Source organism: Stieleria mannarensis, assembly GCF_014154935.1.
GTDB classification, from domain to species: Bacteria; Planctomycetota; Planctomycetia; order Pirellulales; family Pirellulaceae; genus Stieleria; species Stieleria mannarensis.
Window position 1 is genome coordinate 1 of the sequence record NZ_JACEHH010000057.1, and the last position, 56,872, is coordinate 56,872.

Consider the following 56,872-nt stretch of genomic DNA (forward strand, 5'->3'; position numbering starts at 1 on the left):
AGGACTGGTGGGGGTCGTGATTTATGCTATCGGCTTGGTAACGGGTTTCTGGCAACCGTAGCGGAACTCGCCAAGAGTTTCGCTCCCTAGCGGAAGATACGCGTTCCCAGTGGGCCGAAACGAGAACCAAAAGTGATCCGTTTCAAACCGCTCGATCGCCTGGATGCCGAGACCGCCAAGCCCGTTTCTGCGGTTCATCTTAGCGCGGGTAAGCACCGTCAATGCCCGCCGCGACCGTCACGCAACCAGCAAGGGCCAGGATGATCGCATGCGTCCAGGTAAACGTTTTCGTACGTGCGCAATCGATGACGGTGGCGGCGGCAACGATCAGAAACATCAACGAGCAAGCCGACATGATCGACGAGCCAACCGCTGGCATCAGATCGTACAGTTTTGCATTCGTGCTCGGATCGACAAACGACGAACCGAAAAACCGTATCAACCACCCCGCGACTCCGGTCGCAGCGGACACGAGTGCGAGTCGGATGTAGAGCGGATACTGTCGCCGTTCCACCAATCGGCCCCCTCAGTCGTCAAACTCGTTTGCAACACCGTTTCTGCACCGAACCCACGGCTACCCCTCACCTTCTTAACGACGTTTGATAGATCTGCGTTCTAATGAATCGCATTCAGCTCCAGCATGAACTGCTCGACCTCACGCATCGCAGGCTGGCCCTGTTTGATTTCCAAGAGACCGGCGCGTCCTCGTGTTGGCATGATTGTCCCTGGACCACCAAATGCTTCCCAACTGTCGGCAGCAACACTCTCGGTAAGCAGATGGATGAACGAACTCGTTTCGGGCACTGGAAGCTTCACGGCAAACCGTTTTGAGGAGAGTGTCTTCTCGGCTTCATTCGAATCCATGACGATGAGCTTTTTGCCGTCCTCGACCCAAGTGCAGTCCACCTGCGAGAGCAAGAGGTCGAGCGCATCCTTGGCGGAAACGCTTTCCAGGTGAATGCTGCTTTTGTATCGAGTCTTCGACAGATCCAGTCCCACTTGAGAGAGTTTCGCCGACGGCTCGATGGGGACGTTGATCTGTTGGCTGATCGAGTCAAGGATCTCAGTGATGGGGGCGGTTTCCATGGACACGGTGACAGCGGTCAAGTCCAAGCGATGCTTGAATACATGCGGCATCGATTTGATCTTCAGTGTCTTTACAAGCTGGCGGTGGACATCGGGAGATTGTGTGATGACGTATTTGTCAACGAGGTAAGGAATTGCATTCACCGTGCCTCGGCCACCCAGATGCTCCCAGCTTTGCGGAGATACCCTTTGACTGAGTTGTTGGATGACTGCGTCGCGGTCAAAAAGAGGTCCCGCCCCGCCCCGCCCTCGTGGCGTCGGTATGCGATAGAACCTTGTGTCAGCGAAGCGTCTTTCGAGTGCTTCCTTGGAAGTCAACACGAGCGCGGTCTGAGTCGTGCACCACGACAAATCGAGGCCATTGAGCGCATCATCCAATTGGTCTTGAAGGCTTGCGTGCCCCTTGGCGAGATTCACTTGCGTCTCGGTACCAAACCCGATGCTTTCCATTGCACGGATGTCGAGGAACACAGGGATTGGTAGTAACTGCTGGAGTTCGGTGAGTCCGATTTCCGCGGACGGCAACGGAGCTCCCGTGATTGTTTTGGCGAGGGCGATGCCGGTTGCGACGGGCGTGCGTTTTGTCCGCGGAGTGCGTCCCGCCAAAAAAGCTCGATCTTGAGCGCTCAATCGTTCGATGGGCACAGAGATGTCTTTCCCATCCTTCAAACGCAGCTTCACCTCGCCGTTATCCGAACCAAGCAATTCCGCCGTCACTGAGAATTTCCCGGTGACGTCGCGCCAAACGCGAGTGCTGGGATCTTGCGCATTTGCCTGTGCGGCAGCAACAAGGAACAAAGTGATCGATGCAATGACGCAGTGTTTCGCTGCCCGAAAATGCAGGTGCCGTATTCGTGCCATTCTTTCGTCGATTGCTGGGATTCGCATGACAGGATTTTCTCGTGCTGGTGGGGGGCGGATTGTACCGTTTTCGGATCGCCACGATACTTAAAGATCAGGTAGCGCCAACGCCTCTTTAACGCCCGGCGGCAAGACACTCAAGAAGACTAGATGTTGATGAGCACTGCGCAAGCGATCTCTTGCCTCAGCTGACGTGGGACGCATCTTGCATATCCATGCACTGTGGAACGCTATTGCGAACCATTCTTCCACTTCGAGTCCTTCATCACTTTCTTCGAGTATTTCATCACAGCGTTGCTGGTGCCACGACGCTCGCGGGCGGCCAATGTGAGATCTGTAGGCAAGTGCACTGATTGGGAGATTCGCCCCCGCGATCGGTGTCGCATCCCAAATCCTCAGGGTTTCGTCTTCGCCACAAGACGCGAGTTGCCGTCCATCATGGCGAAAACGAAGACTGGTAACCGCGCCCTGATGACCTTGAAGGGTCAACAGTTCGCTTCCACCAATTCCCACGCCGGAGTCCGGGGTATCGCGATCGACTTCCCTTAGCTCCCAGAGTTTGATTGAACCATTGCGATCCGCTGAAGCGAATCGGTTGCCACCATGATCCGAGGCGATACTTGTCACCGCAGTTTTGTGCCCCGCGATTGTTTCGAGTTCACGCCCAGTCTTTGCGTCCCAAACGACCAGAGTCCCCTGATTGTCCCCGGTCAAAACAAGGTTGCCTGAAGCGTTGAAACAAACACCGGTGAATAATGTGGGTGAAGAGGAATGCAGACTCGCGATGATGGAACGCACATCAAAGGTCACCAGTTCTTTGCCGGATGAGACATCCCACAACCGCATCGAACCGTAGTTGATGGTGACTAACTCGCTGCCCGACGGGCTAAAACACATTTGGTAGACGTTGCCAGTCTTTGACCGATCCAACGCTCTCAACTTTCTGCCCGTTTGGACATCCCACACCAACAGGCCATCCTCGCCTGTTGACGCTGTCGCAATCCGAGAGCCCTGAGGACTCAATCTTACCATCACGTCGCTTTTTCGTTGGATGTCGGCTCTTCCGAGCACCGTTTCTGTATGAGTGTTCCACCACTTGACGACATAGCTGAGTCCCGGTCCGGTGTGCTCGGTGGTGGCAGCGACGCAAGTACCGTCTGAGCGATAGGCGAGGTCACGAATCTTGTAAATTTGCCCCAGCGGTTTGCGCGTTGTCTTAGGATATTCGAACTCTCGAAGATCATATTGATTGAGATCGAACTCTGTGATTGTGCTCGAGTCACTCAGAAAGGAAATTGCTTGCTTCTTGGGGCTGAAACCAAGGCAGCCGCGAACTAAATGCGGCTGAAAATCACGCGAGTACTCATTCGTCTTGAATTCGACATCGCGCATGACGACGGCTGTCTCGTCGCCGCCGACCGAGTTCCAGATCTTCAGCGTTTGGTCCTGTCCCCAAGAAAGGAGGCGGTGGCCATGCGGACTGAAGCAAACTCCATTGACCGGTCCGTCGTGGCCAGCAAGCAATCTCGGCAGCAAATGTCCGCTCTCATCCCAAATGCCGATCACTCCATCGAAGCCTCCCGCGGCGATGAACGATCCGTCTGGACTGATGGAAACCGAACGAGTCTCGCCGGACTGAATCGTTGTTCGCTCAGTCCCCGTCACCAAGTTCCACAGACTTATTCCCCTGGCTGACGAACTCGCCACGGTAGTTCCGTCTGGACTGAAAGACAGGTTCGTTGCCGCGCGGACGTCAAGAATACTTTCAACAGTGCCTTCCTCACTTGTTGCTTGTGCGTTCCACAGCTTTAGTCCATTGGAGTTTGCCAGTGCGATGTATTTTCCCTCGGGGCTGAACCCAACGTAGTGACTGTAGGCGACATTGAACAAGTCTTTCATCCCCGCGTCTTGTCCGCCGAACCTTGCGAATTCTTCCCCCGTATCGGCATTCCATATGGTGATTCCGTCGTTAATGTTGTTCGCTGCCAAGTACTTCCCATCCGGACTGAATTGGACACAGGGATTGCCTCGAAAGAACTTGCTGAGCGTCTCGATCTCAAATTGTTCTGCTTTGTCCCACTGCTCTTCAAAGCGTTCTCCGTCAGAAGAATTGAGGTTCCAGATCGAGATTACCCCGTCACCTGAAATCGAAGCAATCCGTCCTCCATCTGGGCTGCAGGAAACGCTGACACTTGCCCCCTCGCGACGAATCAGAGACTTTCCGGTGATCGCATCCCAAATGATCAATTCATTTCTCGATCCGGAAACAATTCGTTCGCCGTTGGGGCTGTAGCATGCCGACAGCACGGGGCTGGTGTGGCCGTACAGTGATACTTCACTACCTCGAAATCGCCTGTTGCAGTAGTGCCATTCGAAGTTGTCTCGGTATTCAGCGGGAATCTGATGCAACACACGTCGCGCCTCCCCGGCTCGTCCGGCATCCCAACGGGCATTGGCCAGTTGAAACTTTGCTGCGGCAGCCTCCGCTTTTGCAAGCTCCTCATTTTCATTTGCCCGATTCGCCTCCAGCCTTTTTTGCTCCGCCTCCGCGTCTGCCCGATTTCCCTGTTCGATGGCTCGGCGTTCGTTGGCTTTTGCCTGTTGATAGTTTTTGCGTGCGAGATGCCACATGGTCCCCGTGCCGGCTAACCCAGCCAACAGCAAACAAAGCATCGTACTGGCTGCTAGGTATCTCACTCGGTGTTTGCGGAAAGACTTCTGAAGCTGGTACTTGAAGCTCGGAGGCCTCGCTTCGATTGCTTCATTCTTTAGGAAACGCTGAACATCATCTGCCAAAGCCGCCGCAGTGTCGTACCTCCGATTTCTATCTTTCTCCAAGGCCTTCATTGCGATCCAGTCGAGATCGCCCTTAAGAATGACGGTCAATCGTCGTGGATCCGTTCGACGCTGCTGGGATATCCCCGTGAGGGCATCCCCGGAATCGCTCAGCCGAATGCTTGGGCGAGGAGGATCCGCTTCTCGGATCAAAGCCAAGATGCGGTCAAAGGCGTTGCAGCGGATTTCGTCCGCAGTAATCGGGGTGGAACCGGTCAAAAGTTCGTAAAGAACCACCCCCAGAGAATAGACATCCGTCCGCGTGTCAATATCCAGAGAGCTCAACTCAGCTTGCTCGGGACTCATGTAAGCAAGCGTCCCCACAATTTGGCCGTGTTGAGTGAACAGCGTTCGGTCGGTTAGTCGGGTCGCTGCGTGCATTGCTTTGGCCAAACCGAAATCAATGACTTTGACCGTCGGCTTTCCATCATCCAGCGTCACCAACACGTTCGACGGCTTGATATCCCGATGCACGATCCCTTTTGCATGAGCGTGCTGGATGGCGCGACAAGTTTGAACAAAGAGTTCCAATCGATCTTCGGGCGAAAGTTTGTTCTTGTCGCAGTGTTCCGAGATCGGGACCCCCTTGACCCACTCCATGACAAAGTACGGCCGACCGGTATTCGTAACACCGGCGTCAAACACTTTTGCAATGTGTTGATGCTCCATCATCGCAAGGGCTTGCCGCTCGGCCTCAAAACGAGCCAGAATTTCTTTCGTTGGTGTGTCGGTGTTGATGACCTTGACTGCGACGCGACGGATAACTGGTTCGGTCTGCTCGGCCAAAAAGACTTGTCCCATTCCGCCACGCCCCAGGGGCTGCAGAATCTTGTACGGACCGACACGCGTTAGAAGCTCGATTTCTTTTGAATTCGCGATGTCTTTCGACGCGAACGCCGTTTCAGGCAATTCGTCAAAGGTCGATGACCGAAGCCGCCTCCTAACGGAAGTGAATGCCTTGGCGACCACTTCTGGTTGATCTGAAAATCGAGCTTCGTATTCCACCGTCGACGGCGGTTGGTGACTCTTGAAGCGATATTCCAATTCGATGTCCAAAAGTGATCGCAGCAATTGAACTCGGTCACCCGTCTTCAACTCGGCCAACAGCGACTCAATTGGTAATGGATGGCCGTCACGCCATGATGCTTCAAAGCGATCGCACAGCTCTTCAAATTCTGAATTGCCCACGGTCAAGTCTCGGGGGAGCGTCTAAGTTCGGTGGCCGAAAGGCTTGGCGGCTTCCGCTACGGAGCGTTCGGGAGTGGCGAAAGCCTTGGCGGCTTCCGCTACGGAGCGTTCGGGGGTGGCGAAAGCCTTGGCGGCTTCCGCTACGACGACGCGGCGGGGTCTTCGCTGACAACGTTGTAGACGAATTCATCGTCCTGCATGTCGATCGCGATCTCGGCGATCGTTGAACTGGTGGCCAAACTGGACAGGACTTGCGAGGACAGTTCCGGTAGCAGGGACTTGTTCAAGATGTGATCGACGTTGCGAGCCCCGGTGTCGACTTCGGTGCAGCGGGCGCGGATGCCGTCGACGACCGCGTCGGTGTACGTGAACCGTGCACCATAGCTGTCGGCCACGCGGCGCTGGACCTTGCCAAGCTTGAGCCGCACGATCTTGCTCATCACGTCGTCGCTGAGGGGGTAGTACGGAATCACGCTGGTTCGTCCCAGGAATGCCGGTTTGAAGGTTTTGAGCAACTCGGGGAATACGGCTTCCAAAAATCCGTCGGCATCGGGCATCGTTTCATCGTCGGCGCAAAGGCTTTTGATCAGGTCGGTCCCGGCATTGGTGGTCATGATGATGACGGTGTTTTTGAAGTCGATGTCGCGCCCCTCGCCGTCTTTCATGCATCCTTTGTCAAACACCTGGTAAAAGATGTCTTGGACGCCAGGGTGAGCCTTTTCGACTTCGTCCAACAACACCACCGAATACGGTTTGCGGCGCACCGCTTCGGTCAACACGCCGCCTTCGCCATAGCCGACGTAACCGGGAGGCGATCCCATCAACAGCGAAACCTTGTGCTCCTCTTTGAATTCCGACATGTTGATCGTGGTCATGTTTTGCTCGCCGCCATACAGCAGGTTGGCCAGCGTGATCGCCGTTTCCGTCTTGCCGACGCCGCTGGTGCCGGCCAACAGGAACACGCCGATGGGCATCCGGGGGTCACGTAGTTGGGCTCGGCTGGTGCGAATGCTTTGGGCGATCCGGTCGAGGGCGTGCGACTGGCCGACGATGGATTCTTCCATCAGTTCTTTCAGATTCAGCACGGTGTTGATTTCGTTGCTGACCATCCGCCCGACGGGGATGCCTGTCCAGGCGGCGACGGTTTCCGCGATCGCACCCGAATCAACGCATGGAAATAGCAGGGGGGTTTCCCCTTGAACCTTCTTGAGTTCCTTTTCCGATGCCACCAGTTCCTTTCGCCAGGCTTGCAGCTCTTCTTCGGTCGGCGCGGCGGGTTCGTCTGCGGCCGCTTTGTCCGCTGTTTTTTCGGCGGGTTTCGCATCCTTGGCGGCGGCGTTCTTGTCCTTCGTCGCCTCCCCCGGTGACTCCTCTTTCTGTTCCGCATTCCAGCGTTCGGGAGAGTCTTTATCCAGCCGCTTGCGCAGGTCAATGATTTTGGCCAGCAGTTCCTTTTCCGTTTCCCATTGCTCATTGAGCGCGACCAGCTGTTCTTCCACCGCGGCTTTGGCTTCTTCGGCGGCCACGATGTCGTCGGCGTGATCCATCCCGGTTTGTTCTTCGCGGCGGAGGATGCGTAGTGACACGTCCAGTTGGTCGCGGCGGCGGGTGGCGTCTTCGATCGCCGGCGGCGTCGCCGATTGGCTCAATTGGATCCGAGCGCAGGCGGTGTCGAGCAGACTGACCGATTTGTCGGGCAGTTGTCGTCCGGTGATGTAGCGATTGGACAGCTTGACGGCCTCGACGACGGCGTCGTTCATGATCCGGACATGGTGGTGGTTTTCCAGCGTGTCGACCAAACCACGCATCATTTCGACCGCCGTCGGTTCGTCGGGTTCATCGACCTTGACGACTTGAAACCGTCGCGCGAGTGCGGCGTCTTTTTCAAAGTACTTTTTGTATTCCGCCCAAGTCGTCGCGGCGACGGTTCGCAATTCACCCCGAGCGAGCGCGGGCTTGAGCAGGTTGGCCGCATCGCCCTGCCCGGCCTGGCCGCCGGCGCCGATCATCGTGTGGGCTTCGTCGATGAACAGGATGATCGGTGTGGGCGATCCCTTGACTTCGTCGATCACCCCACGCAAACGATTTTCGAATTCGCCCTTCATTCCCGCACCGGCTTGTAACAGCCCGAGATCGAGGGTGCGGATGCGAACGTTGCGAATCGATTCGGGGACGTCGCCGGCGGCAACCCGCAGGGCGAATCCTTCGACGACTGCCGTTTTTCCAACACCGGCTTCACCGGTCAGAATGGGATTGTTTTGCCGCCGGCGGGTCAGGATGTCGATGATTTGGCGGATTTCGGGATCGCGTCCGAGCACCGGGTCGATCTGACCGGCTTCGGCGCGGCTGGTCAAATCGATCGTGAACTGATCCAGCGACGGTGTTTTGGTCGGGCTGGCGGACGGCTTGGCCGGGTCACCTGCTTGGCGAGGCGCGGCGGCGCCGGCCGCCATCGGGATCTGGGATTCTTCGCTGTCGGCCAGCAGCGTGCCAAAATCTTGAATGATCGCATCGCCGTTGATTTCATCGAACTCGTCCGATGCATCGCGGGCCAGCGGCCGCAGCGTCGTGGAGGTCAACAGCGCGACCAGCAGGTGTCCCGAGCGGACTTTAGCGACGCCATGATCGACCGAACCGAACAACCAGGCTTCGCGAATCAGGTCGACGACGTTGGGGGACAGTGCGGGCGGTCGACCGTTGCCGGTTTTGAATTTATCGATCGCTTTGTTCAGGTCCGCCATCAGCGTCGCGACATCGACCCCCGAAGCTTTGCAAGCGATCACAAAGTCGGACTTGTCGTTCTCGGCCAACTTGAGCAACCAGTGCTCGATTTCGATGTTGTAATTGGTTCGCGAAAGACACAGCCCCGCGGCCGCTTCGAGGGCGCCACGGCAGGTGTCGTTCAGCTTCCCGACGAGTTCTTTCAGATTGATTTGTGCCATGGTTCAGTCAAGCGTCGTAGGACAGAGAAGGAGACATCATATGTTCTAGCGTGTCGGCGCACCGTCGTGGTGAAAAACGGCGTCGTCGCTGTCGCGGGCCGGCGGTTTGCTGCACAGCCACGTGTTCCAGCCCAGGTAGGGCTTTACTTTGGTCGATTCGCCAGGTCCGGTGAACGAGGAATGCGATGGCAATTCACAGGCGGGGATTTCGTCTGCGAGCAAGATGACTTGCAGATCGAAATCGAATTCCATCCCGACATAGCTGCGGATGAATTGGCAGATCCGCACCAACGATTGGCCGGTCGGCATCAGGCTTTCGAATTGTTGCCAGGTGACCGGTCCGATCTGAATGCGAAATTTTGAACTGGGGTCCCAAGTCCGGTCGCCCATGATCGTGTCGACGCCCATTTGGCAATGGCCGTCCAAGCGTCCCAGTCGTGATCGCTCCGGCGTCGGCAGCACCAACCATTGTCCGAACAGGGACAGCACTTTGGCGGGTAATTGCAAGTAGTCGGACACCATCTCGCGCAGCGACTCCGCCGTCGGCCGATCGACGAACTGGCCGCCGTAATAGACGCAGGCATCGTCGGAGGATTCCAATCGGTCCCGCACCTGTTTGGTCCCACGTCCGACGATCGACAGCAGGGCTTCGCGGATCAGGTCCGATTCGGGGCGCCGTTCATGAATCGCGTTTTCGAAACCCGCGGGCAAAAAGTATTTTTCCCACGCGCGGTAAAAGAACGACAACTGACGATGCGAAAAGATGTCAAAGAAGTCCCGCATCGCGGTGTCTTTGTTGTGCACCCGGTCGATCACCAGCTGGGTGTAATGATTCGGCAGCGCGCCGGCCGGACCGATCAGTCCCCAAAACGCGACTTGCATTTCCCACGGTTGCTTCGTCGATTCGTCCGGCTCCTCGGCGTCGGATTGCCGGGGCTGCAGCGACACGATCTCACTGGGCGAAAACCCCAGCGACACGTCCGACCGGAACCGCACGGATTCCTCGGAAATGTTGCTGACCGTCCCCAGGCGGCCGCGGCGGGGATGCAGCCCCAGCGCCGAGTCGCGATCCATGTCCGACAGCGCACCGGCCAGCAGCAACCGCACGGCCTGAAAGAAACTGAACTCATAGGGCTCGTCGACGAGCCGCTGGTTTACAGAAATGTCTGTCTTCCGGATCGCGCCGGCCATCGGGCAACCTCTTGTTCCCTCAGGCTACTTCGTAGCGAGGTGCGGGTGAATGAATTGATCGAAGCGTACAGGGCCATGAACCGCTCGAGCACCATGCCCAACAGGTACGCACCGCCGCTGCTCAAGCGTTCTTCGTCGATCACGATCTCCAGGTCCAAACCGCGACAGAGGGTTGATCCGCCGGACGGGTTTTGGCATCGTGCCACACCGGGGCTGCACTTGACCGAGCGGATCGAATCGATGCGTTGTTGCGAGTCGCCTTTGCCGATGTAATCGTACAACCCCAGAATCTCTCGCAGAGCCGTGGCGCCTTCGTCGCCGTCAAACAGCGACACATGCCCGAGCGACAAATGGCTGATCATCCGCCAATAGGTGCCTTTTTCCAGCGGAGGACGCAACGTGACACGGGGCTGCGTGACGCATTTGGGCGGTTCCAGCGGTCCACCATGGACCAGCTGCAATTTCGGACGGCCGCCGCCAAACTCCAATCGCTGCGGCAGGTTTCGGCTGGTGCAAAGTGCCCGCACGTCCAGCACGGTCCCGTCACTTTGATCGGGCTGGAAATCCAGATCGACCAGCGACAAATACACCTCGGTCGCCAGATCCTGGGCACCGCCGCTCTGCCCCGACCGCCGCCGATGCAGATGGTAAAATCCGCGTCGCAGCCGTTGTTCGCCGGCGTGCCGGACCGAATAAAACGGGTGATAAACCTTTTCGTCGCGGTTGGAATCGATCGCCGTGACGCTGGTGATATTGTGGACTTCAAACGCGCGGGGCTGGCGGGCATCGGGGATCACGCGATACTCCGGCGCCGCGTGCGTGACCCGAATCGGTTCACAGCGTTGTTCGAACAGGTTGACCATCGGCGTGCAACCGATCCGAATCGTTTCCGGTTCGACAAACTGTTCCACCGCACCGACGTGACGTTTCATCAACACGTACAGGTGCAACGAGCCGCCGAAACCTTGAAGGTCTTCCTTTGAAATCCCGCGGATGTCGAAGAACATGAACTTCTCGGGCGCCGCAAAGTATTCCGACAACAAGCGGTACCCGTTGAACGTTCTCGGCTGTGGCGGAAAGATACATTCGTCGGCTTCGAACCCGATCGGGTGAATCGAATCGGTCGACAACCGAATCGGTTTGGGGTCGGTGGGCGAGCGGGCCAACAGGACTTCGATCGAATCGTTGTGAATCAATTCGTAAAAGTCCATCGCGGCGTGAGAGATCCCGCGGATGAAAAATCGCAGCGAAGTTATCTCCATCGTTTCGAAGGCCACGGCCTCGCGAAAACTTTGCAATTGCACGTACAAGACCGATTCGGCCTTGGGCAACAGTGGCGAAGGTGGGGACTGGAACGGTTGGCCTTTGTAGGCGGCGGTCGCCACTTTGTAGGGGAACAGCGTGACCGGATACACCGTGCGGTACTGGCAGGCACCGTCTTCGGTCGACTCGGTTTCGACGCCTTCCCCGGCGGCAATCGTGTATCCGCCGACCAGTTCCGCCTGGCGGGGATCGAGCGCGAACTGCACCACCGCAGTCGACGGGATCGGCGACAGGTAATGCGGGTACAGCACGCCCAGCATCGCGTGCGTGATCTCGGGGAAATCGTCGTCCAGTTTCAGCCGCGTCCGCGCCGACAGCAGCGCGAACGATTCGATGATCCGCGAGACATGGGGATCTTCGCTCAGGTCATCGCCCAGCCGAAGTCGGGCGGCGATCTTGGGGTGCTCCTGCGCGAACTCGGAACCGAAGCGGCGCAGGTATTGGAGTTCCTGGTTGTAATAGGGCAGCAATCGATCCGTCATCGGCGCACTCCACGCACTAAAAAGTCCCCACTGGTCGCATCCAGTTTACTGTCATAAATCACCGGTTCGGGCGCGGGGTCGACTTTCAACATCGCGTCGATTCGAAACCGCAGTGCCCGATCGGTCGGGTCGCTGGTGTCGGCCAGACGGACTTGAATGTTGATCAGACGCGGCTCGAACGTTTCGATCGACCGCAGGATCATGCGGCGCAGCGTTTCTTGTTGTTCTCGCGATCCGGTATTGATGCCCACACAGTCGGGAATGCCATAGGCGAACAGCGAACGATCCAGTTCCTTCAGGTCATCGGACCAGCTGGTGGCGCGGCAGCGTGTGTTCAACAGCGCCTGCAGATCGCGGCCCACACTCTCCTTCATCTGTTGCAACACCTGCGTCCGATTCATCGGCGCTTCGGTCCGATTGTGGGGCTCCCAATCGATCAGCCGATCGAGCACGCTGGGGATCAGTGGGCGGTCATTGGGGACACGCGACATTTACTCACCACGCCGGATCGATTGCAGTTCCAACATCGGCATGTCTTGGTCACCGACCAGCAGCATTTTTTGGCCGCGTCCGCGTACGATTCCCTGCCCCGAATCGGCCCAATCGGTGCCGCGCCCGAGTTGCAAATTCGGGTCGGTCGAGCCGTCCTCTTCCGGTTCCAGATAGATTACCGGCAGATAGACTTCGCCGTCGGGTCCCGATTCGATCGACAGGGACGCTTGTCGCCAGAGCAGATCAAAGGGACGTTTGGGCGGATGGATTTCTAAATCCAGGATCTGATTCCAGTCGACCCAAAAGTACTTGCCGGTCGTCGTGTGGACTTCCAGCACCGGGGATAACAGGTCATCCAGATCGCGAATGTCGTCGACCTGATTGTCATTGACCTGGACCGGTTGGTTCAAGTTGGCCGTTTCGACCAGTGGCTGGAGTGCGGCGGCGGCACCGGGGACGTCGCCGGATCGGTACAGGGTCAACGCTTGCAAGTGAGCTTTCAGCTTATCCGATGGCTCGCCCAGGAATTCCGGCACACGGCCTTTGTAAAAGCATTCGCGCCGGGCCAGTTCGGCACGCACCAGTTGCCGCAACAAGGCCGCGCCGATCGCCGCTTGGGCGTCTTGGTTGGACACGGTGTCGAGCTGTTTGTCGGCGCGATCCAGGTTGCCGGCGATGCAGGACAATTCGGCCAGTTGAAATCGCAGTCCCACGTCGGCCGGCTTGGATTTGACCATCGCCAGGGACGCGTCCACCGCCTCGCTCAGCCGTCCCGCTTCGTACAGCTCCATCGGAGTGGTTGCCATGGTTGAATGCCTCTGATTGACGGTGAACTAAAGTGAGGGAATTGGGTGTCGGAGATTAATCGGAGGCCGGCTGGACAGAGTCACTTTGACGTAGCTACGCTCACCAGAGCGTGGAAAACCCCGGGGATCCACCTTCTGGCGAAGGTAGCTACGTTCGACCGGCGATTCACTATGTTTCTTGTGCAATGTGGCGCTATCCAGCTACGATCGTCCGATTCGTGTCTGCAGCCGCACACTGCCGACCATTTCATCGAGTTCGTAGTGCGGCGCCAATCGCATGATACAGTAAAACGAGCCCGGTTTGCCGGGGTCGGGCTGGACCGTGATGCTGGCTTCGCGAAGCGGTTTGCGACTTTTGACATCGGCGCTCGCTTCCCGGTCGGCGGTGACATATTCGATGATCCAATCGTGCAGCAAACGTTGCAATTCTTCCGCGGTCGTGAACGATCCCATCTTGGTCCGCCCAATCACTTTGATGTAGTGGGCAAAGCGGGAGACCGTCAACATGTAGGGCAGCATCGCGCTGATTTTTGCATTGGTATTGGCGTCTGCGGTGTCATACTTCTTGGGACGCTGCAACGATTGTCCGCTGGCAAACACCGCCATCGGTGTGTCTTTGCAATCGCAGATCGGCAGCAGTCCCAAATCGCTGAGCTGCCGTTCCAGCGAATCGGTGACGGCGATTTCGGTCATCGGTCGCGGGATCACGCCGGGGGCGTCGGAGGGAAAACTGAGCGACGGTAAATCCGACACCAATCCGCCGCCTTCGAAATCTTGACGCAGCCCGCGGATGTCGGCCAGCCAACCGCTGGTCGCGAACGATCGCATCAAGACCGACGCGTAGGCGTATCCCGGATTGCCCCACAGATAGTTTTGGCCGCCGGGGCTGAAGACGTCTTCACGGAAAACAAAACGATCCACGCGGCTGCCGTCGTCCTCGTACGGCCCGCGCATCAGGATCCGCGGCAACACCATCCCGATGAAACGGGCGTCCTCGTCGTCGCGGAGCGCATTCCATTTCAGGTAATCCGGCCGCGACAGGCGCGATTCGTGATCGCGGGTGACCTGCAGCTCGGTAAAACTTTCCAGATCCAACAGCTCGGGACTGGCCGCCAGCAGCATCGGGCAAAACGAGCTGGCTGCGACACCGGAGAGTGCCCGCAGGATCGACAAGTCATCGGTCGGATGCTCAGCCGAAACCCGCGGATGGATGTCGTAGTCCCCGATCAAGACGCCGAAGGGTTCCCCACCCGGCATGCCCAGTTCTTCTTCGTAGACCTTTTTGAACAGCGCACTCTGGTCAAATTCGACGTTGCGTTCAAAGTCCTTTTCCAGTTCCTTCCAGCGCGCCGACAGCACGCGAACTTTGATCATCGGATCGCTTTCGATATCCGCACGCCGGACCAAGAATGCCAGCCCACGCCAGGACGATTCCAGTCGCTGGAACTTGGGGTGGTGCAAGATCGCGTTGATCTGGTCGTTGAGTAACCGATCGATCTCGGCGATGTCGGCGGCCAAACGCGCGAGCACGGATTGCTTGTCCCGCAGCCGTGCATCGCGGCTCCAGTGTTTGCCGAACCAGCACTCGAGTGCGTCTTCGATACCGGTCGCGGCAAGGAAGTGATCCAGCGGATCGGTGGCGGATCGGTCGTGCGGCGAGAGCGACCCTGACGCTAGCGATTCCGCGCCCGACGCATCGCCTGCCAAGACCCGCTCCAGCAGCGACTCCGCGAGCACCTCGGCAGAGAACGATCCATCGGTGCGGAACTGGGCAGGCGACATCGTGGCTTGCTCGTGGCAATGGTGGGTGGACGGCCTTCGAAGAACGCCTCTTGCGCCTCGCGGGTGCGACAGCCCTTTCGGGACGTCGCACGATTTCATTCATCGACTCGAAAAGGACGTCACAGCACGATCAGGCGTCGCGGGGAGTCCCGCGAGCGACGGCCCGGAAGGGCCGTCGTACGGGGTTAACCCAGCTTGGGAATACTGGCGACCATTCGCATGCTGGTCGTCAGTTCTTCCATCTGCAACCAGGGTCTCATCCAGGCGACCGCGTTGTAGGAGCCCGGTTTGCCCGGGATTTCCTTGACCTCGACTCTCGCTTCGGCCAACGGGTAACGTGCCCGCACGTCCGAGGGCGGATTGGGATCGCTGGTGACGTAATTGTGAATCCAACGGTCCAACCAGGCTTCGCAGTCGCTGGCTTCCATGAACGATCCGATCTTGTCTCGACCGAGGACCTTCAAGTAGTGCGAGAACCGGCTGGTCGCCATGATGTAGGGCAATCGAGCACTGATCGCGGCGTTGGCGGTCGCTTCGGGGCGATCGTACAACTTAGGCTTCTGGGTCGTTTGGGCGCCGAAGAAGACCGAGTAGTCGGTGTTCTTGAAGTGACACAGGGGCAGGAAGCCGAGATCGCTGAGTTCTTTTTCGCGTCGGTCGGTGATCGCGATTTCGGTCGGGCACTTCAAGTCCATGTCGCCGTCATCGGCTTTGAAGATGTACGACGGCAAGCCTTCGACCTTGCCGCCGTTTTCGACGCCGCGGATCGTCGTGCAGAAACCGGTTTTGGCGAAGGCGTCGGTCAATTTCGCGCCCATGACATAGGCCGTGTTCATCCAGCAGAACTCGTTGTGCTGGACATGGATGGATTCACCCTTCTTGCCGACCGGCACTTCCTCGTACGCAAATTCGTCGATGGTTTTGGTGTTGGCACCGTAGGGCAGTCGGGCCAGTGTTCGCGGCATCGTCAACACGCAGAAGCGGCTGTCTTCGCTTTCGCGGAAGCTTTTCCATTTGGTGTATTCGGCCGACTCGAAGATCCGCGCCAGATCGCGTGGCTTGGACAGCTCGGTCCACTCATCGAAGCCGAACAATTGCGGCGCGGTGGCGCTGATGAACGGACAGAACGCCGACGCGGCGACGCCGCTGATGTTGGTCAGCAGATCGACGTCTTCGGGGTGGTTGGTGAATTCGTAATCGCCGATCAAGGCGCCGTAGGGTGCGCCGCCGGGGGTGCCGAATTCGTCTTCGTAAAGTTTCTTGAACAGCTGGCTTTGGTCGAATTCAACGGCGCGGTCCATGTCCTTGAACAGTTCGCGTTTGCCGCAGTTGAGCACGCGGATTTTGAGCGATTCCCCGGTTTCGCTGTTCATCACCAAGTGGTGCAGTCCGCGCCAGGAGCCTTCCAGTTTTTGGAATTTTTCGTGGTGCATGATGGCGGCGAGCTGGGTGCTCATTTTGGCATCGATGCCGGCGATCGCGGCGTTGATCGATCGCATCACGTCCTTGTCAAACGTGACGGTCCCCTTCAGGGCTTCTTCGGTCAGCGTTTTGATCAGTTCTTCGGCGCGCGAACGCTCGGTTTTCTTGGTCGCCGCGATGGCGGTTTCCAACAGACTGGCACTCTCTTCGGTTTCGGTCGTTGCCTGCTGTTCAGCTTGGCCTTCAGTTTCACCGGCACTCATGGCAAGTTGACTCCTCAGATCAGGGGATGGATTCGGAATGGGTTGAACGACGATTGTGGCGGTTTCTATTCGGCCGCCGGCTCGTCGGCCTCGACGCCAAGCTCGCCGGAAAGCTGTTTCAATTGATCGCTGTTTTTGAGGACTTGCTCCAGCACGTTTTCCAGATCGTCGCTGCGATCAATTTTGGTGGCCAAGTCGCGTAGCTTGTCGCGGGTCTCCATCAACTTCTTCAGCGGATCAACTTTGTCGACGATGTTCGCCGGTTCGAAATCGTCCATCGATTTGAAGTCCAGGTTGACCGACATTTCGCTGCCATCGCCGGCCAGCGTGTTTTCGACACGCATGTTCAATCCCGGTGTCATCCGTTGCAGCACGTCGTTGAAGTTGTCGCGGTCGATCTGGATGAACTTACGATCCTTCAGCGGCTTCAGCTTGGCCGTCGGGTCACCCGAAAAATCGCCCATCACGCCGACCACAAAGGGCAACTCTTTGACGACCTGTGCACCTTCGGTTTCCACCTCGTAGGTGATGTGAACACGAGGCTTGCGGACACGGTTCAACTTTTGTTGTTGGCTTTCGGCCATCTCATCATCTCCAGACGCGCGATTGGTGAGCTCGAGCACGAGCCCCGGTATCATTCGGTTTTAAGTCACCGGTCCCCCCCAGGCAAGCTTCCCCAGCCGACCGGGTGACAAGAAACCAGTGAAAAACGGTTTCAGTCCTCATCGTATTCATCGTCCTTGACCGGAATCCCCGTCCGCTCGGACAGGTTCCTAAGAACATCTGAGTCTTGGATTAATCTTTGCAACAAAGTGGGCAAGTCCATCCGTCCGAATTCGACGGTTTGTTGCAACATGTAACTGACCGGCGAATGCGGCTCGGTCTTGCGGAAGAACTCGCTGGCCTTCATCAACATCCGAAACGCATCCTCGCGATTGTTGACCTGGGCCTGAGCCAAGTCGACTTGCGGTGCGGCATTGGGGGCCAACCCTGTTGCCGACGTCTCCGCGTCGCCTTCGCCGCCGGCATCGGAATCGCCGGACAACAGGTTTCGCGTCAGGTTTGAAAACGCCTGCTGAATCGATTCCAACGTGCGGCGGATTTGGCTGCTCGGCGGCGTGTGGTCCTCTTCGTCACCTTCGACGCGGCACTTGTCTTCCAGCGTCGCCGTCATTTCCTTGAACGCCGCGATCGCCTCGGCGATGTCTTCCTCTTGTTGCCGCAATTGGTCCAGGTCGATCTGGCGGACCGCGTTGTCGAAGTCCGATTCGGTGACTTCGCCGCCACCGCCGCCGGTGGTCGCTTCGCGATAGGCGGCAAAGGTCAGCGCGCCGAATCCGGGCAGCAGCGGGATTTCCTCCAGCGGCGCGATCAAGGTCCCCGCCCCCTCCAGTCCGTTCAGGCTGGTGATCTGGGAAACGGTGTCCAGATACCCGTCCTCTTCATCGTGCGGCGGGTAAATCCCCTCCCAATACGATTCGCAAATCTGGTTGACCAATCGAAACCCGTCTCGCGCGCCGGCGTAGCCGTTGCGTCGCGTGTTGGCTTCGATCAACCACGAGGCGACCCACAGGTCCTTGGAATGGTTGGCGATGATGTCGATGCATTGGTCCAGCACCACTCGCCAATCCGGCGCACTGGGGACCTCGACCCCCTGGCCTTGTTCCTGCAACGCCGCCAGTTCGTCTTCGTCGTACATCGCGAATTCGCGAATCTTGCGTTCTGCATTGACCGCTTCGGCCCGGGCGTCCTTGGCGCGCTGAAACCGCTCGAAATCCCTGCGACGCAAGTGCTGGCCGCTGGGCGAATCATCTGAAATCGGGGCGATCAGCTGATCAAAATCGAGTGTCGGTTCGGATGCCATGATGAACTTTCGATGCCGTAACGGTGAGGGTTTCTACTCGGTTAGCGGAGAACACAGTCAATCGTTACCAGTGCGGCGAAGACTTTGTGCCATTTGGTCCAAACTTTTCGCGTGGATACGACTCGCCCAACTCTTGCTGATCCCAACGCGGTCGGCGGCTTCGGTCAGTGAAAAACCTTCGAAATAGATCGTCGAGATCAATCGTTTTGCGTCATTGGGCAGCTCGTCGACCAATTTGCGTAGCGTTGTTTGCATTTCGCGGTTTGCAACGACCTTGCTGGGGATCTCGTGCTGATCGGGCGCCTGGGCCAAAAGGTTCGTTTCGGAATCCTCGTCTCCGCTGGCCAGATAGACGATCGCCAGCCGCTCGGCCATCTTGCCCAACCAATCGGCATCTTCGGTGGGGCTGGAGTTTTCGCCACCGCCGTTGCCCGCCGACGATTCGCCCCGCAACACGTCCTCGGCCATGTCGCGAAATCGCATCCGCCGCAACCGCGCACGGCTGGTCCAATTCATCTTCGACACCCCGTCGTAGATCGCCCCCCGCACCCGGTAGTAGGCGAACGTGGTGAAGCGGGTGCCGCAGTCGGGATCGAATTTTTGGGCCGCTTCGGCCAACCCCAGCTGCCCGTAGGCGATCAGGTCATCCAGGTCCATCGGGATCGGCAGCGAGCGATGCACTCGCATCGCCAGCGAATGCACCAAGCCCTGGGCTTCGTTGATCAAATCGGCCGGCGATTCGGCACCACCGGGTGATTCATCGCTGGACGGGGCATTCTCACCGGACGGGGCATTCACGATTCCGCTCCCAAAGAGTTCCAAAGCCGCTCGATTCGGCGACGACTGTGCTCGTGGGACCATAATGCCCCGCCGACTTCGTCATACAACTCTGCCGGCAAATGGCGTGCCCGTGCCCCCAGGCGATGCTTCAACACCGCCTTGGCAATCAGGACAAATAGCCCTGGATCAATCGCATGGTCTTGATGCCGACGGTGAAACTTGCGGAGCGCGTCGAGCAGCTGCCGCGAATCCTCTTGGCTCCGCACCAGCGTCTCACCCAACACCTCTTGCAGCAGTCGCTGATTCTGGCTGGGCGTCTGGCTGGGCGTCTGCCGCTGTTGGCCACCCTGCGCGCCGCGCGATGCGTCGTCGTCGTCGCGGTAACGCGTGTAGGTTCCGCGCGACGGTGAGGGCTGGGCTGACATCGGACGCTCGTTTCACTCTGCGTTAAAGTACCAGATCAAAAGTCCCACGATCGTCGCGACCAAGGCTCCGTTGACGACCATCAAGATGCGAACGCCGGTCTGCATCCGATCTTCTTCGGCCAACGCTTCGCTGCCCCATTCCAATTCTTCTTCTTCGTTGGTCGCTTTTTTGAACACGCTGGCCAGGAACGCTTGGCGATCGGGCATCGCGCCACTGGCGACGAAATAGCAACCGCTAAACAACAACGGTTCGCCGTCACTCAGGTGTGGGCCGGCGGCGTTGATCGCGTAAGCCGACTTGATCAAATGCGCCAGCCGCGGTTGGAACGTCGACCGAATTCGGCACAGCAGCGAATACAAGTGTCGGTTCCCCGGCTTGCTCAGCCCGTCGCCTTCGCGAAACAACAAGTACGACCAGTCTTCGAACGCCCCGCAGGCATGTTTGACCACGGCGTCCAACTGCGGAGCGGTCGGCAAATTCCACAACCCGTAACCTTTGCCGAACCGCTGCACCGACGAGCGTTCCGCACCGACGCGTCGAACCAGTTCGCGGAATCCGGTTTCCAGTTCCATCGAGTCGACCACGTGGGTCACGCTGCAACGCACCCGCAGCGCCCCGCGCAGGCAGGCCAGGTCGGCTTTGAGTGCAATCAGGATTTGGTTGACCATGTCTTGCGAGCCGTCGGCCAAAAAACGGAACGGGGTGGAAACGATCACGCCGTTGATCGGGCACAGCGGGTCACGCAAGCGACGAAACAGCCGACACAGGTACGCCAACCGCGCCGTCGCCATGCTGGCATCGCTGGGGGTCAGAATCGCGCTGGCGATGCCACCGCCCTGCGGCTGCATCGGATTTTTGATCCCACCGGAAACATCGCCGACCATCATCGTCCCACGCATGTCCGCGCCCTGATTCTGCGGGGGGACGGGAATGTTCAGCCCGGCAATGGTATTTCGGACATCGGCCGAATAAGCCGACGCATTGCCGCCGGCCGGGGGCATCGGCGGACGCATCGCCGCGGCCGGGGTTTGCCCCATCGAACTGACATCCATCGTGCGATCGGCCTGGAACGGCTGCGGCGCACCGGGCATCTGCCCCGGCACGATCGTCGAATCCCGCGGCGAACCGAGCAGCTTGCTCAGCTGGCAGCACTCGGTGCAGACCACATAAATCGCTTGCTGGTTGGCGAACACATGGATCGGCGCCGGCCCCAGCGGGGCACGCACCGGGAACTGGGTGTTGGACGTCGCCATGAATGCATTGACCGATTCGACCGTCCCCGGGCCGGCGATCAAAAAGATCGGCGTCTCGGAGGGATCGATCGATTGCTCCTCCATCGCCGCCAGTGCCGTCTCCCAGGCGCGGTCGATGTCGGGGAACGCCGACGGTTCGCCTTCCAACCACAACTTGAGGGCAAACCAAACGACGACCGGGATCGCCACGACCAGGGCAAAGATCGCCGGCAGTTCACGCCAGTAGAAGCTGGCCTTCTGTTCGGTCTGGTCGGTATAAAAACGAATGATCGCCCAAACGATGGCGACGATCAGCAAGCCGAAGAACAGCAGCCATGCGGCCCGCGCCTGCAGCGACAGTCCCAAAATGCGTTTGGGCGAACTGATGACGCTGCTGGGAATCCGCGCCAACAGGCGAAACGGGTACAAGACCGCGTCGACAAAACTACGTATCGCGCTGCCCATCTTTATCGACTCCCCACAATGATCATGGCCACACCAACATTTTTCCGATCCCCACGGCGACCGCGGCCAGCAACACGCAACAGATCACCGAGCTGATCAACAGGTACTTTCCCTCCAGCGGCGGTGCGCCTTGGCCGGGACGACCTTGTTCGAGGATCGGCGGACGGCCCTGTCCCAATTGAATCGCCATCCCGGTCCGCCGGGCCCATTCCTCCAACGACGCCGGCACGCCGAAGTGTTCGTGTTGGGCGGTCGCCTCGGGGTCTGCGTAAAGCCCGCGGAACCCCAGCACGACGCAGACGTAAAACACTTCCAACGCGTCCTTCTGCGGCAACTCCGTCGCCTTTTGACTCTGTTCGTAAAACTTGGAAAACGCGCTCGTGCTTTTGAAGATCTGGAACTCCAACCGGTTCTGTTCCCACCAATTGCTGCCGTCCCAAGCCGCTTCGATCAACAAATCATCGACCCAGGCGACCAGGGCGTATTTGGCTAGCTCCCAATCAGGGCGACGGCCGAGCATATTTTCGGCGTTGTCCAACAACCCTCGGATCTTCGCGCTGATGTCCTCCGGGCTGGGGCTCTTGTTCGCCTCGATTTCATCCACGACGGACGAAACGTACATGAAGACGGGGTCGACGGCGGCGGCGAATTCAGGCGACATAGAGGAAAAGGGTTGATCCGAGGCGAAAATAGGGCGCGCCGGTGGCGGCGATCGGGGTCTCAGTCTTCGGCGGTGGGCACGGCGAACAAACTTAGCTTAAGCGTGGCGTCGACGCCTTGATCCTTGATCTGCAGTTCCTTCTTTCCCTGCAGCGTTGCCAAGTTCGCGATCAACGCCTCTTTAAATCGGACACCCAGCCGCGGTGAGTCGTCCGAGCGTAGATCCTCCCACGCCGGCCCGCTTTTGTTGACGCTGTAGAACAGCCAGTTGTCGCCTTGTGGAAGCGCCCTTGGGGCTTTCGTTTCGGTGATTTTCAGTCCGTCTTGCCGAAAACGGAACATGAAATCGACCTTCTCGCTTTTCCCCAACTTCCAATCCAACCGACCGATCTCCAGCAATTCACGACACTGGGCCGCCGTGATCTGCTCGTACTGAACTCCAATGTACCATTCCCAGCCCTTGCTCATCCATTTCTGGTCCAGCGAAACTTCTTGGCCCTTGCCGGCACCGATGAAGTCGCGTCGCTCGAACTTGTATTCCTGGACTTCGGTGATCAGCGTGCGAATCTCTTCCAAGACCCAGCGAAAGATTCGCGCCAGGTCGTCGTGGTCGTACATCGGGATCTCGCCCGGGCGACGATCGGAGCGAAAGATCGAAAGCGACCCGACGATCCGGCACAGGTCGGTGTAGGCGACGTGCGGGTGCACCCCCCGGGCAAACGCCAACGACCGCAGCGATCCGTAGCCCGCGTTGAGGGCGGTCAACATCAGCAACCGGTTCATGTCACCGGCCTCGGGGGCGCCCTGCATGATCCCGCGGGTGATGACCTGGGAACTGAGCACTTCGATCTTTTGACCGATGATGTCGTAAGCGGCACGCACATAGTCGCGTGCCAATTCCGGCCAGGCGTCACAGCCCAACACCGGCGGGATGTAGTCGCTGTCCAATTCTGGCGCCGCTTCGGCCGCACCGGAGCGTTTGATCCGAGCGATCGGCAGCGTTTCATAGCCGGCCAGGTTGTCGGTTCCTAACAGAATCTGAACATTCAACGTCCGCAGCGAAATCTCTTGCTCGTTGCCGCCGGCGTTTTCATCGGCGACCGTGCCGGGAAGTCCCACAAAACGATGCTGTCCGCCACGCTCGGGCAACGTGTTGGGGCGACCGAGTCGAAGCTTGGGGACGGCCAAGAACACGTCGATCGATTCGACTTGATCAAACGCATCGGACAAACTTCGCTTGACCGATCCACCTGTTTTACCCAAGTCCACACGGTCGGGTTGTTGTGCCGAGTCGATCCAGATCACCGTGCCGTCGCGCAGCCGCGCCTGGCATTCGCTCAATTCGAACTGACCGTTGGCGATCGCTTCGCGGCTGAAACTGATCTGCCGAAGGCCGTAGTTGTATCCGTGATCAAGCGCAACGTGTTGTCTCGCATTCTCGTCGATACTTCGTTCGGCAGCCTGCATGTGATGGGGCCGTAAAAACATCCCCTCTAACCAAGCAACACTCTCGTTGTGCATCGCTGTCGTGTTCTCCTTACCCGGGGCGTCAGCCGTCTGCCGTCAGTAATCGCATCGTTGCGGTCAATTCCGTTGCCATCAATTCTACTGTGCTCTGATACTCTAGCAGGTGTCGGGTATCGTTCCCACTAGGTAAACTTTTCCCATAGGGATCAGACTTCTTCCGTGGGATCGCAATCAGATGAGCACCTCAGGCAAATACGGCGAGCGACAATCGTGGCGGCGTGCCGGAAGCGGTCAAGCTGGGAAGCGAAAAACGATCAAGGCACTGCTGACGCTCGTCGCGATCGCGCTGACGCTGCTGTTCCTGTACATGTTGATGCCGGGCCCGAGTCGACAATTGATCACGATTCTGGTTTCCAACGACTATGACACCGACGTCGTCACGCCGCCGATGTTCGGCGCAAGCGCGCGACAGGCTTTGAAATCGCAGCTCCAGGCGGAAGACGTGCGCGGCAATTGCGAGGTGATCGGCAGCAGCTTTCAGCAAACCGAGATCGTGTCGAAATACTTGGGCGATCCCGACGACACCGTGATGGTGATCTTGCGGGGCTATCTGATGCGGGACGACCAAGATCGCCCCTCCCTGGCGTGCAGCGATCTTGCGATCGGCCCGTCGCCCCAGTCGCCACGCGGACTGTTGCCGCTGACCGAGATTCTGGAGCCGCTGGCGACCCAAACGCCGAAATCGTTCCGCGGCACACGGCTGGTGGTGATCGACGCCGAACCGCTGGCCGCCCAACCCTCGCTGGGCCAATGGAACGATGAAGTCTTTGCCCAGCTTGACGAAACGATCACACAATTGACCGGCCCCGCGGCCGACCGAGTCTGGCTGCTGGTGACGCGTGGGCCGATGCAGAACGTGGGCTGGGATCCGCACACACACCTGCCGTTGTCGACCCAAACGCTGTTGGACGGGATTCAAGGCGGCGCGGATCTGGACGGGGATCTGAAGATCGAATTGGACGAATTGTGTGCGTTCATCTCCGATCACTACCAGCGCATGCCACGCAACAACGAAACCGACAGCCCTCGCGTCATGCTGTTTCAGGGCGGCAGCGGACGTGTCGATTCAAGCGACTTGACCAGCGACGACTTGGATGTTTGGATCGCCCGCGTCGATCCGGCGACGGCGGACGAAACGGGCGAAGGCGAAGAAGGCACGCCGGACGACTCGGGCGAACTGGCCGATGATCTCGCCGACAAAATTTCCCGATCGCGACCACGCACGCCGGCGATCACCCCGGTTGTGTTGCAGACACCGCCGGGCGAAACGACTCCGCCTGCCGCGGTCGCCGCCGGCAGCGGCGATGACCGGCCCGATACCGCAGCGACGTCAGCCGATCCCGCCGCTGCGAAGACGCCCGCCGAAGCCCCTGCCGCCCAGACGCCGCCGACAGGCAACGGCGGCCCGACCGCGGCGTTGACGTTTTGGGACATCCGCGACCAATTCGAATCAGTCCCCCTGGCCGGATCGGGCGACGACCAGGACGTCAGCGCGATCGCGCTGGCACCGCACTTGTGGCGGCGCGTGTTGGTGCTGGTGCTCGCCGGCCAAGTCAAAGATTTCGACCCGGCGTCACCGACCCAAACGCCGCGGCAAGTCGCCAAGGATTTGTTAGAGCTGCAACGCATTGTCAAAGGGCAAACGTCCGCCGGGGCAATCGGCGACACGATCTCCGACGACATCGTCAGCCGGCTCCGACGAATCGTTTTGGACCACCGGGCGGCGCGACGGGGAGTTCGTTCGGATCGGCGAATTCGCTCCGCCGATGCGCTGCAGCACGCGGTCGCGGTGTCGCGATCGAGACTTTGGGCGTGGTTGGAATTTCAACGCCAAGCCGCGCTCGGCGGCGCCCCGATCCCCGACCAGGGGATCAACGACGCGGCGCTCCAGGCCGAACGCACACTGGCCGAGGGCGGCGGGGCCGAGACTCCCGACCAGGGGACACTCGACCGCCAGCTATCGCGACTGCACAGTGCGATCAACGTGTTCGACCGCAACGTCGAAGGCGCCGTCAATCAGTTGCTCGCCGGATTCGCGTTGGACGATCCGTCCCGCACCTGGGAACTCAATCGCGTCGCTTGGGCTTGGCTACGCAGCCCGCTTCCCACCGGCGACCAGCGGCGACGGCTGGAGGCGGCGCTGATGAAAGCACGCTTCGATCCGACCGACACCGAGGATCGAAAGGTCGATTGGGGCAACATCACGTTCGCCTTGCCCGCCGCGCCGCAACGCCCCCTTGATGCGATTGCCAAATACCGTTCGGAACTGTCGCGATTCGAAAACCCACGCGACGACGGCGGCAACGCCGGTTCGGCCGGCAACACCGATTGGAAAACCACCCTCCAGCAGGGCGACGACCAGCAGGCCGCGTTCGCCGATCGGCTTGCCGCGTCCTTGCGAATCGACCCGCGTATCAATCTGGTTGCCGACGGCCATCCGATCGTTCATTCGATCACCCCGAAACCGGTCGTGCGAAATCCCAGCGTGGTGATCCTGGACGACAGCGGTCAGAAGCTGGGTGATTCGGCGGTCGTGCGATTGGAAACGATGCAGGACACCCGCAAGCTGACGCTGCGAATCGATCCCGGCCGCGATCATCCCGTTCGATTGTTGGTCAGCGCCGATCTGCGCTCGTCGACGGGCGATTTCGGGCCGCCGCGCGCCCGAGTCGCGTGGACGTCGCCCGGTTTGGTCCCCGACCGTCCCGGCGCACCGGTCGCGGTGGCCATCGACGGCGATTCGTCACGCGACCTGTCGCTGGAGATCCGGCCCGCCGATTTGGCCAGGCGCGGCGATGATTTGCAACTCCGTCTACAGATCCGTGCCGACCGGGTGGCCGACGAAATCGAAGGCGTGGTTGGGATTTATTCGTTGCCGATCGAATTGCCGCGCGAAAACCGATTGCGATTGGTCGCGTCGTCCCCGCCGGGAATCGGTTGCTCCCGAGAAGTGCTCAGTGACGAGGGCAGCCTGCCGGGCGGGCTTTGGTTGCGGACCTTCAACGGCCGCAAGACCCCGTTTCGATTCGAGGTGTTCAATGAATCCGGCAAAGCCTGCATGGCCAAGGTCTGGTTGATCAAGCTGCCCAAGCCGATGCCCGATGACGTGGCCGCCTATTGGCCCGACTTCGCCGCCAACCTGTACTCCAACCCGGCCGGCGGGATCCTGGACGAAAAGGGCCGGATTCTGGAGAAGTTCTTGCTGCCCAACCAGGTTTTGAAGGGGCCCGCGACGCTGTCGATTCCCGCCGACCAAGGCCGCGTGCCGCTGCGGTTCCAGGCCCCCGCCGTTGCATCGGGCGAATCTGCCGCCGCCACACCCCCGGGTGCAGCCAGCTCCGACGCGGCGGCGACCGATATCAGCCACGGCATGGCGTTGGTGTGTCGGTTGGTCGACGCCCAAGAGAACGTCATGCCGGAAAAAGATCAAGTCATTTGCCTGGTCGCCAAACCCTGGGCGCCGAGTGATTACGTGACCACCAAGGTGAGTTATAACGACGGCGAAGTCGAAGTGAACGTGGAGCTGGAATTTGATATCGACGGTGACGCGTCGCGCGACTCGTTGCCCGAATTGGAAAAGGTCCCGGTCAACGTCCGCTGGGTTCAAGACGACCAGTGGGCGGACTTCGCCGCCGAAACCAGCCTGCCCCCGCGCAGTTTGTTCGTGGACCTCAATCCGCAAGCCGGCCGATCGCAAGCCTTCTTTCGCGTCCCCGTCGTCCGCCGCAATCGCGAATCATGGTGTCGCCTGGACGTCGACGGTTGGCCGCGTGCCATCCAGCATGTCGTCCAGCATCAACCGGGCGCCCTCGGAGCGGCCAAGCTGAAAAACGAAATCCGTTTCGGTTCGATCGCGTTGACCCGGCGTCCGCAGGGAAACACCGAGCGACCGACCACGTCGTATTATTGGCCTGAGAACGAAGTTTATTTTATAGGGGACGGAGACCAATTGATCGCGACGATCAAAGCAGACTTCGGGTTTTTGACCCGGACCAGCGACCCGGAGGTCGCGCTCACCGTCGAAGGCCGCCGTTTCACACGCTACAAGACCGACCGATTCATTCGCACCATCGCGACACCGCTGTCCGATTCCGGCGAGATGACCCTGACCACCCAGGTCAGTGACATCCAGGTCCAGCTCAGCCAGGGCCGATACCGCGACGAGCGGATCCCGATCGACGCCTCACTGAAACTCGACGGCATCGAACAAGAGAACGCGTTGATCACGGCGGTGTTGGATTCGACCGCGCCGGACAAGAATCTGATTTCGATCAGCCCACGGCAGCGCGGCCCCTACTACGAGTCGTCGACGTTGGAGTTTTCCGTCACGGCCAGCGACTTGGGGGCCAAGGCGGCCGGGATCGCCCGGATCGACATCGGGCTCGACACGACCGGGGACGGCAAGGCGAACACCAAAAACGATTTCCACCTGTTTGATCCGCCGGTCTCTCCCGCGGTGCTGCCGGCGGCCAAGAGCATTTTCAAATTCCAAGCCGCCGGCGAATACAACGTCGTCGTGCGGGCTACCGATGCGGCCGGCAACGAGAGCACAAACCAGTCCCCGATCACCATCGCGAAGAAACCCGCCCCGGCGGCCACGCCCGGCGGCGGAACACCGGACCAGCCGAAAGTCGCCGTGGGGCGGCTGCACGGCATCATTCGCACCCGCGCCGGTATGAACGGGACACTGTTCCTCAGCCCCGCCCCGGCTCCGGTCACCAGCAAAGAAAAGACGATCCTGGGGCAGGACAAGGGCTTCGATTTCGGCCCCCTGCCGGAAGGCAAATACGAACTGAAATTCAAGGGGACGAAGCAGAACACCAGTGTCGAATTGACTTGGAAGGACCTGGAAATCGACACGACGCCGGACAAGTCCAAACCGCTTTCGTTGAGCCTGGATCAAGCCGAAACCGAATGACGGCCGCTGCCGGCGCGGCGATCCTATGACGCCCGCATTTGGCGGCCCCCTTCGGTTCTCTCTTTCAGGACGTGAAATGTCTTGCTCGCAAGGGAATTGGGCAGCAATGGATTTCGCAACTCGAGCCTTGGAACGAGGCAAGCGGCCTGAAGTCGACTTCGGCCCTACGCCACCAGGCCCGCGCGGACGCGGAGCGTGTCCAGATCCAGCAATCCGACCAGGCGGCCGTGGGCGTCGGCGACAGCGAACTGCCGGCAACCGTCCAAGGGCCGCGTGACGACCGATTCCAACGATTCCTCAGGAGCCAGAATCGGGGCGTCGTGACGCGTCAATTGGCCGACGGTGGTCTGCGGTTCGACGCCGCGGTGCAGCGCCGCCGAAACGTCTTCCAGGGCCAGGATTCCGACGACAAAATCGTCAGGTCCGACGATGGGAATGGCGGTCGTCGGGCACGATCGCAGTGTCGGCAGCAATTCCCCGAGTTCGGTTTCCATCGTCAGAAATGGCGGCTGGTGCAGCATCGCGTCGCGGATCGTTAAATCCCGCAGCGGTTCGATCGCGTCAACCTGACGCGCTTCGGACAGCCCCGCGTAACAGATAAACACCGCGATCAACCCGGCGGTGACCACGCCGTTGTACAACGCAAGCGCCCCCATCACGACCGCGCACACCACGCCGATGTAGGACGCGATCCGCGTCGCCCGGCGGTATTCAATTCCCAGCGCCAAAACGCTGCGCAGCACCCGGCCTCCGTCCATCGGGAACGCCGGGATCATGTTGAACAGGATCAGTGCTGTGTTGACCAGCATCATGCTCAGCAGATAGCCCAGCGGCGTCGGCGAATTGAGCGCTTCGATGTAGCGGTCGACCGCTTCCGGCTCGGTCAGCAACGCGCCCAACGATGGCAACCCGAACCCGGAAAAGACGAACAAAACGGCTGCCAACGCCACCACGATGACGACATTAATCGCGGGGCCGGCGACCGCCACCAAGAATTCTTGCCAAGGGATCCGCGGAATTTTCATCAACCGTGCCACACCGCCGATGGGAAACAGCGTGATGTCCATCGTCTCGATCCCGAACCGCCGGGCCATCAACGCGTGGCCGTATTCATGCAGCGTCACGCACAGAAACATGCCCAACAAAAGCGTGACGCCGAAGACCGTCCCGATGACGCCGTCCTGGTATCCGGCGTATGCCACATAGGCGACCAAAAGGGCGAACGACCAGTGGACGTAGACGCCGATTCGAAAGTAAGTTCCCAGATGAAGTCGTCGTCGCCACACGTTGGGTCGGCCTGTTTTTGAAGTCCGTTGATTTCCGTCTGTTCTCCAAACGCATCACACTATGTTACGTCACAAACTGATTCACCCCCAGATCTCCTCCATCTTAGCCGCCTCGGGGCACCACAGCACCATTCTGATCGCCGACGGGAACTACCCCGCAGCGAGTAAACGCGGCCCCCGAGCCGAGCTGGTCAGTTTGAATCTCATGCCCGGCGTCCCGACCTGCAATCAGGTCCTCGAAGCGGTCTTGTCGGCGATCCCGGTCGAAGCGATCCAAACCATGAAGACCGAAACCGAGGGGCCCTACGCCCTGGACGGTGATCCGCCGGTTTGGGACGACTACCGCGCGACGATCAAATCCGAGGGGCTGGATCTGGAATTGGAACCGATCGAGAAGTGGGATTTCTACAAAGCGGTTAGCACCGAAGACCACGTGCTGACGATTCAAACGGCCGACCAGCAACGTTACGCCAACATCCTGCTCAGCGTCGGCGTGCGGATGTAGTGATCGGCCCGGTCGTGGGATAGGCTTCCAGCCTGTCAATTCCAGCGGACGACAGGCTGGAAGCCTGTCCCACAGCGTTACCGCCACAGCCATTCGCGGAAGCCTTCGACGACCTGCTGTCGTTCCGCGATGGCTCGCCACACGACCAGAGTTCCCATCACCAGCGCGACGGCGATCATGGTGCCGCCACGCCGCGGGGCGGCGGCGGTCGTCGTCGCCGCTTTGTCGCGGAGATGCCCCAGCAGTTTCCCCCAAAACGCGGCGGCCGCGATCGGTTCGAAGGATTCGATCGACGTGGTGTCGATCGCTTGATGCCCCGACGCTCGCAAATGGACGCGCAGATTCGGCAGATACACCTGCAACGTCTCCCGATCACAACTCGCTTCGGAATCGAGTTCCAAGGCGGCTTCCAGCAGCGGGGTCAACATTTGCTCCGGCGTGCGACCGTAGACGACCAACCGGGGACGAGCGGTCAACGCCAGCAACGAAACGATCAGCCCGTAAAATGTCGCCAACGCCAGCCAGACCCAGCCGCCGAAAACCCCGGCCGCGGCCTTGGGAAAAAACAATTCCCCCGGTCCGATCGCGACCAACCCGGCGACCGAAAACCCCAGCGCCGCGATGTCACGGCCGCCTGTCGTGACCAGCACCCGACCGCTGATGCGGATCATCCCTAGCAGCAACAAATACGCGATCAGCGGCAACAGCGCGATTAACAAATAGATCGGTTCGATGGACATGCGCGTGGGGCGATCTCAATAGTCGGGCGAAGAACGAGTCGTCGACGGTAGCGTCGTTTTCGATGGGGCTCAGCAGCCGCCGTCCCCTCCGCGGTCGGCGGGGGGAAGGTCTGCTCTTTCGTGCGCCGAGTTCGGAGAACACGGCGACACTCGAAACGCATCCGATTCGCAGCCCACCCAAATTCAAGTTTGGACGAAGTCGTTGGGGAGCCCGTAAAGCGTACCACTTCAAAGCGATCGACGCGACGACACCGCGGTCCGTCCGATGATCCGGTCAATCGGACCAACCGGCAGATTGAGGGTAAGCCATCGCCGCCGTTGAGCGGGTCCAGCGAGCGTGCAACCGGATCGCGTCGCAACCTTGGGAAAGGAACGCACCCTTTCCGAGCCACCGACGTAGTTGCATGAGTGAAATCTTTAATCCAGCCGAGCCGCGATCGAGCACCGTGGGAATCGCCGATGGAATCCAACCGGACCTCCCAACCCTAGGACCAGCCGACGTGATCGATCGAGTCCAGCATACGTTGCGCGATGTCCAACAAGCGTGTCGCCAGATCAAAGATGACGGCAACAGCGCGTTCGACTTAAGCGTCATCGTTCCGGTCTACAACGAACGAGAGACGTTGCCAAAAATCCTGGAGCGTATCGACGAAGTGTTCCCGCAGCGGACGCAAACGGTCGTGATCGATGACGCCAGCAGCGATGGCACGACACAGTGGCTGGCAGCACTGGCCCCCCGCGCCAACCGTACGGTCTTGCTGCGTGGGCGAAATCATGGCAAGGGATCCGCGGTTCGAATGGGGCTGCGTCACAGTCGCGGTGAGATCGTCGCAATCCAAGACGCCGATACCGAATACGACCCCGTCGACTTGCTGCAGGTGATCAAACCGATTCAATCGGGCCAGGCCGAAGTCGTCTATGGGTCGCGGTATCTAGACGGAAGCGATGACCCGTCGCTATTTCATCGGCTGGGCAATTGGGCGTTGACGGCGATCAGCAACTGCATGACCGGACAGCAATTAACGGACATGGAAACCTGCCACAAAGCGTTCCGCGGCGACCTGGTGCGATCGATTCGAATCCGTGAATGTCGGTTCGGGTTCGAACCCGAGATCACCGGCAAGATCGCCGACCGCGGGGTCACGATCGCCGAGGTTCCCACCGGGTACCAATACCGCAGCTATGACGAAGGCAAAAAGATCACTTGGAAGGACGGCGTCGCGGCACTGGCGTGCATGTGGCGCTATCGCAACCCAGGTTGGTTGTGGCGGGCGTTTGCCGGCGCCGGCCGGGTGCTGGTCCGTTTGCCACGGTTGATTCGGCCTGATAACAGATAAGACTTGTGTCGTAGCTACCTTCGCCAGAAGGTGGTTTCTCGGCGTCTCCACGCTCCGGCGAGCGTAGCTACGTCAGCCTTGCGATCTCCCACCTAATTGCCGGGAAGCTGCCGCCGGTGTTTGGGAGTTTCCGAGGGTGGCAGTTCGCAGTCGTGTTCTTCTTGATAGCGACGTCGTTCGACCGGGCTGGCGTAGTACCGCAGCCATGTCTCGGTGTCCTCGACACACATCCACTCGAGTGCCTTGCCGGGGACATCGACCTTCTTTTCGCAACAGGGCAAGATGTCGCGATAGATGATGGTGTACAGTTCCCGGTCACAGAGGTGATCGGTGCATCGCAACACGATGTTCATGCTGTACAGCTTTGCGACCGTCTTTTTCAGCCGATGTGCCAGTTGCGAATCTCCCAGGGCGTCGGGCGGCAGCAAGTGCAGCGGTGGGGAGAACCAATCGGAAATCGGCAGCGCCGGTGCACGCTCCCAGGCCAACATCGAGGCCAGGTATTCATTCTCGGCCTGCAGCGACATTCGGTTGATCGACGATTCGATCGACTCATCGCGATAGGGCTCCAACTCGTCCCGAAGCCTTGCATTGGCCAACATCAACTCGACTTCGTCGATCGCTTGTCGGCGGGTTTCTCGCATGTCCATCTAAACCGGTTGGCTGGGGGGGAGGCAGTCCGTGCTTCGTCAACGTCTAAACTTGGCCGCGGAAAAGGGGTCAGGGACCAAAAATGCGAAGCACCCTTCGGGCCATTTGGTTTTTGGTTCCTGACCCCTTTTCCGCTCGACAGACGCAAGCCGAAAATCTAACGCTGACAGAGCACTGGGCTGGGGCAAAGGATCGGATGACTGGTCGGCGGAGAGCCCGTCGGGGGCCTCGGCGGGCCGACCAAGTCGTCCAACGATGTTCTGATGGTATCTGTCGTTTGCCGTCGCTCAACTTGCAACTGAAGCAAAACTGAGGTTTCAAATCATTTTCGCCGGTTCGGCCTTGCCTTGATCGTTACGAACGGAATGGCTTATCAGGATTTGCCGTCAATTCGCCAGTCCGTGGACTTCTGGGCCCCAAAATTGACTACCGCGACTCGGATTGCCAACGCAGCTGGCGATAGAGTTGGGCGTGCCGTTGGACCATCTTTTCCACCGAAAAATCTTCGTGGATCCGCTTCCTGGCGGCCTCCCCGAGCCGCTCGGCCGTTTCGGGGTGTTCCAGCAAATCCAAGGATTCCCGAGCCAGCGCGGCACGATCCCCGACCGGGACCAGCCGTCCGGTTTCGTCGTGGCGGATCAAATCGCGATTGCCGGGGATTTCCGATGCGATCACCGGCCGTCCGGCTTGCATCGCTTCGATCACCGCATTGCTCTGGCCCTCGTACTCGCTGCCGATCCAAAACAGATCCGCGTGCGGCAGCAATTCGGGCACATCATCGCGCTGGCCGACGAAACAAACATGTTCGGGGATGGTGACGGCATCACGGAAACGCAGCAATTCCGCTTTTTGCGGGCCGTCGCCGATCACGACCAATGTGGTGTCACTGCGGGTGCAGGCGAGCAATTCGGCGGCCCAGATCAAATCGCGATAACGTTTTTGCGGCCACAGGCGACCGACCGCCAGGACGAGCTTGCGATCGGCGGAGACGCCCAGCCGCTCAAGCGCCTGCTGGCGAGTGATCGACGTCGCCGATCGGTCGGGGATTCCATTGGGGATCACATGAAACAGATCCGGCGAGATCCCGTGGTCGGCGTAAAATCCCACCACGCCCGAGCTGTTGGTCGTGATCGCTGCGGAGCGACGCGCCAAAACGCGATCGATCCAGAAGTGCCACCAGGATTTCCAGGGATCGACACAGCGTTCGCTGGCGATGACCACCGGCACCTTGGCCATCACGGCGGCGGTACGTCCAAAACTGTTGGCGGCGAACAACCAGGTGTGGACGACGTCCGGTGACCAGTTTTTTAGCAGACGGCGCAACCGGAACAGCGCGGTCGGGTCGGCTTTGAAACGTTTACCGATCACCGTGACCGGAATACCGCTGTCGCGCAGCGATCCACTTCGCGGGCCGTCACGCGTCAACAAGTAGACGCGGACGTCGAACTCGTCACGTGGCAAGTTCTCGGCCAACAATGCGAGCTGTTTTTCGGCGCCCCCCTGATCCATCGTCGGGATGATCAGCGCGATTCGAAGTTTCATTGCGCGTTTTCCATGGACGTCGGATCAAAGTGACGGCGGGTCGGTCCGCTGGCGAGTTGCCGAAACAGCGTCACAAAATGCTCGATGGAATCGGTTTGCGACCGCGTTCGTTGCATGACACGTCGTGCTTGCTGGGATATCCGCCGCGCCTGTTGCAGGTTGTCGACGATCTGCTGGATGGCAAAACGCAATGTCTTGGGTTGCTTGGGATCGAACCACCACACGCAGCGGCCGGCGTCGTCGATGGTTGCATCGTTCGGGGCGTCGTCGGCAGCGGTTGGGCTAGGCCGTCGGCGCAGGATCCACGCTTGGACATCGGCCTCGGTCACTCCGAAAAATTCGCGGGCCGGCTCGGTGTCGGCCAGGATCAACGGCAATCCGGCCGCGATGGCGGTCGGGATTTGATGTTCGAACCCTTCGTCGCCGGCATGGACCATCAAATCGGCGGCGGAGAAAACGTCGTCGGCCGAGGAAAACGATCCCGGCATCGCCATCGATTGCCGCAGCCCGTCGCTTCGGAGCTGTGCGTAGATGGTTTCCCGCAGCGGCCCGTCACCGACGATCCAGAACTGTAACCCTTGGATGTTTTGTGCCAGCGAGTACGCCGATTTGACCAGCGTCATGACACCGGAGCTGCGATCGAGTCGTTCGACGGACAGAACGACCGAACAGGAATCGGGGACAAACAGATCGCCGTTGATCCGTGCCATTGCCTGCCGCAACCGCTTGGGGCTGGACCAGCCTTGATCGGGCGCCGGGCCGACCCCGATCGGAATCCGATGCACCCGCTCTCGGTCACCGCCGTCGGCCAACCAGCGTCGATGGGCCGACGCACTACCGACAACCACGGCGGTGGCATCCCTGACCGCCGCACGACAGCGACGACCGGTCCGGCTGTGTTGGTGGTACTCCAGATCGCTGCAGCTGCCGTGGCCGGCCAGCCGCACCACCGAGGGCAGCTTGATCGCCCGGGCGGCCTCCACCGCCGCAATCGCTTCTTCACGACCGGAATCGCAATAGACGACGTCGCACGCCGTCGGGTTCGACACGATCCAATCGCGGAGGTAGCGAATGTAGCGTGACGCCGTACGGTCGCCCCGCGCCGTCCAACCGGTTCGGAACATCCGAATCGGCCGATACACCTGGCACTCGCGAAACGAAAAACGCTCGGCCCAGGACGCGGCGTGCTTGGGCGTGACGACCGACACCTGTGCGCCGGCCAGCTTGAACCCCGAGGCGAGTTCCATCAGATGGCCGGCCGAATCGAGCGAACCGTGCGGCCAAAAGTGTCGACCGACGACCAGAACTCGGACGGGGCGTTCCAAACCATTCACTGTTTCGATTTGTGCTCGGTCGCTTCGATCTCGTGCGTTTCCAAGACCGCCAAGTAGGGCAGGTTGCGATACATGTCCATGTAATCCAATCCGTAGCCGACGACAAACGCATCGGGGATTTCAAAGGCGACGAAATCCGGGCGGAGCGAGACGGCATGTTGGCGATGTTTGTGCAACAGCACCGCCGTCTTGGTCGACTTGGCCCCCAGGTCTTTGATCATGCCCGACAGCCGATCGAGCGTCCGCCCGGTGTCAAAAATGTCATCGACCAGCAGCACGTCGCGGTCTTTGACGTCGATCAGCATGTTTGCGTTGACCTCCAACTTTCCGGACTCCGTCCCCCCACGATAACTCGACGCCTGGATCACGCCAACTCGCTGCGGCATCGACAAGCGTCGGATCAAGTCGGCAAACAGGACCAGGCTGCCGGTCATCACCGCGATCACCGTCAGCGGGCGGTTTTCCCCGTAAAAACGATCGATCTCGGTCGCGAGCCGTTCGACACCGGCCTGTAACTGATTTTCATCAAGCAAAATACGCATCCGTCTCGCGTCCAAATCAGACGCGCTCCCTACGGCAAACTCTCAAAGAACTGGCCAACTGGTCTCTGGCAAACTGGGCGATTTGGGGTTTCGGTGCGATTCGGTCCAGCAATTTGCGGATCAATCGCGGCAAAACGCCGATGAACGATACACCGGCGGCCGACAAATTCCCACGGGACTTGCCCTCAGGTCGGCCCGACCGCCGGCGGGAAACTTGCTCCACCCACGTGTTTTATCGACAGACCCGACGAATGACCAATTCCCAACGCTTGGCTACCGTGCGAGCCCACCTGCAACACTGGTTGGCCGCCAACGTGACGCCCTCGGCCGCGGAGACGGTGGGCGAGCCGACGTCCGAGGGAAACGAACAAATCGCGTCGCAAGACGGGGGCGAATCCGACGGCGACGCTTCCGCCCCCGCCGAACGGAGTAGCGAGGCCGACCCTACCTGCGAGGCCGACCGGGATGACGTCGATGCGGCAAAAATCGGCTCCGAATCGATTCTGATTCGCGACGGGTTCTACGCCGGGCGGACGTTCCACGCGACGGCCGGGGATCAGACCTATCGAGCGACCTGGTTCATGGAGCCCGATGAGCTGAAAATCCACGGCGCCGGCGGAGCCTTGGTGGCGTCGTTCCAAGGCGATCAAATTGGGGCGGAAATTCCGGTCGTTGAAACCACGGTCTTGGAAGAGCAAGACGATTCGCAATCGCACGAATCCGACACGGTCAGCATCCCGATGACGGCGGCCGAACAGGAATCCGCGACCGATCTGGATTCCGACCAAGACGGTCAACTGCCCCAGGCGGCGTAAGCACAGCGGCTGCACGTGTCACGATCTTCTTCCGCGTCTGCCCAAAGCAAGCGTCGTTGGCAGTCACACAAATGCCGCGATTGCTATCGCGAACCCCGCCATATCAATGGCCGGGGGGGCGAAGATTTTGGAGGTAACGAAACTCCCCGCGAGCGCGTCGGTGGGCTTGCGTGTCAAAGCCGCACTAAACGGCAAGGGAAGCAAGTGCGGTTGTTACTTGCTCAAGGCGCGAGTGGCGCCTGACGGGGCGAGTTTTCGAATTCAAAAAGCGTGTTTGATCCCCCGCCAACCCGAATTCGCGATCACAACGGGACCTCTCACGGTTCCGTTGGGGAGTGATTCAAAAAAGTGCAACTGTCCATTCTGTGTGATCGTGTAAATGCCGTTGCCTGCCGCGAAGACATGCTGAAGTCCTGACCATCCAGAGGAAGCGATTAGTGTTGGGCCGGCTCCCACAAGTGACCCATCAACGCGACGATTGAAAAAGTGCAATTGGCCATTCGATGTGATTGTGTAGATGCCGTTGTCTGTACCGAAGGATTTATCGAGCCCTTTCCAACCCGATGGAGCGACTACTTTAGGACTCCCTGCAATACGGCCATCCTGAAGACACTCAAAAAAGTGGAGCTCACCGCTCCCGGTAATTGTGTAGAACCCGCTGCCAGCTCCAAATGCATGCTCAAGTCCTTGCCAACCGGAGGACGCAATCGTCTTGTGGTCTTGTGAAATCCGGCCGTTGGGGAAACGTTCGAAGTAGTGCAGTGCTCCATCTCGGGTGATTGTGTAAATCCCATCACCTGCCGCGAATGCTTTGCTTAGCCCCTTCCAACCCGAGGAAGCGACCAGTTGATGACTGTTTGCAATGCGCCCCTCCGCAAAGCACCTAAAGAAATGCAATTGTCCGCCGACTGTGACCGAGAAAATGCCATTGTCCGCAGCGCATGCACTGAGTGGGTTCAGACATCCACCTACGAGGACTATCGCCACTTTCAACATTGTGCCCATTTCTGTCTCCCTGAGTTTGTGGTCTGGCCTTCAACGAGCGACTGAATCTCATGGTCGTTATTGGACGTTGCACAATGACAACTCCCTGCCGAAATACCGTGTAAGCAGCATTGGGCTCACGTCCTGAGATGCACGTTTCCATGAGCATTCAGATCATTGTTCACAATAGGCCCTGCAGAGCTATCGCGAAACCCTCTTCAGGTGGTGTTTGTCTCTTTCTCTTTTCCCCCTCATTTTATTAGCTCTCGTTCCTAGGCTTTTTTTCCAATCCCCGCATCGAGCGGATGAAGCTTTTCAAGGGGCAGTGTTCGGAGCGATAGACATAAGTGCATCGGCACTGCTATTGCGTGAGCTGACGGCTGAGGACGCGTCGTCAATGCTCCGAACGACAGACGCAGGTCGGATGTGAAGAATAGGGTCAACGCATTACTCAGCAGTCGGCAGGTTGGCGTTGATCCAAACGTATTTGGGGAGGCGTGGATATGAAGGTCGTCGGTCGGGCTGGATCGCTGAGGTCATTGAGACCAGAGGTGGCAGAATGATGGGGGAAGCAAATGCGAGGCGTTTGCGATGATTTTCGAGCCCATCGGCTGGACTTCACGCGAGGCCGATGACGATGTAGACTGCTCGCCTCCGCCGCAGCGGTGAACGAGCCGGTGGCGGTGATTCCGCGAGGAATCAACTCGTTGATGCCGGATGGGTGGCCGAGTGGTCGAAGGCACTGGTCTTGAAAACCAGCGTAGGGCAACCTACCGTGGGTTCGAATCCCACCCCATCCGCTCTTCTTTCCGCACCGACCCAACTCCGATTCGGCGTCGTTGTTTGCGGAACCGTCCGGATCAGGGCGGTTGCGTTTGGTTTCGCCGCAGCTTGGTCTTCAGGTTCGTGTCGTAGCGGAAGCCGCCAAGGCTTTCGGCCCTTGGCGGCCTGTTGATTCAATCAGCCTTTCGATCACAAACTGAGCCGTCGACGCTAGCCTCGGGCCTTACACGTCTCGAAGGCCAATCCAAGGCCCGCGGCTAGCGCCGTCGGCTCATCGAGTAGGTGGCATTGGGCGCGATCCTAAGGGCCCCGGTGCGTTTTTTTGGTGCTTCAGCCCCGTACGCTCGCGCGTTCGCGGCTCATCCCACGTCTGATCAGATTAGATCAATCGTCCGTTGACGAGTTCGGCTACCTGAACGCCCGACGACGGCGGATTGGTCGACACGGCGGCACGCCAGACGGTTTTTCGAGCTAGGTTCCTTGTGACTCCGAAGCCTGTGCCCCAAGGCCTCGATCGATCTGCCCGTCTGGTTCCGCTGCCGGTGAACGCCTCCGATGAGCTACAACCCCTACAATTCGTCCACGCCGCCACGTCCCTTTCGGATCGTTTTCGGCTTCGTGATCGCCGTCGCCGGGTTGATCGGCGGCATGACCGGTGCCGTCCACGAATTTCACAAGGCGTCGGTCATGCAGGGGGAACCGGTCGAAATGGACTGGCAGACCCTGGTCGATGAAGGCTATGGGGACAACCCGCACATTCGACTGGTCAATGTCACGGTCATCGATCCCTACGTCGACATGGACGAACTGCTGGAGGACGAAGACCTGGATGCGTTGATGGATGACCCGTTGGTTCGCAGCCACGTGCATCCTGACATCGGGCCGGCCAACGTCGTCCCGATCGGCAGCGACGAATTCGAGGTCGAGTCGCGGGTTTTCATCGCCCAGGGCGAACATTTTTTGGACGAAGCGTTTCGCCAAGTCGACGAGACCAACTCGGTGACCGGGATGGTCAGCACTTATGGCGTGGCCCAGATGGTCGCCGATTTCGTGTCCTTCTGCACCGGGAATGAGGTCCAAGGGCCTCCCGAGGACGATGACGTTTACTACACCATCGTTCCGATCGACGGGACACCGGACCTGGGATTCGCCCGCAACCTGTTCTTGACCGCCGGATTCGCCTTGGCGCTCGGCTTGATCCTGTGCGGCAGTGGCGGCCCCGGCATCTGGTGTTGCTGGTACGCGCCCCTGCCTTCGGTGCTCAGCCTGATCGGATACCCGATGCGTTACGGGCGCGGATCCTGGTCAACGCGCATCACCTACATCGCCGGCGGAGCGATGCTGATGGGATATGGATTCTACTTGCTGGTTCCGATGGGCAACTTCGGCTCGACCGATGGCAACCCGATCTTCCACGCCTTCGGGTTTGCAGCACTCTTCGTCGGACTCGGAGGCATCCTGGCGGTGCCGTTCCAAATCACCACGCGAGCACTCTGCGTGAGTGTCGAAGTGCAGCCGAAAAAGAAACCTGTACGCATGTCTTGGAACCAAGCCTGTTCGATGGAACCGGTGATCCAGGAAGTGGAGTACACCGACCCGCCACTGGTGCCCTCGGGAGCCTTGCCGCTGAGCGGCGAGTTGAAACAGAAAGCCGAGGCGCTCGCCGCAGCGGGGTTCAACGAGGCCGATCCGTTGCAATGGCAGCGTGAGACCGGGATTGCGGCGGCGGCGATTCAGCTGGGCTGTCAAAGCATGGTGGTGACGGATCTGGAATACAATAACGACGCGGATCTCGTCGAGTGCGGCTTGATCAGCGTGCTCGGAACGGGGCTTCCGATCATCACCGTTTCGGCCAATTCCAGCGTCAAACAAAACCGCCCCTCGGCGAAATGTCTGTTCCAGCGTGCGTCAACGAGTGATCCGACGGAAATGCTGGCCGAACATTTGGAAGTCACCGTCCAGGAAGCAGAACAGCGTGACACGATCGTCGTCGAATTTGACGAGAGTGAAACACACGACGTGGTGCGTCTGGCCCGACGGGTGCTCGCCGAGATTCAAGGCACGATGGACGGCCAGATCGTCAACGTCGGCCCCATGCGTTACGGACGTTTCCACTACCCGCCCGCCCCGGTGCCCGAGTTTGTCGCGGCGTCTTGCTAGCTCCGTCGTGGAACACGCCAACGGATTGTTGATTTGATCGAAACGAACCCTCGAACGACGATCCGACGGGCACTCGCACCGATTTTGTGGCGTCGGGCTTGTCGCGTCATCAACCGGAGTGTCGCAGAGCTGTTACGCAACCTTGCGCAGACGACTGGGCGCTTCGATGCGTTGTCGAACGCTGGCCAACGGGCCGATCTCTGACGGGCCCGCTTCGGCGTACCAAGCCCTCTGGGCGATCGAATCGAGAATCCGCTCGGCGATCGTCACCGCACGGGCGCCGGCCAATCCGCTGACCGTCGGCGAGATGCCGGATTGGATGCTGATCACGAAGTCGTGCAGTTCATCCAGGATGGCGTTCCGCGGTTCGAGCTGTTTGGTTTCCAGCTGCAGATGGTCGGTGAACAATTCGTCGGCGTATCCGAGCGGATTGTCGGTGGCCTGGTCCAGGTCGAACGCGCGGTCGACCAGCGATTCGCTGGGACGAACCGCGTGCAGTGCGGGGCCGGAGAAATCGATTTCGGCGAATCCGCCGCATCCATACACTTGCATCTGTCGCGCCGGTGCGGGGCTGACCCGCGACGCTTTGAGGTTTGCGACCAGTCCGCAGGCGAATTCCAATCGGGCTTCGGCCAGATCTTCGTGGTCGCTGACGACCGCCAGTCCGCTGGCCGAGATGTCGGCGACGGCGGCATCGGTCATCGCACAAACCAGGTCGATGTCGTGGATCATCAGGTCCATCACCACGCCGACGTCCAAGCAACGACCGGGGAACCGCGAGGCACGGACGGCTTCGACGTACTTCACATCGACGCCGATATCGCCCAGTGCGGTGAAGGCCGGGTTGAATCGTTCCACATGTCCGACTTGCAGTGTCAGTCGTCGCGAGGCGGCCAGCATCGCCAGTTTGTCGGCGTCGGCGGCGGTGGTCGCCAGTGGTTTTTCGACCAGCAAGTGCTTGCCCGCTTTCAACAGCGTCGTCGCGATCTCGGCGTGCGCATCGGTCGGCGCGGCGATCACGGCGGCATCGATTTGGTCGATGCAGTCGCGGTAATCGGCAAACGTGGGGACGTCGAACAGTTTGGCCGCGTTTTCCCGGGCGGCTTCGATCGGATCGCTGATCGCGACCAATTCAGCCCCATCGACGCTGGCGAGAAGTTTGGAATGAATTCGGCCCAGGTGGCCGGCACCGATGACGGCGACGCGCAAACGACTCATGCTGCTTTCTTGCTCCGTTGGTCTTGACCGCGTCCGTGACGTCCGCTGCACGAACGATCGACACAATCAAAAAGGTGTTTGATGACGGGACGAATCGGGCCTTGGGAGTAGACGATTTCGCGCGCCTTGTCGATCCCGACGCGGGCCCGGTACAACAACTTGAACGCTTGCGTCAGCACCGCGATGTCTTCGGCGGTGTACCCGTGGCGTTTCAATCCGATCGTGTTGACGGCGCGGGGTTTGGTCGGTTGGCCGTCGACGATGGTGTAGGGCGGCACATCGTGCAACACACGGCTCATCGCGCTGACAAAGCTCAGCTGGCCGACGCTGGCGAAGTGTGACACGCCGACGCCGCCGGCGATCGTGACGTCGTTTCCGACCCGCACGTGACCGCCCAGCATGCCGTTGTTGGCGATCACGATTCGGTCGCCGACTTTGCAGTCGTGTGCGACGTGTGTCCCGGCCATGAAATAATTGTCGTGCCCGATCTCGGTCACGCCGTCTTCCTTTTCCGTTGCCCGATTGACGGTGCAGTGTTCGCGGAAAACGTTGTTGTCGCCGATGACCACTTTCGTCGGCGTGTCTTTGTAGCTGGTGTCTTGCGGATGGCCGCCGATCACCGTGCCTTGAAAGATGTGGTTGTCTTCACCGATCGTCGAGTGGCCGGTGATGACGACGTGTTCTTCGATGAGCGTTCGGTCACCGATTTTTGCATGCGGCCCGATCACAGAAAAATGGCCGATTCGAACGCCGTTTCCAAGTTGAGCCCGCGGATCAACAACGGCTGTTTGAGCGATGACAACACTCATGGCAAACCAATCTGGATAATTGACAGAGGAAGTTGCGATCTGAAAGCGAGATCAAATCGCGGATGATTTGGAACGTAGCAATTTGCAGTCTTTTGGATCGAGAGGAATCGGGCTGTTTTTTCGTCCACCGGCGGAAAGTTTTTCCGCGCCGATTCAGGCCGCATGACGGCGATCGCTGAAGCAACTTGATCGGTTGCGCGATTGTGACAACACGGCCAACTCGTGCAGTGCTTTGGCCATCCGACCGTTCAGCCGATGGCCGCCGCGATAGGAGATGAACTTGCCGACCAGTTCCACACCGACCAACGCCAAGTCGCCGACCAGGTCCAGCGCCTTGTGACGTGCACATTCGTTTTTGAATCGGACTTCGTTTTCGATCGGGCCGTCCTGGCCAAACACCAACAGGTCTTGGTAGGACACGTGCCGGGCGACGCCGCGGGCATGCAGCGATTGAGCTTGTCGCTCGGTGACGAAGGTCCGCGCCGGGGCGACGTCACGGCTGAACCGCGTCGGTGTGCAAGGGAATCCGTAACATTGGTTGCTGATCTCGCCTTCCTGGTCAAACACCAACTGGTAACCGAAATGGCTGACGCCCGTCACGACCGGCGACGCGGAAATCCACGACGACCCTTCGTGCAGCGTGATCACTTGGTCGATCACCAATCGCTGTCGCTCGCCCGCTTGGATCACCAAGCCCGCGCCGGCCAACGCGTCGATGTAGGGTTTGCTGCTACCGTCGAGCCCCGGCAGTTCCTGGCCGCTGATTTCCACGACACAATTGTCGATTTCCATCGCGTAGAGCGCCGCCATCAGGTGTTCGATCATCTCGAACTCGGCTGCCCCCTGGGCGATGTTGGTCCGCAACTGGGCGTCGGTGCGTTGACTGACGTGTGCCCGGCAGGACGGGTGGCCGGGCAAGTCCGACCGGACCAGCGTGATGCCCGAGTCCACCGGGGCGGGGTGCATGACGACGTCGACTTCTTTCGCCGTCCAATAGCCTCGGCCACTCAGCCGACAGGACGAAGCGATGGAATGCTGGTTGCGTGATAGCGTCACGGCGTGCCTCCCTGCCCGATCAACCCACTTTTCGATTCTGGAAAATAAAAACGACGGACATCACTGTCCGCCGCTTTGCGTGTGGTGTCAGCCGACCCCGTTGCCCACCGGTGTCGCCTGCCGCCTGCTGACGCAGACCCGTTGCGGTTGGTTGCGACGGGCGCCAATCATTGGCGGGGCCACACCGCTGGGGCTGCGTGTGAATCGACGGATGCCGTTTTACTGACGCTGCGTCGTGCCGTTGCGGCCCGCGATCGCCGGATCGGCCTTGATGACCTTGTCCAGGTATTGGATCACGCCCGGGGTCATGTCCAACGCCGCATCGTGATACACGATGTTTTTCATCACGCCACGAATGACCGATTCGCCTTGGTCCTTGTTCATTTCTTCGCTGTTGTAGCGAAGCACCAAGTTGATCTTGTAGTGGTTGGCCAAGAACTTCACGCCCGCGGCGATCTGTTGATAGTTGTCGTAGTAGATCTTGGCTTCCGCGTCGGCCAATTCCTTACGTTTACGAGCCATGTCCAAGCGGAGTTTGGAATCCATGCTCGCCAGCTGCTCTTCCAATTGAGCGTACTCGGGCGATCCCGGCGACAGCGTCTTCAGCTTGGCGGCGGTGTTTTGAAGCTGCTCACGCTTTTGCTTCAGCTCGGCATCGTAGGCCTTCAAATCGCCTTCGACTTTCGCCACCTGGGCTTTGATCCCGGGATGGTTTTTAAAGATGTAAGCGACGTCCACGACCGCGACGCGGTGCGGAGCCGATTCCTGTGCCGATGCTGTACCGGTGAGAAGGCACGGAGCTAACACAGTTGCCAATCCGATGGCAATTCCACAGACTTGATGGCGAACGGTTCGCACTTTCGCTCTCCTTGCGTATTGAGTCGCAGTCCTTTTGACACAGCGATGAAACAAATCGAGTTACCGTCTCAATTCGCTCGCAGGTGGCCAGACGCAGACATCCGTTGCCTGAACCGAACCACCCAGTCGCTGTTGTGCCGAAATCGCTCCGGCGTTTGTTCACTAATTTCCGATTGTGGCAATCATTCCTGGCCACGTAAAGATTGATCACGCGCTTTTTTCTAGGAGCGTTTCTCAAGCTTTCCACGCAGCGTCACGGTGTTCGCATCGCGACGGACCTGGATCTCGAAGGTGTCGCCGGGTTCGTGCGCCCGCACCCACGACAAGACGTCGTTTGTGGTGCGAATCACCTGCCGGCCGATCCGCTGGATCTGGTCGTCGATTTGCAATCCCGCTTTCGATGCCGGGCCCCCCTCGGTCACGTCGGTGACGCTGACCACGCCGCCGCGTTCCGTAATCCGCACGCCCAAAAACGCCGTCATCTGACGACGGATCTGGACCCTCGGATCGGTCTCGGCGTACGCGGGCCGTTGGGGGAGCACCGCCAGTTGAAATGCCACTTCTGAAACCATATCGGTTACACGGGTTAGGTTCCCAAAATCGATTTTGTCGAAATCGTCAGAAGGACGATGATAATCGTTGTGCAGCCCGGTAAAGAAAAACAGCACCGGCACACCGACCCGGTAAAACGACTGGTGATCGCTGGGGCCGTAACCGCTGGCAACCTTGAACAAGTCAAAGCCGAAGCGGTCATTCGCCGCGTCGACGACACGCTCCATTCCGCTGGCCGATCCCGTTCCATAAACCGTCAATTCGTTGTCGCGAAGCCGGCCGACCATGTCCAAGTTGATCATCGCCGCCGTCGTTTCGATCGGCCGCACCGGGTTTTCCACGTAGTGTTGGCTGCCCAACAACCCTCGCTCTTCGCCGGTGAAGGCGATGAACAACACCGTGCGGTGCGAGGCCGCCGATTCCAACCGACGCATTAATTCGGATCCACAGGCCAACATCGCCGCGGTGCCGCTGGCGTTGTCATCGGCGCCGTTGTGAACCGCGATCGTCCCCGGGGCCAAGGAGCCGAACCCGCCCATGCCGACGTGGTCATAATGGGCGCCCACCACGATCGTTTCGCTTGCTAGCAATCCTTTGCCCGGCAAGCGGCCGATCACGTTGTCGCTGGCCGCGATCGCCGGTTTTAAATCGACCGACAGATCGGCGGTCACGTCCTGGAGCGCCCGGCTGGCCGGCTGGAACGTCCGATCGATTTGTGCTTCAACCTCTTCCAGCGACAGCCCGCCGCCGGCGCGCAGCATCTGGTCGGCCAAGTCGCGGGCGATCGACGCCACCGGGATCTTTTCGGTCTGTTTCGTTTTGGTCCCAGCATCGGCGATCCCCAGCACGCCGCGCCGGGCGGCGGAAAGCTGAGCCTGCATCGCCAAAATCATCCGCTCGGTCGCGGCGATTTTCTCCACCGTCGCCGCGCGGTTCTTGACCGCTTGCTCGGGAAGGTTCTTCAGCATCTCGGCCAAGCGATCCTTGCGACGCACTTCCTGGTCGATGCGATTCTGTTCCTCCTGGACGGCGTCGCGGGTGCTTCGCGGATCATTGACGATCAGCACGCCGGCCGCCCCCTGCTTGATCGCCTCGGCAACCTTGGTGGCAAAGTAGGCGTGCCGCGTGTTCTTGACCCCGTCGAAAGGGCTGTCCGGGTCGCCGGCTCCAGGCTCCTTTCGCAGGATCAACACGATCGCTCCCTGGGCATCGACCGAGGCGTAATCGTCGTAGTTGTGCGTTTCGGAGCTGATTCCGTATCCCGCAAAGACCACGCGGGCCGACACGGATTGTTTGTCGCTGCCGATCCCCAGCGGCCCGAATCCTTCGTTCAATCCTGCTTCGATGACCGGTTGGCCGGGGATCCGAATCCGACAGAAGTTGTCTGCCTGGTTGCGAACCTCGCTACCCACCGTGATCGCTACGCTTTGAAAGGGGCTGCCGGCGACCGAGTTCAGCTGCAACCCGATCGATTCCATTCGCTCACGCAGGTAGTTTCGCGCGACATCAATCGTCTCGTCGGTCACACTCCGCCCGCGAAGCTCTTCCGACGCCAGGTATTCAACGTCCTGACGCAGCGTCGCGGTCAGTGCCGCTGAATCAGTGCCCGCGGAGTCTTGGGCGAAGCACGATAACGCGCTGATCGACAACAATGCCAGAAACATCGTGGCGAGCGCAGGGATGGTTGCGATGCGGTGTAGGCCTGAGAGCGACGGGTGTATGCGAGTGATCATCGTTGATTTGCAAATCGATTCCGCAATCAATGTGTGGTTGCTCTCGGTCTTGGAGCATCAATTCCGATGGAGAAAAAGTGCTTCTGGCTCCCCTCTCCCCCAGGACTCTGGCGAGCTTCAGCGAGCCAGAGTTTTGGGGGAGAGGGGCCGGGGGTGGCCTGATGAAAATTGAGTGGCTTCTGATACTGGTGAACCGACAATGATTGCAAATTGCAAAATGAACAATGCAAATTGCAAAATGATTTGAGCGACGATTCCCGGCAAATTTAAATTTTGCAATGAACAATTTGCAATTTGCAATCGAGGGATCCAGCAGAATCGTTGAACGTCCCCGAACCTACCCAGCCTTCCAAGTTCCGTTGATTTTCATCCGGCCACCCCCAGCCCCTCTCCCCAAAACAGATCGCGGTCAACATCACTCAGCGATCTGAATCTTTCGGGCGATCGGTTTTGGGGAGAGGGGAGCCATGCACCTGGGGAACTTAGGACTATTCTTTGTTGCGGGCAAATTTGCAGACGTTACCGTCGCTACCCTTGACCGCAGACCGAAGCGTCACGTCCCGTGTGACCTAAATCACGCCGCTTCGGGCGTCTTCTCACCTCGCTGGACCAGCATCAACAGGATCGGGCTGGCCACGAAAATCGAACTGTAGGTTCCGACCAGAACGCCGATGACCAAGCAGAACGCGAACGCGTGGATCCCTTCGCCGCCGAACAGGTACAACAGCACGACCACGATCAACGTCGTGATCGACGTCAGCAAGGTCCGGCTGAGCGTTTGATTGATGCTGGTGTTGATCATCTCGCCGGTCAACCGCGGCGCCTTGCCTTTGGTTTCCCGGATCCGGTCAAACACGACGATCGTGTCGTTCAGCGAATAACCGATGATCGTCAGCAAGGCCGCGACCACGGTCAGACTGATCTTGAAGGGATCGATCAACAGGAACCCGAGTGCGTCGGCGACGTAGTAGCTGATCGCGATCGCACCGAGCGTGATCAAGACGTCGTGGACCAACGCCGCGACGGCCGCAAAGCCATAGATGACGCGTTGGAATCGGAACCAGATGTACAAAATGATGACCATCAAGCTGGCGAACAGGGCGACCGAGGCGCGTCCGACCATCTGACCGGCGACCCGAGCACCGACGCTGCTGCTGCTGACCCAAACCGGTTCGTTGCCGAGCGATCGTTCGACCGCTTGCATCACTTGATCGGCCGCTTCGTTGCCCATCGGCAATGTCACCTTCCACTCCGAAAACGGAACACTCGATCCGCTCTTCCAGTCCTCGGCGCCTTCGCCGCTGGGCAGCAAATCAACCGCCCGTTCGTTCAGCGGGATGTTCAATTCCTCGGCGGCCTCTTTCATCCGCTGGATCAACGTCGGGCCGCTGATCGAGGCACTCGTGTCGCCACCGTCGATTCCCAAGCTGATCCGGCGAACGGCCGATTCGCCGGCGCTGAGGGCCGGTTCAGTCGATTCCGGTGCGGCGTCAGCGCTGTCGCCGGATGCGGTTTCACTGTCGGCAGCTTCACTGTCGGCTTGCATCGCGACCAGCATCACGCCGTTGGAATCGCGGTCGATCGACGAGGTTTCCGATCCGCCGGCGGAGATCGTGACGTCGTAGGTGACCAGATCGGTGTCGGTGGATGCTTCGAACGCCTCGACGATTCGCGTTTGCAGATCATCGACCGACACCAGTGACGAGTCGACTTTGAACACCGTGCCGTCATCGGCACCGTCCATCGTCACGCCGTTGACGGTGAATTGGACGGGCGAACCTTCTTGTTCACCGATCCCCGCGCCGACGATTTCACGAATGCTCTCGGTCGTCGTCGTCTCACTGACTCGGAACTGAACCGACGATCCGCCGGCAAAGTCGATGTCCAGGATGTTCTTGCCGCGTGCGAACAGCGATCCGATGCCGATCAGAATCAAGATGGCCGAAACGCCCAGGGCCAGTTTCCCTTTGCCGATGAAGTCCATCATGCCGCCGCCGGACACCGAGTTCTTGATCGCGTTGACCATGTCGGACATCCCCAACGACACCTTGTTGTGGCGCTCGGCGATATCGAACAACGTTCGCGACATATAGATCGCGGTGAACATCGAGTACAGGATGCCCAGGATCAACGTGACGGCAAAGCCACGGATCTGGTCGGTCCCGATCGCATACAACACGATCGCGGTAAACAGCGTGGTCAGGTTGGCGTCGATGATGGTCACCGTCGCTTTGGCAAACCCGTTTCGGATCGCCATCCGGTCCTTGGCGCCTTTGTTGATCTCCTCGCGGATCCGTTCAAAGATCAACACGTTGGCGTCGACCGACATACCGACGGTCAAAACCAGACCGGCCAACCCGGGCAACGTCAACGGTTGGTGAATCAACACCATCGTCGCCAGGATCATGCCCAGGTTCAGCACCAGGGCCAAGCAGGCGATCGCACCGGCAAATCGGTAGTAGAACAAGATAAACACCAGCACCAGCGACAGCGAAACGCCGATCGCCATCACGCCCTTGCGGATCGTGTCGGCTCCCAAGGTCGCGTCGATTTGGTTTTTCGCGATCGGTTGTTTTGTCAACGCCGCGGGCAATTGGCCGGCCTTCAGAATGTCGACCAACGCTTTGACTTCTTCGGTGGTGAAGTTACCGGTGATTCGACCTTGCTTGCTGATCGGTTGCAGGATGTTCGGGGCCGACAACAAGCGGTCGTCCATCACGATGCCGAGTTGACGTTGGCGGGTTCCTTGCGGGGCGTTTTCGGTCGTCAAGACGCGGAACTTGCCGCTGCCGGAATCGGTCAGGTTGAACGCGACCGCCGGGGCACCTTGCTCGTCAAAGGTCGTCGATGCGAACGCCAAGTCTTCACCTTTGACGTCGATATCGGGATCAATGATCATCAACACTTCCAGACCCGACAGACCTTGCTGGTCGACCCAACTTGCTTGTAAGGCTTGGTCGCCGCGGACATTGGTGGGCAATTCGATGAATTCGCCGGTGTCGGGATTGCGAACGATCGCGTTCCCGACGTTGACGCGGAACGGCCCGTTATCGCCCGTCCGAGTCGTCTCGCGGTCGACGATGGCCCAACGGCCGACCGTGCGACCATCGACGTCTGAAATCACTTCACTCATGCGGATCGCGCGTTCTTGCGACGCCGCCTGTTCAGCCGCCAAGTTGATGATCCGCTGGTGGTCGGTTCGATTTGCCAAAATCGCAAAACGCAGGATTCCGGCTTGCTTGAGCGTCTCTTCGATCTGAGCGACTTCGCGCTGATCGACTTCCGGGATGATGATTTCGATCTGCGAATCACCATAGGGGCGGATCACGATCTCACGCGTGCCGCTGGGGTTGATCCGCTTCGTGAGCGGGCCGACCAGATCCTTTGATTTGACACCGTTGCCTTGCTGTTCGGCGTCCGGATTGCTTTTACTCGGGTCGATCTCATAGACCAGAATCGTTCCGCCGCGAAGGTCAACGCCTCGGTCGGGCAATCGATTGACCAGCACCACGATGCTGGCGGTGATCGCCAACAGGATGAAGCCGATTCGCGTGCTGTGATTCGGCATCTTCAGCTGTTTGGCGAAGAAACCGCCCACCACGAATGGCAGGATCATCACCGCCAATGCGATGGCCAGCATTCCGTACTGCTGCCATGAAATACCTTGTTCGGCGTCAGCTTGAGCGATCAGGCCGGCCAGCAGACTCGGGGCGGCCAGACTTACATTGCCCAGTGTGGCGTCGGCTAGGGGCTGAACGAGAGAAAAGCAGTCCATCGTTGGTTGTTTCGTTGTCGAAAGGAATGCAATCGTTGCGTATTGCAGTGATCGGGGAAAGTAGATCCGGCCAGGCCCCAGTTGGGCCCGGCGTCACCACCGTCGGTGTATTTTGGCTATCGGTGTGTTTTGGCTGTCTTGGCAAAAACCAAGCTTGCTGATTCTGTCGTGGGGGCGAACGGTTCGAAACGCTCGGATTCGATTGGTGGGCAATTCGAATGCGAATCGACGTTCTTTAGTCCTTGGCGTCGTCCTTCGGCTTTTTTTCCTCGATGACCGTCAGCGCCCATCGGCTGACCTTCACCCGTAACGTGCCGCTTTCGTCCAGCCGAATCGTCACCACATCGCTGTCGCTCGGGGCGCTGACGACCGTTCCGTGTAACCCGCCGTTGGTGATCACGCGATCATTCTTCTTGATCGCCGCAATCCGTTTCGCCTCTTCCGCCTTGCGTCGACGCTCCGGAGCGATCAACGTCAGGTAGAAGATCAAAATGATTCCCGCAATCGGGAACAGCGGATTCTCCATCAACTGCAACAGAAACGGTTTGGGCTCGGCGACCTCCGCCGGGACATCTTCGGCCAGAAACAGCCAAGGTACGAATTGAAGCAGGGGTTGGATCACAATCCGGACCGAATGGGTTCTAATCTGGTTGGCAAAATACAAGTGCGGCATGATATGGAAGCCCAAAATTGGTCACAAGCCCAGCCAGCACCGAACTTTCATCGCTTTTGCCAGACTCCCGTGGCTGCAGACCGCCCCCGATGACCCACCAACACCCTCCCAAACCCGCTGCACAACCATCAAATGCCGGTCCGGTGCCCCCTCCGGATCGCTCCGGCGGCCCCCAACCCGGCGCCAATTCCCTTTTTTTTCCTGCCTGGCCTCCCCAATGGCCCGAGATTACCGAGTCGATTCTTCAAGCCGTCCACAGCGGCCATTGGGGCCGCTACCGGGGGGAAGCGACGGAAAAGCTTCGAGAAAAGATTGTCGAATTGATCGGCGGTGGCCACGTGCGATTGGTCAGCAGCGGATCGCTGGGCGTCGAATTGGCCCTCCGCGCCGCCGGCGTCTGTCCCGGCGACCAGGTCGTGCTGTGCGGCTATGATTACCCGGGCAACTTTCGCGCGATCGAAATCTTGGGAGCCCGGCCGCTTTTGGTCGACGCTGATCCGAGCGGCTTCTCGGTCGATCCCGAATCGCTGCGGCAAGTCAGCTCTGATTCAGTCAAAGCCGTGGTCGTCTCACACCTGTACGGGGTCCCGGCAAAAATCCGCCAGCTGCACGAAATTTGTGACCAGAACGATTGGGTGCTGATCGAAGACGCCTGTCAGACGCCGGGGATGCACATCGATGGCCGGCTGGCCGGGGCCTGGGGCGACGTGGCCGTGCTCAGCTTCGGCGGCAGCAAACCGCTGACCGCCGGCAACGGGGGCGCCGTGCTGACCAACAGCGACCGGATTGCGAGCAAACTGAACGCCCACCTGGACCGCCCCAGTGATTCGACGCCGATGAGCGAATTGCAGGCCGCGGCGTTACTGCCCCAGTTGGACCGGTTGGACGAGTGCAATCGGATTCGCTGGGAAACCTATTCGGCGATCGTCGCCGGCGTCGATTGGACCGGCCAGGCGACGTCCAGTTGCTGCGTGACCGAGTCCTCGACGATTTACAAAGCGGCGTTTTTATCACCGCGACGCGACGAATTGATCCAGCGGTTGCGGCGATCGGGGCTTCCCGTCGGTCCGGGCTATCGATCGATGCACCGCAGCAGCGATCGTCGCTGCGAAAAATCCGGGCCGCTGGACCGCTGCCGCCAACTCGGCGAACAGCTCTGCCTGCTCGACCACGCGGCGCTGCTGTCCACGGGATCACTGCGAAGCGAGCTGGTCAATTTGCTATCAGCTGCGGGCTAGGCTTCTGGGTTGATTCAGTCCTCCCGCCCCAATGCGGACAAGTACGACGGTCCTTCCCGGCCGTCGCTCGTGGGACCACCCGCTCACCGCCGCTTTTCGTTCACCTCATCTTTCCGCCATTCCAGCTCCCAGCTCCCAACTCCCAACTCCCAACTCCCAACTCCCAACTCCCAACTCCCAACTCCCGCCAACACGACAGGCTAGAAGCCTATCCCACGGCGCCTCTACGACGCGACGAATTCCAAAACCCGCGCGGCGTTGCCCTGGCTCGCTTCGTTTTTCTTTTTCGAAACCCGCAGTTTTAACCGGTGCGGGCCGTCGTCCAGCCCCGACTTCAACACCACCGTCCGAGGATAGTGCAGCCCTTTGCTGAAGCGGTGGAACAGGTCGGCGGCCTGCCAATCGCCGTCGTCGATCGAAAACTCGACCACTCCGGCGTCCGGACCGGCCAACACAAACAATCCGACCGCGGTGCCGGAAAACGCGACCTCCAGTTCCGCTCCAGGAACCGTCGCGACGGTCAGCGGCCGACCGGCAAACCGCTGGCGGAACGATCCGGCGATGTCTTTCCAGGTCGGTTCGACATACGACCACCCCGTCCCCATCGTGATCGCATCGCGGCCGAGAAACCGTCCACGGTCGAAACTGGATGGATCGATCGGGGGCGGCAGCGGTCGCGAGAGATCGCGTCGGCGGTTTCCTGATTTCGCATCGTCGGCGGAAAACTTGGTTTGCTGAAAAACGTCTTCGATCAGGTCCGCAGCGATTCGGTTGCCCGCCGGCTTCGGGTGTGTCCCCCCATAGATCGCCCAAGTGGTTTTTCCTGCCGCGATTCGCTGGGCCAATTCGACCGCCACGTTGCAGGTTGAAATACCGTAGTGTTCGGCCACGGCCTCATGAGCCCGAATGCTGGTCGGGACCTCGCCCTCTTGGACCGTCTGCAACATCGACGGATTGACGAAGTGTGTGATCACGATGTCCACGTCGGGCAGGCTGGTCCGGGCGGCTCGAATGATGCCTTCCATCCCCCGCACCGCATCGTCATAGCTGTGCCCGGCGTCTTGATCATCGTTGACGGCAAATTCGACGAACAACAATTGCGGTTTGACCGATAGCACATCGGTGGGCAACCGAAATGCCCCAGTGTGCGAGCAAGTGGATGCGATTCCCGCGTTGGTGAACTCGAACTCGGTTTCGGGGAAGCGAGTCGCTAAATTCTCCGTCACCATCGGCCGGTAACCGTCCATCTCGGTGATCGAACCACCGATGAACGCGACGCGTCCCTTTCCGGTCGCCGTAAACGCTTGGCGGCTGCGGTATAGGTCGCCACGCACGGTGACTGAGTCAGGCAACGTGTCCGAGTGGCGGGATGCCGACACCGGGGCCTGTCCGCGGCACGTCACGGCGGACCACACAAGGGCAGCCAAACAGCAGGCGATCCGACCGGAACGTGAAAGATTCATGATTTCTCGATGGTTTTGACGACTTCGGTACTGACGAACCTGAAAACTTAAAGGATTGTCCTGATCTTAATTTCTGAGAACATAGAGCGCCAAACCGGCTTCTTTTGTTTTCCTACCATCCCCATTTTCATGGCAGGTCGCATGGATTCACCCTTGATCCTGATTGACGACAAGCACGTCCCACTTTACCGCATCGTCTGGGTCGCCGACCTTCCCCACTGGTGTGGCGACAAGGACTGTGAGCGCGAAGGCGAATACGAAATCCGACTCGATGTCGAAGAATCGGTTTGGACCAGCCTGCGCGGCCGCGACCAAGTCCTGGAAAGTCTAAAGAAATGGTGCGGCGACCCCGAAGACGACCACGACCCGCTGTTCTAGTGACTCCCAACTCCCAACTCCCAACTCCCAACTCCCAACTCCCAACTCCTCCGTCTCCATGTCTGCTGATCGAATCCTTTTCGAATCCCATTCCCACACGCCGCTCTGCAAACACGCCGACGGAATGCCGACCGAATACGCGGCGGTCGCCGAAGCGCGTGGTCTGTTGGGCATGCACGTGACCTGCCACAACCCGATGCCCGACGGATTCTCCTCCGGCGTCCGGATGGCGGAATCGGAATTCGACCAGTACGTTGACCTGGTGGCCGAAACGACGGACCAGTGGCGCGGCCGCGTCGATGTGCGTTTGGGGCTGGAAGCCGATTACTTTGAAGGCCACGAAGCGTACCTGGAGAAACAACTTGCCAGCGCGGACTTTCATTTCGTGCTCGGATCGGTGCACCCGCAAATCGGCGAGTTCCGCGACACGTATTGGCAAGATGACTTGGTCGAAGTCCAACGGATCTATTTCAACCTGTTGGCCAAGTCGGCCGAAACGGGGCTGTTTGATTCGTTGGCTCACCCCGATCTGATCAAGAACTTCACCAGCGAAGCCTGGGACCCGGAATCGATTTTGGACGTGATCCGTCCGGCGCTGGACCGGATTGCCAAGACCGGTGTTGCGATGGAACTCAACACCAGCGGCGTCAACAAACGCATCTCGGAAATGAACCCCTTCCCGGACATGCTGGCCGAAATGAAGACCCGTGACATCCCGGTCACGCTGGGCGCCGATGCCCACGTTCCCGAGCGTGTCGGCGACGGCTATGAAACCGCGATGCGATTGCTGCAGAGCGTCGGCTACACGCACGTCAACTTCTTCACCAACCGCAAGCGCCGATCAGTCAAAATCGACGACGCCCTGGACTCCCTGATCCCCGTCGGCGAAGCGACCAGCCAGAGCACGCGGTAGTAATTGTTCGTGACGTCATTGCGTGCTCCCGCTCAACCGGTCAACTTTGCCAGCGCGCGTTGCAGCGGGCATTGCTGGGGATCGATTGGTTGTCCGCTGCGATAACCTTGCAGCACGCGGCGTGATTCTGCGGCCAACATGCGGCGCACTTCGCGGCGTTTTCCCTTGACGCGCGGGATCACCAGGTTGTCGTAGGCGGTCGTCTGGTGACGCATCCAGGCGATCACCGCCGATTCGGCGCGTCGCTCCACGGGAATCCGCTGCGTGCGGGCAACCGTGCCGCTGCCCACGGGCGTGGCGTGCTGGGTGACCGCGACCGCCAATTGTTTCGCGATGCCGCGATGGGAGGCGTGGAAACCCAAGAACGTGATCACCGCGTTTTCGAATTCATCGACATACTCGGCCTGCTTTTTCTCGCGTCTGGCAGCGTCGCTCTTTCTCTTGCGTGCATAGGCGTCGGTCGATCGTTCGGCGTCCAGTTTCGCTTTGGCCGCGGCGATTTGCCCGGCGTCCGCCCACACGCCTTTGGAAAACACGCGGCGCCCGCGACGCTCCTTGACCGTCCACGTCGGCCCGGCCGCCTTGACGCGGCGGGTCAGCCCGGCATCGCCGGGGGGCAACAAGTCCCAGCCGGCCGGAATCCCAAGCGTGTTGCCGTCGTCGTCGATGACGTGTCGTGAATCGGGGCCGGGGGCAACCACACGTGTTTTTTCAGGCATGGAAAAGCGAGCTGCAAACGGAACGGGGAGAAGCGGGCAAACACAACATACACCGATGGGATCGGCGACCGAGGCGGGGCAACTTGATACGGCGAATCCGATTTCGCATCAAGCCTGTCCATGCCAGCACGCAGCGAATGCCAGCACGCAGCGTAAGCAAGTGGCCCAGGAACTCCACCACACGCCGCCGCTCGCTCGCTGACGTCGCCCCCGCCGGAATTTCTGTCGTATCATTCTGCCTTCCCATCCCACGCAATCCCGGG

41 protein-coding genes and 1 tRNA gene are annotated in these 56,872 nt (G+C 59.6%); 9 read left to right on the forward strand and 33 right to left on the reverse strand.

Features of this window, described 5'->3' with window-relative positions; genetic code table 11:
* Window positions 1–199: 199 nt before the first annotated feature.
* The 17 genes from H1B37_RS27555 to tssK form a co-directional block, all read right to left on the reverse strand.
* Entirely contained in the window at window positions 200–514 is a 315-nt protein-coding gene (locus tag H1B37_RS27555) for a hypothetical protein (protein WP_182870504.1), read from the reverse strand.
* Window positions 515–615: 101 nt separating this feature from the next.
* The gene (locus H1B37_RS27560) at window positions 616–1,974 is read right to left on the reverse strand and encodes an SHD1 domain-containing protein (RefSeq protein ID WP_182870505.1); all 1,359 of its coding nucleotides are present in this window, start codon (window positions 1,972–1,974) and stop codon (window positions 616–618) included.
* 60 nt (window positions 1,975–2,034) lie between these two features.
* Window positions 2,035–5,970: a protein kinase domain-containing protein gene (locus H1B37_RS27565; protein WP_182870506.1), complete on the reverse strand. Its 3,936-nt coding sequence runs from the start codon at window positions 5,968–5,970 to the stop codon at window positions 2,035–2,037.
* A 140-nt stretch (window positions 5,971–6,110) separates the two neighbouring features.
* Window positions 6,111–8,912: a type VI secretion system ATPase TssH gene (gene tssH, locus H1B37_RS27570; protein ID WP_182870507.1), complete on the reverse strand. Its 2,802-nt coding sequence runs from the start codon at window positions 8,910–8,912 to the stop codon at window positions 6,111–6,113.
* Window positions 8,913–8,957: 45 nt separating this feature from the next.
* Window positions 8,958–10,103, reverse strand: a complete 1,146-nt coding sequence (tssG, locus tag H1B37_RS27575) for a type VI secretion system baseplate subunit TssG (RefSeq protein ID WP_182870508.1) — start codon at window positions 10,101–10,103, stop codon at window positions 8,958–8,960.
* On the reverse strand, window positions 10,067–11,908 hold the full coding sequence (gene tssF / locus H1B37_RS27580; protein WP_182870509.1) for a type VI secretion system baseplate subunit TssF: 1,842 nt from the start codon (window positions 11,906–11,908) through the stop codon (window positions 10,067–10,069). The genes tssG and tssF overlap by 37 nt, the downstream gene beginning before the upstream one ends.
* Complete coding sequence (tssE, locus tag H1B37_RS27585; protein WP_182870510.1) at window positions 11,905–12,399, reverse strand: type VI secretion system baseplate subunit TssE; 495 nt, start codon at window positions 12,397–12,399, stop codon at window positions 11,905–11,907. Before tssE ends, tssF begins: the two co-directional genes overlap by 4 nt.
* Window positions 12,400–13,206, reverse strand: coding sequence for a type VI secretion system accessory protein TagJ (locus H1B37_RS27590; RefSeq protein ID WP_182870511.1), 807 nt, complete (start codon window positions 13,204–13,206; stop codon window positions 12,400–12,402). It abuts the gene before it with no gap.
* Window positions 13,207–13,407: 201 nt separating this feature from the next.
* Window positions 13,408–14,988, reverse strand: a complete 1,581-nt coding sequence (tssC, locus tag H1B37_RS27595) for a type VI secretion system contractile sheath large subunit (protein WP_182870512.1) — start codon at window positions 14,986–14,988, stop codon at window positions 13,408–13,410.
* 185 nt (window positions 14,989–15,173) lie between these two features.
* Entirely contained in the window at window positions 15,174–16,673 is a 1,500-nt protein-coding gene (tssC, locus tag H1B37_RS27600) for a type VI secretion system contractile sheath large subunit (protein WP_182870513.1), read from the reverse strand.
* A gap of 65 nt (window positions 16,674–16,738) precedes the next feature.
* Window positions 16,739–17,257, reverse strand: a complete 519-nt coding sequence (gene tssB, locus H1B37_RS27605; protein WP_182870514.1) for a type VI secretion system contractile sheath small subunit — start codon at window positions 17,255–17,257, stop codon at window positions 16,739–16,741.
* Between the two features lie 131 nt (window positions 17,258–17,388).
* Window positions 17,389–18,537 carry a type VI secretion system protein TssA gene (tssA, locus tag H1B37_RS27610; RefSeq protein WP_182870515.1) on the reverse strand — a complete coding sequence of 383 codons (1,149 nt, stop codon included), beginning with the start codon at window positions 18,535–18,537 and terminating at the stop codon, window positions 17,389–17,391.
* Between the two features lie 57 nt (window positions 18,538–18,594).
* Window positions 18,595–19,335, reverse strand: coding sequence for a sigma-70 family RNA polymerase sigma factor (locus H1B37_RS27615; RefSeq protein WP_182870516.1), 741 nt, complete (start codon window positions 19,333–19,335; stop codon window positions 18,595–18,597).
* Window positions 19,332–19,742 (reverse strand): hypothetical protein, encoded by a 411-nt coding sequence (locus tag H1B37_RS27620; RefSeq protein ID WP_182870517.1) that lies wholly within the window; start codon window positions 19,740–19,742, stop codon window positions 19,332–19,334. Before H1B37_RS27620 ends, H1B37_RS27615 begins: the two co-directional genes overlap by 4 nt.
* A gap of 12 nt (window positions 19,743–19,754) precedes the next feature.
* Window positions 19,755–21,440, reverse strand: a complete 1,686-nt coding sequence (locus tag H1B37_RS27625; RefSeq protein ID WP_182870518.1) for a type VI secretion protein IcmF/TssM N-terminal domain-containing protein — start codon at window positions 21,438–21,440, stop codon at window positions 19,755–19,757.
* A gap of 22 nt (window positions 21,441–21,462) precedes the next feature.
* Window positions 21,463–22,101: a DotU family type IV/VI secretion system protein gene (locus tag H1B37_RS27630; protein ID WP_182870519.1), complete on the reverse strand. Its 639-nt coding sequence runs from the start codon at window positions 22,099–22,101 to the stop codon at window positions 21,463–21,465.
* A gap of 59 nt (window positions 22,102–22,160) precedes the next feature.
* A complete protein-coding gene (tssK, locus tag H1B37_RS27635; RefSeq protein WP_147867976.1) occupies window positions 22,161–23,621 on the reverse strand; it encodes a type VI secretion system baseplate subunit TssK in 1,461 nt (486 codons plus the stop codon).
* Window positions 23,622–23,802: 181 nt separating this feature from the next.
* On the opposite strand from tssK, the gene H1B37_RS27640 reads away from it, so the two are divergent.
* Window positions 23,803–28,545 carry a hypothetical protein gene (locus H1B37_RS27640; RefSeq protein WP_182870520.1) on the forward strand — a complete coding sequence of 1,581 codons (4,743 nt, stop codon included), beginning with the start codon at window positions 23,803–23,805 and terminating at the stop codon, window positions 28,543–28,545.
* A 164-nt stretch (window positions 28,546–28,709) separates the two neighbouring features.
* On the opposite strand, the gene H1B37_RS27645 is transcribed toward H1B37_RS27640, so the two are convergent.
* Complete coding sequence (locus H1B37_RS27645) at window positions 28,710–29,831, reverse strand: site-2 protease family protein (protein WP_182870521.1); 1,122 nt, start codon at window positions 29,829–29,831, stop codon at window positions 28,710–28,712.
* A 61-nt stretch (window positions 29,832–29,892) separates the two neighbouring features.
* Between H1B37_RS27645 and H1B37_RS27650 the strand changes: the two genes are divergently transcribed.
* Window positions 29,893–30,336, forward strand: a complete 444-nt coding sequence (locus tag H1B37_RS27650; protein ID WP_145207536.1) for an RbsD/FucU family protein — start codon at window positions 29,893–29,895, stop codon at window positions 30,334–30,336.
* 77 nt (window positions 30,337–30,413) lie between these two features.
* Here the strand turns inward: H1B37_RS27650 and H1B37_RS27655 are convergent, their stop codons facing one another.
* Entirely contained in the window at window positions 30,414–31,076 is a 663-nt protein-coding gene (locus H1B37_RS27655) for a hypothetical protein (protein WP_182870522.1), read from the reverse strand.
* A gap of 404 nt (window positions 31,077–31,480) precedes the next feature.
* Between H1B37_RS27655 and H1B37_RS27660 the strand changes: the two genes are divergently transcribed.
* Complete coding sequence (locus tag H1B37_RS27660; RefSeq protein WP_182870523.1) at window positions 31,481–32,413, forward strand: glycosyltransferase family 2 protein; 933 nt, start codon at window positions 31,481–31,483, stop codon at window positions 32,411–32,413.
* Between the two features lie 92 nt (window positions 32,414–32,505).
* Here the strand turns inward: H1B37_RS27660 and H1B37_RS27665 are convergent, their stop codons facing one another.
* The 4 genes from H1B37_RS27665 to hpt all read right to left on the reverse strand — a co-directional run bounded on the left by H1B37_RS27665 (window position 32,506) and on the right by hpt (window position 36,482).
* Window positions 32,506–33,057, reverse strand: a complete 552-nt coding sequence (locus H1B37_RS27665) for a hypothetical protein (protein WP_182870524.1) — start codon at window positions 33,055–33,057, stop codon at window positions 32,506–32,508.
* 433 nt (window positions 33,058–33,490) lie between these two features.
* Window positions 33,491–34,606, reverse strand: coding sequence for a glycosyltransferase family 4 protein (locus H1B37_RS27670; RefSeq protein WP_182870525.1), 1,116 nt, complete (start codon window positions 34,604–34,606; stop codon window positions 33,491–33,493).
* Window positions 34,603–35,931 (reverse strand): glycosyltransferase family 4 protein, encoded by a 1,329-nt coding sequence (locus H1B37_RS27675; protein WP_182870526.1) that lies wholly within the window; start codon window positions 35,929–35,931, stop codon window positions 34,603–34,605. The genes H1B37_RS27670 and H1B37_RS27675 overlap by 4 nt, the downstream gene beginning before the upstream one ends.
* 5 nt (window positions 35,932–35,936) lie before the next feature.
* Window positions 35,937–36,482, reverse strand: coding sequence for a hypoxanthine phosphoribosyltransferase (gene hpt, locus H1B37_RS27680; RefSeq protein ID WP_182870527.1), 546 nt, complete (start codon window positions 36,480–36,482; stop codon window positions 35,937–35,939).
* A 251-nt stretch (window positions 36,483–36,733) separates the two neighbouring features.
* Here hpt and H1B37_RS27685 point away from each other — a divergent pair, with 251 nt between their 5' ends.
* Window positions 36,734–37,297 (forward strand): hypothetical protein, encoded by a 564-nt coding sequence (locus tag H1B37_RS27685; RefSeq protein WP_182870528.1) that lies wholly within the window; start codon window positions 36,734–36,736, stop codon window positions 37,295–37,297.
* A gap of 261 nt (window positions 37,298–37,558) precedes the next feature.
* Here H1B37_RS27685 and H1B37_RS27690 read toward each other — a convergent pair whose 3' ends face one another.
* Window positions 37,559–38,302 (reverse strand): tachylectin-related carbohydrate-binding protein, encoded by a 744-nt coding sequence (locus H1B37_RS27690; protein ID WP_182870529.1) that lies wholly within the window; start codon window positions 38,300–38,302, stop codon window positions 37,559–37,561.
* Window positions 38,303–38,996: 694 nt separating this feature from the next.
* On the opposite strand from H1B37_RS27690, the gene H1B37_RS27695 reads away from it, so the two are divergent.
* Window positions 38,997–39,081: transfer RNA gene (locus H1B37_RS27695), tRNA-Ser, on the forward strand.
* Window positions 39,082–39,619: 538 nt separating this feature from the next.
* Entirely contained in the window at window positions 39,620–41,224 is a 1,605-nt protein-coding gene (locus tag H1B37_RS27700) for a hypothetical protein (RefSeq protein ID WP_182870530.1), read from the forward strand.
* A 132-nt stretch (window positions 41,225–41,356) separates the two neighbouring features.
* Here H1B37_RS27700 and H1B37_RS27705 read toward each other — a convergent pair whose 3' ends face one another.
* The 7 genes from H1B37_RS27705 to yajC all read right to left on the reverse strand — a co-directional run bounded on the left by H1B37_RS27705 (window position 41,357) and on the right by yajC (window position 51,898).
* The gene (locus tag H1B37_RS27705; protein WP_182870531.1) at window positions 41,357–42,442 is read right to left on the reverse strand and encodes a Gfo/Idh/MocA family oxidoreductase; all 1,086 of its coding nucleotides are present in this window, start codon (window positions 42,440–42,442) and stop codon (window positions 41,357–41,359) included.
* Window positions 42,439–43,251 (reverse strand): acyl-ACP--UDP-N-acetylglucosamine O-acyltransferase, encoded by an 813-nt coding sequence (gene lpxA, locus H1B37_RS27710; RefSeq protein ID WP_182870532.1) that lies wholly within the window; start codon window positions 43,249–43,251, stop codon window positions 42,439–42,441. The genes H1B37_RS27705 and lpxA overlap by 4 nt, the downstream gene beginning before the upstream one ends.
* A 153-nt stretch (window positions 43,252–43,404) precedes the next feature.
* Complete coding sequence (locus H1B37_RS27715) at window positions 43,405–44,307, reverse strand: UDP-3-O-acyl-N-acetylglucosamine deacetylase (protein WP_182870533.1); 903 nt, start codon at window positions 44,305–44,307, stop codon at window positions 43,405–43,407.
* A gap of 219 nt (window positions 44,308–44,526) precedes the next feature.
* Window positions 44,527–45,114, reverse strand: coding sequence for an OmpH/Skp family outer membrane protein (locus tag H1B37_RS27720; RefSeq protein WP_353620938.1), 588 nt, complete (start codon window positions 45,112–45,114; stop codon window positions 44,527–44,529).
* Between the two features lie 272 nt (window positions 45,115–45,386).
* Complete coding sequence (locus tag H1B37_RS27725) at window positions 45,387–47,450, reverse strand: M28 family peptidase (RefSeq protein WP_182870534.1); 2,064 nt, start codon at window positions 47,448–47,450, stop codon at window positions 45,387–45,389.
* Between the two features lie 574 nt (window positions 47,451–48,024).
* Window positions 48,025–51,225 (reverse strand): protein translocase subunit SecD, encoded by a 3,201-nt coding sequence (secD, locus tag H1B37_RS27730; RefSeq protein ID WP_182870535.1) that lies wholly within the window; start codon window positions 51,223–51,225, stop codon window positions 48,025–48,027.
* 235 nt (window positions 51,226–51,460) lie between these two features.
* Window positions 51,461–51,898 carry a preprotein translocase subunit YajC gene (yajC, locus tag H1B37_RS27735; protein ID WP_182870536.1) on the reverse strand — a complete coding sequence of 146 codons (438 nt, stop codon included), beginning with the start codon at window positions 51,896–51,898 and terminating at the stop codon, window positions 51,461–51,463.
* A gap of 143 nt (window positions 51,899–52,041) precedes the next feature.
* Between yajC and H1B37_RS27740 the strand changes: the two genes are divergently transcribed.
* A complete protein-coding gene (locus H1B37_RS27740) occupies window positions 52,042–53,136 on the forward strand; it encodes a DegT/DnrJ/EryC1/StrS family aminotransferase (RefSeq protein WP_182870537.1) in 1,095 nt (364 codons plus the stop codon).
* Between the two features lie 224 nt (window positions 53,137–53,360).
* Here the strand turns inward: H1B37_RS27740 and H1B37_RS27745 are convergent, their stop codons facing one another.
* Complete coding sequence (locus H1B37_RS27745; protein WP_182870538.1) at window positions 53,361–54,599, reverse strand: SGNH/GDSL hydrolase family protein; 1,239 nt, start codon at window positions 54,597–54,599, stop codon at window positions 53,361–53,363.
* Window positions 54,600–54,740: 141 nt separating this feature from the next.
* On the opposite strand from H1B37_RS27745, the gene H1B37_RS27750 reads away from it, so the two are divergent.
* Together H1B37_RS27750 and H1B37_RS27755 are read left to right on the forward strand one after the other, a co-directional pair.
* Window positions 54,741–54,977, forward strand: a complete 237-nt coding sequence (locus H1B37_RS27750; protein ID WP_147871910.1) for a hypothetical protein — start codon at window positions 54,741–54,743, stop codon at window positions 54,975–54,977.
* A gap of 58 nt (window positions 54,978–55,035) precedes the next feature.
* Entirely contained in the window at window positions 55,036–55,890 is an 855-nt protein-coding gene (locus H1B37_RS27755; protein ID WP_182870539.1) for a histidinol-phosphatase HisJ family protein, read from the forward strand.
* A gap of 32 nt (window positions 55,891–55,922) precedes the next feature.
* Here H1B37_RS27755 and H1B37_RS27760 read toward each other — a convergent pair whose 3' ends face one another.
* Window positions 55,923–56,609: a DUF2293 domain-containing protein gene (locus H1B37_RS27760; RefSeq protein ID WP_182870540.1), complete on the reverse strand. Its 687-nt coding sequence runs from the start codon at window positions 56,607–56,609 to the stop codon at window positions 55,923–55,925.
* Window positions 56,610–56,872: the final 263 nt, after the last annotated feature.

Bases quoted from the DNA above. Each gene is read 5' to 3' on its own strand.
- H1B37_RS27650 (WP_145207536.1), top strand. From the start codon at position 29,893: ATGTTACGTCACAAACTGATTCACCCCCAGATCTCCTCCATCTTAGCC.
- secD (WP_182870535.1), bottom strand. From the start codon at position 51,225: ATGGACTGCTTTTCTCTCGTTCAGCCCCTAGCCGACGCCACACTGGGC.
- H1B37_RS27690 (WP_182870529.1), bottom strand. From the start codon at position 38,302: ATGGGCACAATGTTGAAAGTGGCGATAGTCCTCGTAGGTGGATGTCTG.
- yajC (WP_182870536.1), bottom strand. From the start codon at position 51,898: ATGCCGCACTTGTATTTTGCCAACCAGATTAGAACCCATTCGGTCCGG.
- H1B37_RS27685 (WP_182870528.1), top strand. From the start codon at position 36,734: ATGACCAATTCCCAACGCTTGGCTACCGTGCGAGCCCACCTGCAACAC.
- tssE (WP_182870510.1), bottom strand. From the start codon at position 12,399: ATGTCGCGTGTCCCCAATGACCGCCCACTGATCCCCAGCGTGCTCGAT.
- tssA (WP_182870515.1), bottom strand. From the start codon at position 18,537: ATGGCATCCGAACCGACACTCGATTTTGATCAGCTGATCGCCCCGATT.
- H1B37_RS27620 (WP_182870517.1), bottom strand. From the start codon at position 19,742: ATGTCAGCCCAGCCCTCACCGTCGCGCGGAACCTACACGCGTTACCGC.
- H1B37_RS27625 (WP_182870518.1), bottom strand. From the start codon at position 21,440: ATGGGCAGCGCGATACGTAGTTTTGTCGACGCGGTCTTGTACCCGTTT.
- H1B37_RS27725 (WP_182870534.1), bottom strand. From the start codon at position 47,450: ATGATCACTCGCATACACCCGTCGCTCTCAGGCCTACACCGCATCGCA.
- tssH (WP_182870507.1), bottom strand. From the start codon at position 8,912: ATGGCACAAATCAATCTGAAAGAACTCGTCGGGAAGCTGAACGACACC.
- H1B37_RS27760 (WP_182870540.1), bottom strand. From the start codon at position 56,609: ATGCCTGAAAAAACACGTGTGGTTGCCCCCGGCCCCGATTCACGACAC.
- H1B37_RS27755 (WP_182870539.1), top strand. From the start codon at position 55,036: ATGTCTGCTGATCGAATCCTTTTCGAATCCCATTCCCACACGCCGCTC.
- H1B37_RS27705 (WP_182870531.1), bottom strand. From the start codon at position 42,442: ATGAGTCGTTTGCGCGTCGCCGTCATCGGTGCCGGCCACCTGGGCCGA.
- hpt (WP_182870527.1), bottom strand. From the start codon at position 36,482: ATGCGTATTTTGCTTGATGAAAATCAGTTACAGGCCGGTGTCGAACGG.
- H1B37_RS27660 (WP_182870523.1), top strand. From the start codon at position 31,481: ATGAGTGAAATCTTTAATCCAGCCGAGCCGCGATCGAGCACCGTGGGA.
- tssF (WP_182870509.1), bottom strand. From the start codon at position 11,908: ATGACGGATCGATTGCTGCCCTATTACAACCAGGAACTCCAATACCTG.
- tssK (WP_147867976.1), bottom strand. From the start codon at position 23,621: ATGCACAACGAGAGTGTTGCTTGGTTAGAGGGGATGTTTTTACGGCCC.
- H1B37_RS27745 (WP_182870538.1), bottom strand. From the start codon at position 54,599: ATGAATCTTTCACGTTCCGGTCGGATCGCCTGCTGTTTGGCTGCCCTT.
- tssB (WP_182870514.1), bottom strand. From the start codon at position 17,257: ATGGCCGAAAGCCAACAACAAAAGTTGAACCGTGTCCGCAAGCCTCGT.
- H1B37_RS27670 (WP_182870525.1), bottom strand. From the start codon at position 34,606: ATGAAACTTCGAATCGCGCTGATCATCCCGACGATGGATCAGGGGGGC.
- tssC (WP_182870513.1), bottom strand. From the start codon at position 16,673: ATGAGTGCCGGTGAAACTGAAGGCCAAGCTGAACAGCAGGCAACGACC.
- H1B37_RS27750 (WP_147871910.1), top strand. From the start codon at position 54,741: ATGGATTCACCCTTGATCCTGATTGACGACAAGCACGTCCCACTTTAC.
- H1B37_RS27665 (WP_182870524.1), bottom strand. From the start codon at position 33,057: ATGCGAGAAACCCGCCGACAAGCGATCGACGAAGTCGAGTTGATGTTG.
- H1B37_RS27700 (WP_182870530.1), top strand. From the start codon at position 39,620: ATGAGCTACAACCCCTACAATTCGTCCACGCCGCCACGTCCCTTTCGG.
- H1B37_RS27655 (WP_182870522.1), bottom strand. From the start codon at position 31,076: ATGTCCATCGAACCGATCTATTTGTTAATCGCGCTGTTGCCGCTGATC.
- tssC (WP_182870512.1), bottom strand. From the start codon at position 14,988: ATGTCGCCTGCCCAGTTCCGCACCGATGGATCGTTCTCTGCCGAGGTG.
- H1B37_RS27560 (WP_182870505.1), bottom strand. From the start codon at position 1,974: ATGCGAATCCCAGCAATCGACGAAAGAATGGCACGAATACGGCACCTG.
- lpxA (WP_182870532.1), bottom strand. From the start codon at position 43,251: ATGAGTGTTGTCATCGCTCAAACAGCCGTTGTTGATCCGCGGGCTCAA.
- tssG (WP_182870508.1), bottom strand. From the start codon at position 10,103: ATGGCCGGCGCGATCCGGAAGACAGACATTTCTGTAAACCAGCGGCTC.
- H1B37_RS27590 (WP_182870511.1), bottom strand. From the start codon at position 13,206: ATGGCAACCACTCCGATGGAGCTGTACGAAGCGGGACGGCTGAGCGAG.
- H1B37_RS27630 (WP_182870519.1), bottom strand. From the start codon at position 22,101: ATGTCGCCTGAATTCGCCGCCGCCGTCGACCCCGTCTTCATGTACGTT.
- H1B37_RS27640 (WP_182870520.1), top strand. From the start codon at position 23,803: ATGAGCACCTCAGGCAAATACGGCGAGCGACAATCGTGGCGGCGTGCC.